The sequence below is a fragment of the Enterobacter sp. AC1 genome (assembly GCF_050434705.1).
Classification (GTDB): Bacteria; Pseudomonadota; Gammaproteobacteria; order Enterobacterales; family Enterobacteriaceae; genus Enterobacter; species Enterobacter cloacae_L.
The window spans coordinates 227,417-283,482 of sequence record NZ_JBNDIZ010000004.1 but is presented as its reverse complement, the minus strand read 5'-3'; the positions used below and the strand labels follow the sequence as shown (position 1 = coordinate 283,482).

At 57.7% G+C, this 56,066-nt stretch carries 59 protein-coding genes and 3 tRNA genes (2 of these 62 running past the window's edge); 43 read left to right on the top strand and 19 right to left on the bottom strand.

Going from position 1 to position 56,066, the window contains the following annotated elements:
* Positions 1–789, top strand: partial view of a YjjI family glycine radical enzyme gene (locus M2433_RS14565; RefSeq protein WP_429055002.1) — the 3' portion only. The gene continues 759 nt to the left of window position 1, outside the view; only the last 789 of its 1,548 coding nucleotides appear in the window; the start codon falls outside the window, past its left edge; the stop codon is at positions 787–789.
* Complete coding sequence (locus M2433_RS14560; RefSeq protein WP_429055000.1) at positions 764–1,624, top strand: YjjW family glycine radical enzyme activase; 861 nt, start codon at positions 764–766, stop codon at positions 1,622–1,624. Before M2433_RS14565 ends, M2433_RS14560 begins: the two co-directional genes overlap by 26 nt.
* Here M2433_RS14560 and M2433_RS14555 read toward each other — a convergent pair.
* The 8 genes from M2433_RS14555 to M2433_RS14520 all read right to left on the bottom strand — a co-directional run bounded on the left by M2433_RS14555 (position 1,619) and on the right by M2433_RS14520 (position 7,980).
* Complete coding sequence (locus M2433_RS14555) at positions 1,619–2,401, bottom strand: TatD family hydrolase (RefSeq protein WP_429054998.1); 783 nt, start codon at positions 2,399–2,401, stop codon at positions 1,619–1,621. The two genes, M2433_RS14560 and M2433_RS14555, sit on opposite strands and share 6 nt — an antisense overlap.
* Positions 2,398–3,450 carry a patatin-like phospholipase family protein gene (locus tag M2433_RS14550; RefSeq protein WP_429054997.1) on the bottom strand — a complete coding sequence of 351 codons (1,053 nt, stop codon included), beginning with the start codon at positions 3,448–3,450 and terminating at the stop codon, positions 2,398–2,400. The genes M2433_RS14555 and M2433_RS14550 overlap by 4 nt, the downstream gene beginning before the upstream one ends.
* A 120-nt stretch (positions 3,451–3,570) precedes the next feature.
* On the bottom strand, positions 3,571–3,732 hold the full coding sequence (locus tag M2433_RS14545) for a DUF1328 domain-containing protein (protein WP_003856556.1): 162 nt from the start codon (positions 3,730–3,732) through the stop codon (positions 3,571–3,573).
* 127 nt (positions 3,733–3,859) lie between these two features.
* On the bottom strand, positions 3,860–4,477 hold the full coding sequence (gene osmY / locus M2433_RS14540) for a molecular chaperone OsmY (protein ID WP_028015434.1): 618 nt from the start codon (positions 4,475–4,477) through the stop codon (positions 3,860–3,862).
* A 299-nt stretch (positions 4,478–4,776) separates the two neighbouring features.
* Positions 4,777–6,366 (bottom strand): peptide chain release factor 3, encoded by a 1,590-nt coding sequence (gene prfC, locus M2433_RS14535; protein WP_429054995.1) that lies wholly within the window; start codon positions 6,364–6,366, stop codon positions 4,777–4,779.
* A 91-nt stretch (positions 6,367–6,457) separates the two neighbouring features.
* On the bottom strand, positions 6,458–7,135 hold the full coding sequence (gene yjjG, locus M2433_RS14530; protein WP_047346285.1) for a pyrimidine 5'-nucleotidase: 678 nt from the start codon (positions 7,133–7,135) through the stop codon (positions 6,458–6,460).
* 19 nt (positions 7,136–7,154) lie between these two features.
* Positions 7,155–7,598, bottom strand: coding sequence for a ribosomal protein S18-alanine N-acetyltransferase (gene rimI, locus M2433_RS14525; RefSeq protein ID WP_429054994.1), 444 nt, complete (start codon positions 7,596–7,598; stop codon positions 7,155–7,157).
* Positions 7,567–7,980, bottom strand: coding sequence for a DNA polymerase III subunit psi (locus tag M2433_RS14520; RefSeq protein ID WP_429054992.1), 414 nt, complete (start codon positions 7,978–7,980; stop codon positions 7,567–7,569). Before M2433_RS14520 ends, rimI begins: the two co-directional genes overlap by 32 nt.
* 102 nt (positions 7,981–8,082) lie before the next feature.
* Here M2433_RS14520 and rsmC point away from each other — a divergent pair, with 102 nt between their 5' ends.
* The 4 genes from rsmC (at position 8,083) to M2433_RS14500 (ending at position 9,603) form a co-directional block, all read left to right on the top strand.
* Positions 8,083–9,111, top strand: coding sequence for a 16S rRNA (guanine(1207)-N(2))-methyltransferase RsmC (rsmC, locus tag M2433_RS14515; RefSeq protein ID WP_047346282.1), 1,029 nt, complete (start codon positions 8,083–8,085; stop codon positions 9,109–9,111).
* 172 nt (positions 9,112–9,283) lie between these two features.
* A tRNA-Leu gene (locus M2433_RS14510) sits at positions 9,284–9,370 on the top strand.
* 28 nt (positions 9,371–9,398) lie between these two features.
* Positions 9,399–9,485: transfer RNA gene (locus tag M2433_RS14505), tRNA-Leu, on the top strand.
* A gap of 32 nt (positions 9,486–9,517) precedes the next feature.
* Positions 9,518–9,603: transfer RNA gene (locus M2433_RS14500), tRNA-Leu, on the top strand.
* A 40-nt stretch (positions 9,604–9,643) separates the two neighbouring features.
* Here the strand turns inward: M2433_RS14500 and M2433_RS14495 are convergent.
* Positions 9,644–9,913, bottom strand: coding sequence for a DUF1435 domain-containing protein (locus M2433_RS14495; RefSeq protein WP_429054990.1), 270 nt, complete (start codon positions 9,911–9,913; stop codon positions 9,644–9,646).
* 215 nt (positions 9,914–10,128) lie between these two features.
* On the opposite strand from M2433_RS14495, the gene M2433_RS14490 reads away from it, so the two are divergent.
* Together M2433_RS14490 and fhuF are read left to right on the top strand one after the other, a co-directional pair.
* The gene (locus M2433_RS14490) at positions 10,129–11,193 is read left to right on the top strand and encodes a GGDEF domain-containing protein (RefSeq protein ID WP_429054988.1); all 1,065 of its coding nucleotides are present in this window, start codon (positions 10,129–10,131) and stop codon (positions 11,191–11,193) included.
* A gap of 95 nt (positions 11,194–11,288) precedes the next feature.
* Complete coding sequence (gene fhuF / locus M2433_RS14485; RefSeq protein WP_429054986.1) at positions 11,289–12,077, top strand: siderophore-iron reductase FhuF; 789 nt, start codon at positions 11,289–11,291, stop codon at positions 12,075–12,077.
* A 95-nt stretch (positions 12,078–12,172) separates the two neighbouring features.
* On the opposite strand, the gene M2433_RS14480 is transcribed toward fhuF, so the two are convergent.
* Positions 12,173–13,519 (bottom strand): PTS sugar transporter subunit IIC, encoded by a 1,347-nt coding sequence (locus M2433_RS14480; protein ID WP_429054984.1) that lies wholly within the window; start codon positions 13,517–13,519, stop codon positions 12,173–12,175.
* A gap of 328 nt (positions 13,520–13,847) precedes the next feature.
* Here M2433_RS14480 and M2433_RS14475 point away from each other — a divergent pair, with 328 nt between their 5' ends.
* Positions 13,848–14,306, top strand: coding sequence for a YbaK/EbsC family protein (locus tag M2433_RS14475; protein ID WP_008502085.1), 459 nt, complete (start codon positions 13,848–13,850; stop codon positions 14,304–14,306).
* A 36-nt stretch (positions 14,307–14,342) separates the two neighbouring features.
* Here M2433_RS14475 and bglJ read toward each other — a convergent pair whose 3' ends face one another.
* Both bglJ and M2433_RS14465 read right to left on the bottom strand, forming a co-directional pair.
* A complete protein-coding gene (gene bglJ, locus M2433_RS14470; RefSeq protein WP_429055082.1) occupies positions 14,343–14,978 on the bottom strand; it encodes a DNA-binding transcriptional activator BglJ in 636 nt (211 codons plus the stop codon).
* Positions 14,975–15,712 carry a helix-turn-helix transcriptional regulator gene (locus tag M2433_RS14465; protein ID WP_429054982.1) on the bottom strand — a complete coding sequence of 246 codons (738 nt, stop codon included), beginning with the start codon at positions 15,710–15,712 and terminating at the stop codon, positions 14,975–14,977. Before M2433_RS14465 ends, bglJ begins: the two co-directional genes overlap by 4 nt.
* A gap of 413 nt (positions 15,713–16,125) precedes the next feature.
* On the opposite strand from M2433_RS14465, the gene M2433_RS14460 reads away from it, so the two are divergent.
* From M2433_RS14460 to M2433_RS14375, 18 genes are all read left to right on the top strand, one after another.
* Entirely contained in the window at positions 16,126–16,902 is a 777-nt protein-coding gene (locus M2433_RS14460; protein ID WP_429054981.1) for a threonine/serine ThrE exporter family protein, read from the top strand.
* A complete protein-coding gene (locus M2433_RS14455; protein ID WP_014168507.1) occupies positions 16,893–17,366 on the top strand; it encodes a threonine/serine exporter in 474 nt (157 codons plus the stop codon). The genes M2433_RS14460 and M2433_RS14455 overlap by 10 nt, the downstream gene beginning before the upstream one ends.
* A 67-nt stretch (positions 17,367–17,433) precedes the next feature.
* A complete protein-coding gene (locus M2433_RS14450) occupies positions 17,434–18,075 on the top strand; it encodes a TetR family transcriptional regulator (protein WP_059312639.1) in 642 nt (213 codons plus the stop codon).
* Positions 18,076–18,117: 42 nt separating this feature from the next.
* A complete protein-coding gene (locus M2433_RS14445; protein WP_429054980.1) occupies positions 18,118–18,570 on the top strand; it encodes a MarR family winged helix-turn-helix transcriptional regulator in 453 nt (150 codons plus the stop codon).
* Between the two features lie 84 nt (positions 18,571–18,654).
* Entirely contained in the window at positions 18,655–19,083 is a 429-nt protein-coding gene (locus tag M2433_RS14440) for an organic hydroperoxide resistance protein (RefSeq protein ID WP_023310299.1), read from the top strand.
* Positions 19,084–19,232: 149 nt separating this feature from the next.
* Positions 19,233–19,772 (top strand): primosomal protein DnaT, encoded by a 540-nt coding sequence (dnaT, locus tag M2433_RS14435; RefSeq protein ID WP_429054978.1) that lies wholly within the window; start codon positions 19,233–19,235, stop codon positions 19,770–19,772.
* Position 19,773: 1 nt separating this feature from the next.
* Positions 19,774–20,502, top strand: coding sequence for a DNA replication protein DnaC (dnaC, locus tag M2433_RS14430; RefSeq protein WP_429054977.1), 729 nt, complete (start codon positions 19,774–19,776; stop codon positions 20,500–20,502).
* A gap of 4 nt (positions 20,503–20,506) precedes the next feature.
* Entirely contained in the window at positions 20,507–20,989 is a 483-nt protein-coding gene (locus M2433_RS14425; protein WP_429054976.1) for a DUF2501 domain-containing protein, read from the top strand.
* A gap of 270 nt (positions 20,990–21,259) precedes the next feature.
* Complete coding sequence (opgB, locus tag M2433_RS14420) at positions 21,260–23,551, top strand: phosphatidylglycerol--membrane-oligosaccharide glycerophosphotransferase (RefSeq protein WP_429054974.1); 2,292 nt, start codon at positions 21,260–21,262, stop codon at positions 23,549–23,551.
* 179 nt (positions 23,552–23,730) lie between these two features.
* Positions 23,731–24,369, top strand: coding sequence for an EAL domain-containing protein (locus M2433_RS14415; RefSeq protein ID WP_429054972.1), 639 nt, complete (start codon positions 23,731–23,733; stop codon positions 24,367–24,369).
* A complete protein-coding gene (locus tag M2433_RS14410) occupies positions 24,366–24,908 on the top strand; it encodes a helix-turn-helix transcriptional regulator (RefSeq protein ID WP_059312644.1) in 543 nt (180 codons plus the stop codon). The genes M2433_RS14415 and M2433_RS14410 overlap by 4 nt, the downstream gene beginning before the upstream one ends.
* A gap of 32 nt (positions 24,909–24,940) precedes the next feature.
* Positions 24,941–25,438 (top strand): Csu type fimbrial protein, encoded by a 498-nt coding sequence (locus M2433_RS14405; protein ID WP_429054970.1) that lies wholly within the window; start codon positions 24,941–24,943, stop codon positions 25,436–25,438.
* Positions 25,439–25,440: 2 nt separating this feature from the next.
* Positions 25,441–26,217 (top strand): fimbrial biogenesis chaperone, encoded by a 777-nt coding sequence (locus tag M2433_RS14400; RefSeq protein WP_429054969.1) that lies wholly within the window; start codon positions 25,441–25,443, stop codon positions 26,215–26,217.
* Complete coding sequence (locus tag M2433_RS14395) at positions 26,138–28,429, top strand: fimbria/pilus outer membrane usher protein (protein WP_429054967.1); 2,292 nt, start codon at positions 26,138–26,140, stop codon at positions 28,427–28,429. The genes M2433_RS14400 and M2433_RS14395 overlap by 80 nt, the downstream gene beginning before the upstream one ends.
* Positions 28,430–28,440: 11 nt before the next feature.
* On the top strand, positions 28,441–29,376 hold the full coding sequence (locus M2433_RS14390; RefSeq protein ID WP_429054965.1) for a Csu type fimbrial protein: 936 nt from the start codon (positions 28,441–28,443) through the stop codon (positions 29,374–29,376).
* Positions 29,377–29,503: 127 nt separating this feature from the next.
* Complete coding sequence (locus M2433_RS14385) at positions 29,504–30,244, top strand: winged helix-turn-helix domain-containing protein (protein WP_429054963.1); 741 nt, start codon at positions 29,504–29,506, stop codon at positions 30,242–30,244.
* A gap of 1 nt (position 30,245) precedes the next feature.
* On the top strand, positions 30,246–30,719 hold the full coding sequence (locus M2433_RS14380) for a hypothetical protein (RefSeq protein ID WP_429054961.1): 474 nt from the start codon (positions 30,246–30,248) through the stop codon (positions 30,717–30,719).
* A 29-nt stretch (positions 30,720–30,748) separates the two neighbouring features.
* On the top strand, positions 30,749–31,258 hold the full coding sequence (locus tag M2433_RS14375) for a GNAT family N-acetyltransferase (RefSeq protein WP_429054960.1): 510 nt from the start codon (positions 30,749–30,751) through the stop codon (positions 31,256–31,258).
* Positions 31,259–31,314: 56 nt separating this feature from the next.
* On the opposite strand, the gene tsr is transcribed toward M2433_RS14375, so the two are convergent.
* The 6 genes from tsr to M2433_RS14345 form a co-directional block, all read right to left on the bottom strand.
* A complete protein-coding gene (gene tsr, locus M2433_RS14370; RefSeq protein ID WP_047346261.1) occupies positions 31,315–32,979 on the bottom strand; it encodes a methyl-accepting chemotaxis protein in 1,665 nt (554 codons plus the stop codon).
* A 117-nt stretch (positions 32,980–33,096) separates the two neighbouring features.
* A complete protein-coding gene (locus tag M2433_RS14365) occupies positions 33,097–34,107 on the bottom strand; it encodes an Ldh family oxidoreductase (protein ID WP_429054955.1) in 1,011 nt (336 codons plus the stop codon).
* 11 nt (positions 34,108–34,118) lie between these two features.
* Positions 34,119–35,720 (bottom strand): APC family permease, encoded by a 1,602-nt coding sequence (locus M2433_RS14360; protein ID WP_429054954.1) that lies wholly within the window; start codon positions 35,718–35,720, stop codon positions 34,119–34,121.
* A gap of 11 nt (positions 35,721–35,731) precedes the next feature.
* A complete protein-coding gene (locus tag M2433_RS14355) occupies positions 35,732–37,339 on the bottom strand; it encodes an aldehyde dehydrogenase (NADP(+)) (protein WP_429054952.1) in 1,608 nt (535 codons plus the stop codon).
* Positions 37,340–37,353: 14 nt separating this feature from the next.
* Entirely contained in the window at positions 37,354–38,274 is a 921-nt protein-coding gene (locus M2433_RS14350; protein ID WP_047346257.1) for a dihydrodipicolinate synthase family protein, read from the bottom strand.
* Between the two features lie 138 nt (positions 38,275–38,412).
* Positions 38,413–39,228: an AraC family transcriptional regulator gene (locus M2433_RS14345; protein WP_047346256.1), complete on the bottom strand. Its 816-nt coding sequence runs from the start codon at positions 39,226–39,228 to the stop codon at positions 38,413–38,415.
* Positions 39,229–39,536: 308 nt separating this feature from the next.
* On the opposite strand from M2433_RS14345, the gene M2433_RS14340 reads away from it, so the two are divergent.
* The 4 genes from M2433_RS14340 to M2433_RS14325 are packed head-to-tail and all read left to right on the top strand — an operon-like array spanning position 39,537 to position 43,072.
* Entirely contained in the window at positions 39,537–40,478 is a 942-nt protein-coding gene (locus M2433_RS14340) for a 4-hydroxyproline epimerase (protein WP_429054951.1), read from the top strand.
* The gene (locus M2433_RS14335) at positions 40,475–41,578 is read left to right on the top strand and encodes an NAD(P)/FAD-dependent oxidoreductase (protein WP_429054950.1); all 1,104 of its coding nucleotides are present in this window, start codon (positions 40,475–40,477) and stop codon (positions 41,576–41,578) included. Before M2433_RS14340 ends, M2433_RS14335 begins: the two co-directional genes overlap by 4 nt.
* Positions 41,575–41,829: a 2Fe-2S iron-sulfur cluster-binding protein gene (locus M2433_RS14330; RefSeq protein ID WP_429054948.1), complete on the top strand. Its 255-nt coding sequence runs from the start codon at positions 41,575–41,577 to the stop codon at positions 41,827–41,829. The genes M2433_RS14335 and M2433_RS14330 overlap by 4 nt, the downstream gene beginning before the upstream one ends.
* Positions 41,816–43,072: an FAD-dependent oxidoreductase gene (locus M2433_RS14325; protein ID WP_429054947.1), complete on the top strand. Its 1,257-nt coding sequence runs from the start codon at positions 41,816–41,818 to the stop codon at positions 43,070–43,072. The genes M2433_RS14330 and M2433_RS14325 overlap by 14 nt, the downstream gene beginning before the upstream one ends.
* Before the next feature lies 1 nt (position 43,073).
* On the opposite strand, the gene hpaR is transcribed toward M2433_RS14325, so the two are convergent.
* Positions 43,074–43,517 carry a homoprotocatechuate degradation operon regulator HpaR gene (gene hpaR / locus M2433_RS14320; protein WP_429054946.1) on the bottom strand — a complete coding sequence of 148 codons (444 nt, stop codon included), beginning with the start codon at positions 43,515–43,517 and terminating at the stop codon, positions 43,074–43,076.
* A 270-nt stretch (positions 43,518–43,787) separates the two neighbouring features.
* On the opposite strand from hpaR, the gene hpaG reads away from it, so the two are divergent.
* The 12 genes from hpaG to M2433_RS14260 all read left to right on the top strand — a co-directional run.
* Complete coding sequence (hpaG, locus tag M2433_RS14315; RefSeq protein WP_429054945.1) at positions 43,788–45,065, top strand: 4-hydroxyphenylacetate degradation bifunctional isomerase/decarboxylase; 1,278 nt, start codon at positions 43,788–43,790, stop codon at positions 45,063–45,065.
* A complete protein-coding gene (hpaE, locus tag M2433_RS14310) occupies positions 45,062–46,528 on the top strand; it encodes a 5-carboxymethyl-2-hydroxymuconate semialdehyde dehydrogenase (protein WP_429054944.1) in 1,467 nt (488 codons plus the stop codon). The genes hpaG and hpaE overlap by 4 nt, the downstream gene beginning before the upstream one ends.
* A 2-nt stretch (positions 46,529–46,530) precedes the next feature.
* Positions 46,531–47,382 (top strand): 3,4-dihydroxyphenylacetate 2,3-dioxygenase, encoded by an 852-nt coding sequence (gene hpaD / locus M2433_RS14305; protein ID WP_032649922.1) that lies wholly within the window; start codon positions 46,531–46,533, stop codon positions 47,380–47,382.
* Between the two features lie 9 nt (positions 47,383–47,391).
* The gene (locus M2433_RS14300; RefSeq protein ID WP_429054942.1) at positions 47,392–47,772 is read left to right on the top strand and encodes a 5-carboxymethyl-2-hydroxymuconate Delta-isomerase; all 381 of its coding nucleotides are present in this window, start codon (positions 47,392–47,394) and stop codon (positions 47,770–47,772) included.
* Between the two features lie 120 nt (positions 47,773–47,892).
* Positions 47,893–48,696 (top strand): 2-oxo-hept-4-ene-1,7-dioate hydratase, encoded by an 804-nt coding sequence (gene hpaH, locus M2433_RS14295; protein ID WP_429054940.1) that lies wholly within the window; start codon positions 47,893–47,895, stop codon positions 48,694–48,696.
* Positions 48,697–48,705: 9 nt separating this feature from the next.
* Positions 48,706–49,503: a 4-hydroxy-2-oxoheptanedioate aldolase gene (hpaI, locus tag M2433_RS14290; RefSeq protein ID WP_410975766.1), complete on the top strand. Its 798-nt coding sequence runs from the start codon at positions 48,706–48,708 to the stop codon at positions 49,501–49,503.
* Between the two features lie 20 nt (positions 49,504–49,523).
* Positions 49,524–50,876 carry a 4-hydroxyphenylacetate permease gene (hpaX, locus tag M2433_RS14285; RefSeq protein ID WP_429054938.1) on the top strand — a complete coding sequence of 451 codons (1,353 nt, stop codon included), beginning with the start codon at positions 49,524–49,526 and terminating at the stop codon, positions 50,874–50,876.
* Positions 50,848–51,774, top strand: a complete 927-nt coding sequence (gene hpaA / locus M2433_RS14280; protein ID WP_429054937.1) for a 4-hydroxyphenylacetate catabolism regulatory protein HpaA — start codon at positions 50,848–50,850, stop codon at positions 51,772–51,774. The genes hpaX and hpaA overlap by 29 nt, the downstream gene beginning before the upstream one ends.
* 184 nt (positions 51,775–51,958) lie before the next feature.
* Entirely contained in the window at positions 51,959–53,521 is a 1,563-nt protein-coding gene (gene hpaB / locus M2433_RS14275) for a 4-hydroxyphenylacetate 3-monooxygenase, oxygenase component (protein WP_429054935.1), read from the top strand.
* Between the two features lie 17 nt (positions 53,522–53,538).
* Positions 53,539–54,048 (top strand): 4-hydroxyphenylacetate 3-monooxygenase reductase subunit, encoded by a 510-nt coding sequence (locus M2433_RS14270; RefSeq protein ID WP_047346440.1) that lies wholly within the window; start codon positions 53,539–53,541, stop codon positions 54,046–54,048.
* A 179-nt stretch (positions 54,049–54,227) separates the two neighbouring features.
* Entirely contained in the window at positions 54,228–55,145 is a 918-nt protein-coding gene (locus M2433_RS14265; protein WP_429054934.1) for a helix-turn-helix transcriptional regulator, read from the top strand.
* A 191-nt stretch (positions 55,146–55,336) separates the two neighbouring features.
* Positions 55,337–56,066, top strand: partial view of a carbon starvation CstA family protein gene (locus M2433_RS14260; protein WP_047346241.1) — the start only. 1,424 nt of this gene lie beyond the right edge of the window; the window shows 730 of its 2,154 coding nt (coding positions 1–730); its start codon is at positions 55,337–55,339; its stop codon lies beyond the right edge, outside the window.

Here is a 56,066-nt window from a genome sequence, read left to right as displayed (position 1 = left end):
CTCAAAGCCATTGCCGAACGCAGCGTCTCCATCGACGACTTCTTCACCCGCACGCTTCCGCACTACTGCCAGCAGCAAATTGCCATCATCGACGCACGCTGCGATTTTCTGTATCAACAGTCCGGCTTCTTTGAGAATAGCTTCCTGGTGAAAGAGGGGCTGATTGATGCCGATCGGTTCGTGCCGATGTTTGGCCTGTACGGCATGGCGGAAGCGGTCAATACGCTCTGTGAAAAAGCAGGCATTGCAGGGCGTTACGGCAAAGATGAGCAGGCCAACGCGCTGGGGTATCGCATCAGCGAGCAGCTTGCGGCATTTGTTGAAAACACGCCGGTGAAGCACGGCTGGAAGCATCGCGCGATGCTGCATGCGCAGTCGGGGATCAGTTCGGACTCGGGTACCACGCCGGGCGCGCGTCTGCCCTACGGCGACGAGCCGGATCCGATAAGCCACCTGCTGGCCGTGGCTCCTCACCACAAACACTACTCTTCCGGGATAAGCGACATATTGACGCTGGATGAGACGGTAAAACGCAACCCGCAGGCGGTGGTCCAGCTGTGCCTCGGCGCCTTCAGGGCGGGTATGCGGGAATTTACCGCCAACGTAGCGGGTAACGATCTGGTCCGCGTGACCGGCTATATGGTGCGATTATCGGATCTGGAGAAATACCGGGAAGCGGGTTCGAGAACCAACACCACGTGGCTGGGTGAAGAAGCCGCACGCAATACCCGTATCCTGGAACGTCAGCCACGCGTGATAAGCCATGAACAGCAGATGCGCTTTAGTTAGTCAGGTCATTCCTTTTTCCTGCGTGGACGGGCCGGGCAGCCGCCTGGCCCTGTTCCTGCAGGGCTGCAACCTGCGCTGCAAAACCTGCCACAACCCGTGGACCATCGGCCGCTGCAACGACTGCGGCGACTGCGTGCCCCGCTGCCCCCACGACGCGCTGACTATTCAGGCCGGACGCGTCTGGTGGCAGGAGAGTCATTGTCAGCAGTGCGATACCTGCCTTCACCTGTGCCAGCAGCAGGCAACGCCCATGGCACACCGCCTGAGCGTGGAGGAGACCCTCACGCAGATCCGCAAGGCCGCGCCATTTATTGAAGGCATCACCGTGAGCGGCGGTGAAGCCACGACCCAACTGCCGTTTTTGATCGCCCTCTTCAGCGCGATCAAAGCGGATCCCGCCCTGCGCCACCTGACCTGCCTGGTCGACAGCAACGGTCTGTTAAGCGAAACCGGCTGGCAAAAGCTGCTGCCGGTACTGGATGGCGCGATGCTGGACCTGAAGGCGTGGGGGAATGAGCATCACCGCTTCCTGACCGGGCGCGAAAACCCGCAGATTAAGCAGAGCATCCGCTGGCTGGCAGATCGTCACCGTTTGACGGAGCTCCGCCTGCTGGTCATCCCGGAGCAGTGTGATTATCTGGAACACCTCAAGCCGCTGACGACGTTTATCCACGGGCTTGGAAATGTGCCGGTGCGCATCAACGCGTTTCATGCTCACGGCGTTTACGGTGAGGCGGCGTCATGGCGCAGCGCCACGCCAGAGGACGTTGAACCGCTGGCGCAGGCGCTGGAAAACCAGAAGATAGCGGTGATTCGTCCGGCGCTTTACCTATAGCGTGATGCCAAATACCGACCGCGTATTTTCCAGCAGCGCATCGGCAATCGCCTCTTCAGGCTCTTTTCGCAGTTCACACAGGGAGGTAAACACGCGCGCCGCCTGTTCCGGGCGATTCGGCTGCCCCTGAAAACCGTTGAGCGGCATATCCGGCGCGTCGGTTTCCAGCAGCAGCGCCGACAGCGGCAGCTGCGCCATCACGTCCCGGGTTTTGCTGGCTCGCGGGTAGGTGATGGTTCCACCGACGCCGATTTTGTAGCCCAGCTCGATAAACCGCTGCGCCTGCTGCAGGCTGCCGGAGAAACCGTGCACGACGCCTTTACGCGGCAGATCGATGCGTTTCAGGTGCATTGCCAGCTTATCGTGCGTGCGTCTTGAATGGAGGATCACCGGCAGATCGTGGCGCTTCGCCAGCCTGAGCTGCGCGTCGAGGATCGCCTGCTGGCGCTCAAACTGTGGATCCTCCCGGTAAAGATCGAGGCCGATCTCACCGATGGCAACAAGCTTGTCCCCGGCGGTCTGCAGTACCTCATCGAGCCTCTCAATGTGCTCGTCCCGATGCCGCTCAATCACGATCGGATGCAGGCCAAGCGCGGCATAGAGCGCGGGATGCCGGGTGGAAAGATTCAGCACGCGGGAAAAATAGGCCGCTTCAACCGAGGGCACAATAATGGCCTGAACGCCTGCCTCGGACGCTTTCGCAATGCTTTGCTCTTCATCTCCCGTAAACGGCGGGAAATCAAAGTGGCAGTGGGTATCGACAAAGCGGTGCGTCACGCCAGATCCTCGTTATCTAATAAAGCGTCGTTCGCCTGCGGGATGTCCACCAGCGGCATCGTCAGGGCGTCGTTAGCGACAATCGCAGGCGGCGTAATAATACGTTTATGCCGATGAAGCGGCGGTTGCTCCGCCAGCATTTTTCCTACCGTCGCCAGGAAATAGCGCCCGCACAGCCGCCCCGTTTTGTAATCCATGCGCAGCGCAGGAACGCGACTGCCCAGCGCCATGCTCAGCAGCGGCTTAGGCGGATAGATCTCAAAAATACGCAGCTTACCCGGCGGTTTTTCAATGAAGCGCTGCATCGCGCCGTAGGTGGTTTCATGCTGCTTCGCGATGTTAACCAGCGGCTGCAGGCTGCTGTCGCCCAGCCAGCGCTCCATCCGCTTAAACCACTGCGGGGTGTAATACATTTGCGACGGTACGGTACGGATCACCACAATGGTTTTCGCCCCGCGCCGGGCGGCTTCCTGCACCGGCACCGCGTCACTGATGCCGCCGTCCAGATAGCTAATGCCGTCCAGCAGCGCGCCGGTACGATAGAAGCCGGGGATGGCGCTGGAGGCGCGGATGATATCCAGCCAGTTCTCCTTCTGAGGAGAAAAGTACCCCGGCGAGTAATCATCGCCCCGGCTGGCGCACATCCAGAATTCTTTGCCGCCATCAAACAGGCGGGCGGCGGTATCCATGGCCAGCGGCATCTGGCTGGAGGTTGCTTCCAGCAGCCAGTCGAGGTCGATCAGGTTGCCGCCGCGCACAAAACGTATCGGGTTGAAAAATTCTTTCGCCGTGGTGTAGCGCATAATGACCTTTCGCGCGTAGCCGGGCTGGTTGCAGACATAGGCAGAGAGGTTCTGCGCCCCGGCAGACGTGCCGAAGTACAGGTTAAACGGGTTGAACTGCGCGCGCATAAATTCATCCAGCACGCCTGCGGTGAAAATGCCGCGCTGTCCACCGCCCTCGCACACCAGCGCGAGTTGACCTGCGCGAAACGGTTTTAACGTCAGCGGCGCAATATTGCCGAGCGTAACGGGAATTCGTTGCCCCACCTCTGCTTTCCTGTTCTGATTATTTTATGACACCACAGTAACGCACCCGGCCTGCAACGCAAATAAGAAAAAGCCAGTCGCAGTGACTGGCTTTTTTTTGTTGATGGAATATTGCGTTTGCTACGGACGTCTACGTCCCGTAAACAGGCTGACCAGGAACAGAATAATACCCACAACGAAGACGATTTTAGCTGCCCATGCCGCTGTACCTGCCAGTCCACCAAAGCCCAATGCGGCGGCAATTAACGCGATAACCAGAAATATAATGCCCCAACGAAACATAAGCTTCTCCTTTACCATAGTTAATGTCGGCCGCTAAACGTGAGCGCTCAGGTCACTCACCGGCGTTTTTCCAGAGTCGTTCTTATTTCGCCCGCAGACCTCAGCCTGACGGGCGAATGGTCAAGATTTACTTCGTTTTCAGATCGTTTTTAACGCTTTTCACACCATCAATGGCTTTCGCAATTGACTCGGCACGTTCACTTTGCGCCTGGGAATCTACCGTACCGGAAAGCTGAACCACACCGTCGGTGGTTTCCACTTTCACCTTACGGGACGGCACGATGTCATCCGCTAAAAGTTTAGCTTTGATTTCGCTGGTCGTAGCGGCATCACCGGCATAACCTTTCACCGACGCGTTTTTACCGTCACGTACGTGCAGCTTATCGCTTACGGATGCGACACCTTCGACACCCTTCGCCACTTTCACCGCCTGTTCAGCCTGAGCCTGGCTTTCTACAAAGCCGCTCAGCGTGACGACCTTCTTGTCGGTCTTAACGGAAATGTCGGTGCTCTTGATGGCTTCATCATCCACCAGTGCGGCTTTCACTTTTGCTGTGATTGAACTGTCATCCATAAAGTTGCCGACTTTATTCATAGAGCTATCGATTTTTTGCCCTGCGGTATCGGCCGTGGACTGTGCTTTATCCATGGTGCTGCTTTCCGCCAGGGCGGAACCGCTAACCAGAACGCTACCCAGAGTTACAGCCAGCAGAGTTTTTGAAATCTTCAGTCTTGTCATATTCATCGATCTATTCCTGTGTTGACCCGTTATTCGGGCTACATACTTCCTTAGTAGTTATATATATCGCGAATAAACACACGGGCAAAATGGATAACCTAAAGTCATGCATTGAACAGTTAATTTATCCACGCCCGGTGCTAAACACTGAGTTAAATATAGATCACTCTCGCAGAGCCGCTTTCGGATTCGGGTAAAAAACGAGCAAAAAGCGCGAAAATGCAGTGAATTAAGAACATTCCGCAAGGGATTAATAAGACAGGAATTAAAGAAGAGCACGGCGGGCGCCGTGCTCTGAGCGGGGATTAGTGTTCGCGCGTTTTGCGGAACTGAACGTCTGGATAACGTTCCTGCGTGAGGTTGAGGTTTACCATGGTTGGCGCGATATAGGTCAGGTTATCGCCGCCATCCAGCGCCAGCTGAATTTCATTCTTACGCTTAAATTCTTCGAATTTCTTCACGTCAGAACACTCCACCCAGCGCGCGGTCGCAACGTTCACCGATTCGTAAATCGCTTCCACGTTGTACTCGCTCTTCAGGCGCGCGACGACCACGTCAAACTGCAGGACGCCGACGGCCCCCACGATAAGATCGTTGTTCGCGATTGGGCGGAACACCTGCACCGCGCCCTCTTCGGAGAGCTGAATCAGGCCTTTCAGCAGCTGTTTCTGCTTAAGCGGATCGCGCAGGCGAATACGGCGGAACAGTTCCGGCGCGAAGTTCGGAATACCGGTGAACTTCATCATTTCGCCTTGGGTGAAGGTATCGCCAATCTGGATGGTGCCGTGGTTGTGCAGACCGATAATGTCGCCCGGGTACGCCTCTTCAACGTGCGAACGGTCGCCCGCCATAAAGGTCAGCGCGTCGGAGATCACCACATCTTTACCGATACGCACCTGGCGCAGCTTCATGCCCTTTTCATACTTACCGGACACCACGCGCATAAAGGCCACGCGGTCGCGGTGTTTCGGGTCCATGTTGGCCTGAATTTTGAAGACGAAGCCGGTGAATTTCTCTTCTTTTGCTTCCACTTCACGGGTGTCAGTTTTACGCGGCATCGGACGCGGCGCCCACTCCACCAGACCGTCGAGCATATGGTCCACGCCAAAGTTACCTAATGCGGTACCGAAGAAGACCGGGGTAATTTCACCGCTCAGGAACAGCTCTTTGTCGAATTCGTGAGACGCGCCCTTCACCAGCTCCAGCTCGTCGCGCAGCTGTGCGGCCAGCTCTTCACCAACCGCTGCGTCCAGATCCGGGTTGTCCAGACCTTTCACGATGCGCACTTCCTGAATGGTGTGGCCTTTACCGGTCTGATACAGGTAAGTTTCGTCTTTATAGAGGTGATAAACCCCTTTGAACAGCTTACCGCAGCCAATTGGCCAGGTGATTGGCGCACAGGCGATCTTCAGCTCGTTTTCCACTTCATCCATCAGCTCCATCGGATCGCGGATGTCACGGTCGAGTTTGTTCATGAAGGTGAGGATCGGCGTATCGCGCAGACGGGTGACTTCCATCAGCTTACGGGTACGGTCTTCTACACCTTTCGCAGCGTCGATCACCATCAGACAGCAGTCCACCGCCGTCAGGGTACGGTAGGTATCTTCGGAGAAGTCTTCGTGGCCCGGGGTGTCCAGCAGGTTCACCAGGCAGTCGTGATAAGGGAACTGCATCACGGAGGTGGTAATCGAAATACCACGCTGCTTTTCCATCTCCATCCAGTCAGATTTTGCGTGCTGGCTGGAACCACGGCCTTTAACGGTACCCGCAGTCTGGATCGCCTGTCCGAACAGTAACACCTTCTCGGTGATGGTCGTTTTACCGGCATCCGGGTGCGAAATAATGGCAAAAGTGCGGCGCTTGGCCACCTCTTGCAGATAAGGAGACAACGTCATAATTAAATCTTCTTTTATAAGCGCGGCAACACGCCACGCATCATGGAATACGAATTTGCGGCTATTTTACCCATCAATGGGGGGCAGGCAATCATTGTTTACACAGGAGCTGCTCCAGTTCGTTCAACGACGTCACGGTCCAGGTCGGCTCGATGCCTTCAGGCTTCACGCGGCCATGCGCATTAAGCCAGACGGTCGACAGACCGGAATTCATGCCACCCAGAATATCTGACTCTGCGGTATCACCCACCATCAGTACGCGATCGCGGTCAGGATTGCCGGCCTGCGCCAGCGCATAATCGAAAATACGCGGATCCGGTTTCGGCACGCCGACCTCTTCCGAGATCACCAGCGCGTCAAAATGATCGCGCAGGCCGGTGCGCTCAAGGCGGATCTGCTGCAGGGCGGTAAAACCGTTGGTGATGATCCCCAGTTTCACCTTGCCTTTCAACGCATTCAGCAGGGAAACCGCGCCCGGCAGTGGCGCACAAATATCGGCCATGGCGTTCAGGAAGGCCTCGTTCAGCGTTCCCGGACTGACCTTCAGGCGTTCCGCCCAGACGTCAAAGCGCTGGTGCTGAAGCTGTAACGCGGTAATGGCACCGTTCTGGTAATCTACCCACAGCGGTTTGTTTACCGCCTGATAGTCCTGAAAATCCTCAGCGGTGAACGTCACGCTATAATCGAGAAACATCCGCTGTAGACCACCGAACGAATCAAACGTAAACAGCGTTTCGTCGGCATCAAAGAAAATCCAGTCCCATTTCATCGTTACAACCTTATTTTCGTTATCCAATCGGCAGAGCCATTATGATGGCGTCTTCACGTCCCTCTGCGGTGGGGTAGTAGTTACGGCGGATTGTCGCCTCGTTAAAGCCTAAGCTTTCATAAAGCGCGATGGCGGCGGCATTCGACGCGCGCACCTCCAGCCACAGGGTGAAAACGTCACGGGTTTCGAGCTCACGGATGAGGTGCTCAAGCAGTTCTCTTCCCAGCCCGCGGCGCTGAAACGCGGGATCAACCGCGATATTAAACAGCGTCGCTTCATCAAGAACAACCTGCGTAATCGCGAAGGCGGCCATAGTGCCGTCAACGTCCAGGCGATAGTTCAGATACCGTTCGCCCTGATTGCTGGCGAAGGTCTTTTCGCTCCACGGAAACGCGTGGGCACGTGTTTCAATCGCGAACGCTTTGGTCAGGTCAGGCGTCGTGAGGGAAGAAATCGTGTTCATATTCGCAGATTTGTTGCCATAGCGCGCTTCGCGCTTTTGGGTTGGCTTTCAGTTCGTCCAGCGCTGGCGTGCAGATCTGGCTACCCTGAAGGGGGATCTCATTCGTCTCTCCGATACGCCAGCTGTTACAGCGACTATCGGGAGGAAGCATAGCGACCCGTTCTGGCGTCAGCTGTAACACCTGGTCGGCCGTCAGCTTCAGGCTGCGAAGGACATCACCGATCAGGGGTTCATTCAGGGCAGGCGGTTCTTCCGCCACCATCACCAGGCGAACGTGCGCAGGGATGGAGATAGCGATTTCGCCCTGCAACGCCGTCGGGCGACGCAAAGCCCACTGGGTAATGCCCAGCTGCTGCAACTGCCAGTCTCGTCGGGATGTCATAGGGAAAACTCCTGTCTCTCAGGCGCGCAAATATAGCAAATGTGTCGAAACTGCGCCATCTACCTACTATAATCCCCGCCTGAGTTTATTGAGGAACAATTCATGTCTGCATTTACCCCGGCAAGTGAAGTCTTGCTGCGTCACAGTGATGATTTCGAAGAAAGCCGTATTCTGTTTGCCGGAGATATGCAGGATGACCTGCCTGCGCGTTTCGACTGTGCTGAAAGCCGTGCCCACACCCAATACTACCACCACTGGCAGGTGCTGAGCCGCCAGATGGGCGAGCGCGCGCGCTTTAGCCTGGTGGCAGAGCAGAGCGATATCGCCGACTGCGATACGCTGATCTACTACTGGCCGAAGAACAAACCGGAAGCGCAGTTCCAGTTGATGAACCTGCTCTCCCTGCTGCCGGTCGGCTGCGATATTTTTGTGGTGGGCGAGAACCGCAGCGGCGTGCGCAGTGCAGAACAGATGCTGGAAGCTTACGCTCCGCTGAACAAAGTCGACAGCGCGCGCCGCTGTGGTCTGTACCATGGCCGTCTGGAAAAACAGACAACCTTTGATGCCAGTACCTTCTGGGATGAATACACGCTTGACGGCCTGACCATTAAAACCCTGCCGGGCGTGTTCAGCCGTGACGCGCTGGATACGGGCAGCAAGCTGCTGCTTTCCACCCTGACGCCGCACACCAAAGGCAAAGTGCTGGACGTAGGCTGCGGCGCGGGCGTGCTGGCAACCGTGCTCGCCAGCCATTCACCTAAAGTCCGTTTAACCCTGTGTGACGTCAGCGCGCCAGCGGTTGAAGCCAGCCGCGCAACGCTTGCAGCAAACGGCATTGAAGGCGAAGTCATTGCCAGCAACGTCTTCTCTGACGTGACGGGTCGCTTCGACATGATCATCTCTAACCCGCCGTTCCACGACGGAATGGAGACCAGCCTGGAAGCCGCGCAAGCGCTGATCCGTGGCGCAGTGCGCCACCTTAACAGCGGCGGTGAGCTGCGTATCGTCGCTAACGCCTTCCTGGCGTACCCGAAGGTGCTGGATGAAACCTTCGGTTTCCACGAAGTGATCGCCCAGACCGGCCGCTTTAAGGTCTACCGCACCGTGATGACGCGCCAGGCCAAAAAGTAACCTCCAATCCTGTTTGCCGGATACGCGCAAGCGCCATCCGGCAAACAGGCGTCTCTGCTCCGACCATTTTTGCAGCAATCAATAAAACGTGCGCACTTTTCTGTTGACGTAAAGCTGAAAACATCTAGAATGCGCCTCCGTGGTTACGATACTTTTACAGTATCGATGGTATGCGAAGGTGGCGGAATTGGTAGACGCGCTAGCTTCAGGTGTTAGTGTCCTTACGGATGTGGGGGTTCGAGTCCCCCCCCTCGCACCATAAATCACGATGATATTGCTCGCACTGGGCGAAGGTGGCGGAATTGGTAGACGCGCTAGCTTCAGGTGTTAGTGTCCTTACGGATGTGGGGGTTCGAGTCCCCCCCCTCGCACCAACGAGGCAATATCAAACCAGTAAGATGACTGTGCGAAGGTGGCGGAATTGGTAGACGCGCTAGCTTCAGGTGTTAGTGTCCTTAGGATGTGGGGGTTCGAGTCCCCCCCCTCGCACCAATTATCTTACATCCCTCCTGATGTATCTTCTTTATCCCAGTTATTTCAAACTCATCAGTATCACCAGAATCCCACTGACCAGTGCGACACATGACGGCAGTAAAACAAAGTGGCGCAATTGCTTATGCCAGATCATGCCTGCAGTGACTAACAGCCCTGAGACAATGATGGCTTTCCAGATTTCAAGGGAGAGATCGGCAAACATCAAACCGCCGAGAATGGCCCCCGGTAGCAATACCCCCCAACCACTTCCCAGCGTCCTGTTCAACATGATCCGACCTCTCATAACGATAATGATAACCAATATCATATGACAGACATTATCATTTGTCAGCTGAATGAATCAAAAACCGTCGACCTTTACCTTTCCCGTAATGACAGGAATTGCCTAAGGTGATAAATTGCTCACCTGTTAACTTCGTCTAAAGATTTTCTGATAATTACTCTTTGAGTTTTTTGCATATTTTATTGCGAAACAACACCTACTTATTTGTTTTAATTAAATTTTAATAAAAACGCACGACTATGACATCACAATCCTGGCGGTCTTTGGTCCACAGCAAATATCAATTATCGTTACGTTTATTTTTATTTCTGAACGCAACCTCGGCAGTGTTCTCGGTAACAAATCCGCTCAATTCTGTACGCCTGTTATCAGCCCCGCTGATTGCTATTTTCGCCATCAGTACCGGCCTGTTCGTCTGGCACTGGAGAAAGAGAACGCGGAAGATAAATATTCCAGTAGTTTCAGGGATCTTCGGTATTTTGTGGGCCTGGCAAATTGCCTCGAAATTCGCCTTAATTACCCACGACCATGGTACGTATTTGTTAATTGCCCTATTAACGGTGCTTTTTATTGGAACGCTGGCATTCGCCAGTAATATCAAAGCATTTATCCTGCACTCATTGCCCGCCTTTATTGTCTGCCTGTGGCTAAGCGAACACGATATATGGCTGAGAATGTCCTATTCTTTCGCACTTCCTGTGGTGGCAATCGCCATTCATAACATTTTGCAAAGGCGTAACGATCGTTTCGCTCAGGAGCTGCTCTCACGCTTGCTGGAAGAACGAGAAACCCTTACCGATCTCAGCATGATGGACCCCCTAACCGGGCTCTATAATCGTCGCGGCCTGCAAAGCCGTCTGGAGAACCTGCCGACGGTAGAAAATGGCGAGCACTTTGTCCTGCTGATGGATATCGACCACTTCAAAGCCTATAACGACCATTACGGCCATATGATGGGCGACCAGGCATTGAAACGCGTCTCTGCGGCAATCCGCGACGCCGTGCGTTCCCGCGATATCGTGGCGCGCTTTGGCGGGGAGGAGTTTATGGTGCTGCTGACAAATATTTCACTTGAGCATGCCCGCCAGACGGCAGAGCGGATCCGTCAGAAAGTCTACGATTTGAAAATCCCGCATCTGTTTAACGAAAGCGTCGCGACAAATGTCACCATCAGCATAGGCATTGCCATTTTCGAGGATGAAGACGCAGAAGGCGCGCTGGAAAAAGCGGACAAAGCCCTCTACGAAGCAAAGCATATGGGGCGTAATAACATTCTGTTGAGCGAAGAGCTGCAGACGGCATAAACCTCACGGCACTGTCACCAGGACAAAAGTCTTGCCATTGGTTTAAGCAATAGTTAGGATTGGCAATCATTATCATTTAGATTTCTATCTATACTATGGCCACGCATACCGCACACATTGTCGAACCCCTCCTCTGGCGAGCGCCCCTCACCAGCGGGAATGTTTCGTTTGCGGATGCCATACGGGAAAAGATTGCGGAAACGCGCGCCCACCTGCTGGACTTTATCCGGCTTGATGAAGCGCACCCGCACCACGCCATGACGCTCTCAGAGTGGCGTCAACCGTCAAAACTGCAATCGCTGCTGGCCACCTATTCCGACCATATCTATCGCAATCAGCCCGACCTTACGCGGGAAAATAAACCCCTGCTCTCCCTCTGGGCGCAGTGGTATATCGGGCTGATGGTGCCTCCCCTGATGCTGGCGCTGTTAACGCAAAAAAGCATGCTGGAACTTTCGCCGGATAATTTCCACGTCGAGTTTCACGAAACCGGGCGTGCAGCCTGTTTCTGGATCGATCTCCACGAAGACCAGAACGCAGAGCAACTTACCGCTCAGGAACGAATGGAGCAGCTTATCACTCAGGCCCTGATCCCTGTCGTGGACGCGCTTGAAGCGACGGGAGAGATTAACGGGAAGCTTATCTGGAGCAATACTGGCTATTTAATCCACTGGTATTTAACGGAAATGAAGCCACTTCTCGGTGATGAGAACGTTGACGCCCTGCGTCAGTCCTGTTTCTTTGCAAAACAGCTTTCCGATGGCCGTGACAACCCGCTATTTCGTACCGTCGTACTCCGTGATGGGCTTCTGGTCCGTCGCACCTGCTGCCAGCGCTATCGCCTGCCGGACGTTAAGCAGTGCGGGGATTGCACGCTGAAGTAATCGTACCCGGCCTGATGCCCTCACCCAGCCCCTTTCCCACAGGGAGAGGGAAAAAACACTAAAAACGGCAACCTGAGTTGCCGTTTTGCTTCTACCTAGGCCACCTGTTGATTTTCCTCTTCCGCGTTACGCTGCGCTTCCTCCGCTTCCTGCTCAAGCAGCTGTTTCTCGTACACTTTGAAGAACGGGTAGTAGATGATTGCCGATACGCAGGCCAGCACCACAACCAGGATGGCCGCGCGAAAATCCCAGCCCAGGGCCCACGCGGCACCTATCGGAGCCGGTGCCGTCCAGGGAACCACGGAGATGACGCGGCCAATCAGATCAAACGTCATTGCCGCCCAGGCCAGCACGGCATTAACCATCGGAGCCAGCAGGAAGGGAATAAAGAACACCGGGTTCATGACAATCGGCGTACCGAAAATGACAGGTTCGTTGATGTTAAAGAAGCTGGGCACCACGCTCAAACGCCCAATCGAACGTAAATGCGCAGAACGGCTACGCAGGTAGCAAATTACCAGCCCCATCGTGGCGCCCGACCCGCCAATCACAATAAAGAATGTCCAGAACGCTTCCATAAAGATATGCGGCAGAGGCTGGCTGGCGGCCAGCGCGGTCTGGTTAGCGCCCAGGTTCGTCAGCCAGAACATCTGCAGCATGCCGGAGACAATGGCCGCCCCGTGGATCCCGGCGAACCACAGCAGATGACCGATCAATACCGCCAGCAGAATCGCAGGCAGCGAATCCGCCGCGGAAACCAGGGGTTTAAAGACCGACATTATTGCCTGCGGGATTAGCATGCCAAACTGAGACTGAATCACCAGGCTCAGCGGATAGAGCGTCAATACCACCACCAGCACCGGGATCAGCAGATCAAAGGAGTTTTTGATCATCGGTGGGACCTGGTCCGGCAGCCGAATACCGATGTTATGCGCTTTGAGGAAACGCATCATCTCAACGCAGTAGATTGCCACCAGAATCGCAGTAAAAATCCCCGTCCCACCCAGGCTGTCGACGGGAAGCGTGCCTTTGGTTTTCGGGGCCGCGACAAGCAGAAACGCCATCAGCGACAGCATGGCGCACATAAATGGGTCCAGCTGATGCGATTTGACGTAGTGCTTACCCAGGTTATACGCAATGGCCGCGCAAATATAAATGGACATAATGCCCATCGTCATATCAAACGGCGTCAGGATCTGGCCTTCAAACTGTTTCGCCATATCCAGCCAGGCGCGCGCGAAACCCCAGGTGGTATCAGGCGAAAAAGGAGGGTAAGCGAACACTAACAAAAATGAGCCCACAATCATAAACGGCATCGCAGAGATGAATCCATCACGGATGGCCATGACGTGACGCTGGGCAGAAATCCGCCCGGCAATCGGGCTGACGTAATTTTCAACAAAACGGAATATCAGGTTAAACGCAGCATGGTTGGCAGACATGGCAGATCTCCTGTCAGACGTTTGTTACAGGCACATTTGCGCCGCACGTTGTTCCATAAATCAGCTTCACAACCTTGCTGGCTTGTGTACCCGCGGTACTGCTCAGACGAAATGGTTTCATAATTGGCTCTTATTATTGGATACAGGGGACGTTACGTACTCAGTATTAATCTACGCATCACGCTCTGCAACCGGTTACTGTAACCGGTTTCCGTGATTGTGAAGAGGATCCAGAAATTAGCCGTTCGGGATATTTGTTACTGAAGAGATATTTACAGAGCATAAATTCTTATGACAGATTACGCAGGATATTTGTCAGGAGGAAACAATGAGTTTGCAGTCTGTACAGCAGTTTTTTGCCGACAACGCGCCGGATATAGACGTTATCGAGCTTAGCCAGAGTACCGCTACCGTTGCGTTGGCTGCTGCCGCCCATCGCGTTGAGCCGGGACAGATCGCCAAAACCTTGTCGCTGAAGGTTAAAAATGAGGTGATTCTGGTGGTGGCGAAAGGCGATGCGCGTCTGGATAACAAAAAGCTGAAAGACACCTTTGGTGCGAAAGCGCGCATGCTCAGCAGCGATGAAGTGGTGACCATCACCGGCCATCCCGTTGGCGGTGTGTGCCCGTTCGGACTGGAAAACCCGCTTGCGGTTTACTGCGATATCTCCTTAAAGCAGTACGCTGAAGTGCTGCCTGCCGCAGGCGCAATTCACAGTGCCGTGCGTATTTCACCTGACAGAATGGCAGAGCTGACTTCCGCAAAATGGGTGGATGTTTGTATCTGATTGAAGCGCCAGAGTGCATCTGGCGCGAAAGGCAGGTTATAAAAATGTGGGCTTGCTGAGAGCCAGACTTTGCGGATCTCTTGCCGGAAGATGCGTAAGAATATCCGCCGCATCCAGCAACCCTACGTCAGAATTTACCCCCAGCTTCACCATCGCATTAAACTTATGTGCCCGGATGGTCTTAATATTGCGTTCAAGCTGTGCCGCGATTTCAGGAATAGAATATCCGCAGGACATATAACGCAGAATCGCGCGTTCCGTTGGGCTTAACATTCTGTTTTGACTGCAGTACCAGTGGTTCAGCATATTGTCATTGATGCGCAGCGTTTCACTCAGTAACTCAATGAGCTCCTTCTGAAGATGTTCAAGCGTCACCGATTTGCTGACCACACCGTGCAGGCGTGACGGCGAAAGATGGCTGATGAGGCGCGCTTCCGTCTCGTCAGAGACCAGTATGATGCGCTGGATATGACCGTGCGTGAACGCAAGATCGCGCAGGTGCGCCAGGCAGTTACGTCGCTCCTCTCGGGCATCGGCAAGTGAATAGATAAGCGAGAAAAAATTAACGTGATGCAGTGCACGCCTAAAGCTGTCAAATTCACTAAACAGGTGTAGTTGATACTGGCTCAGGGCGGACATCGCAAAAAGATGCTGTAACCCAACAGCACTCATCGTGCAATTTTCGACGATGGCGATATGCCTTGTTGAATCGGTTTTTTCCATTCCTCGAACTCTCCATAGGCTGACATAAGACTCAGCTCTCTCATTCCCTGTGTACTGTTGATCCAGGCGTACATATCGGCGTTACTCCGTAACGACAGACGTCGCATCGCACTGTTTTTCTGCGCACTTATCGTTTTATTGCTCTTCTTGAGCAATGCGGCGATTTGGTTAATCCCCCATCCCTTGCCTAACAGGCGTAATACCTTGCGTTCGGAGTGTGTGAGTGCGATAAAAGGTTCATCTTCATCTTCCACGCTCTGAGGTTCCGGGGTTAACAGCGTCTGGCTTATCCGCTCTGCCCGCTCGCGCCCGGCCTGAATAGCCTTGACCACGCCTTCAATCGGCTCCATATCAGAAAGCAACGTGCTTTCCGGCCGCATAAGCAGCTCAACGGCAATAGGGTAAAGCGGCCGTGAGACTAAGAAGATCCAGTGAATTTCCCGGTATTGATTCAGTAAAGCGTAATACTCTTCAAGCGTGCCCCGAGGATTTCGGTATTCGCCTGAAATATCAGCAATAATGACGTCTGCCCGGCGTAACTGAAGCAGGGTTAACTCCTGCAATGAGCCGCAATAGGTCAACTCAACATCGGGGAAATGACGTGCTATAACGCCCCCCAACCCGTTTTGCATTACGGGTATCCGGCTAATGACAACGCCATGCTTACCATGCAATGACAACATAGACCCTCCGTGTCCATTTTTTATATGATGAGTAACGTTAAAACGCATCAATGTATATGTGTTTTCGTCCCTGAGTGTAAAACTGATTAATACAAGCAGAAGATGAGAAATGTTTTTAATTTAAGAAATGCCTAAAACATCGGTAATATCTCATAAAGCGCAAATAAATTTAATTCCAATGCCGTTAAAATAATAACAATATAAAATTAGAATAACTAAATACAAATTTTCTATATTCCCCAATTAACAATTCACCGTATTAATAAATCAACCCAATCCCCTTACGTGACACGGGGCTGAAACTGTTTGCATAAACCTTGATCTGACCCACAGCAAGAGACACTGCACTTTGTGCTAAAAGTAATCATTATGGGCCAGGCGGCAACTATCCATCTAATTCTTCAGGACAAGACATGCAGGCAGATCGGTCAACGCAGCGTGCTATCACGCGGCTATGTATAAAGTGCGGGCTTTTTCTGCTCCAGCACGGCGCAGAGAGCGCGCTGGTCGAGGAGCTTTCAACCCGGCTGGGGATGGCGCTGGGTATGGACAGCGTTGAGAGCGCCATCTCATCCAACGCCATTGTGCTGACCACGATCAAAGACGGTCAATGCCTGACCTCCACCCGCAAAAACCATGACCGCGGCATTAACATGCACGTCGTGACTGAAGTGCAGCATATCGTCATCCTTGCTGAACATAAGCTTCTCGATCTCAATGAGATTGAAAAACGGTTCAACCAAATTAAGCCATTACGTTATCCGCGCTGGCTTGTCGTGCTGATGGTGGGGCTGTCGTGCGCCTGCTTTTGTAAGCTCAATAAAGGCGGCTGGGACGGGGCGATCGTCACCTTTTTCGCCAGCAGCATCGCCATGTATGTTCGCCAGCTTCTGACACACCGGCAGCTGCACCCGCAAATTAACTTCTGCATCACTGCGTTTGTCGCCACCACGGTTTCCGGCCTGCTGCTGCGCCTGCCGCAGTTTGCCAACACCCCGACGATTGCCATGGCCGCCAGCGTGCTGCTGCTGGTCCCGGGCTTCCCGTTGATCAACGCCGTCGCCGACATGTTTAAAGGTCACATCAATACCGGTCTGGCACGCTGGGCCATCGCCAGCCTGCTGACGCTGGCGACCTGCATCGGCGTGGTCATGGCCATGACGCTTTGGGGGTTACGCGGATGGGCATGATAGATTTTCTGCTGGCGCTGGCGCAGGACATGCTTCTGGCCGCCATTCCTGCCGTCGGCTTTGCGATGGTGTTTAACGTTCCGCAACGCGCGCTGCCGTGGTGTGCGCTACTGGGCGCGATAGGCCATGGCTCGCGAATGGTCATGATGACAGCGGGTTTTAACATCGAATGGTCGACATTTATGGCTTCTATGCTGGTCGGCAGTATCGGCATCCAGTGGTCGCGCTGGTATCTGGCGCACCCCAAAGTGTTTACCGTCGCCGCCGTGATCCCGATGTTCCCCGGCATATCGGCCTATACGGCGATGATATCCGCGGTGAAAATCAGCCATTTTGGCTACACCGAGCCTCAGATGATCCTCCTTCTGAGCAACTTTCTTAAGGCCTCGTCCATTGTCGGCGCGCTCTCCATCGGACTGTCGATCCCCGGGCTGTGGCTGTACCGTAAGCGCCCACGCGTTTGATATTTGTGTTATTTCGCTGCCATGGAGATAATCTTTCTGGACCGTTTGGTGAAAATAAGGAAAGGATGTGGCTAACCCCGGCAGCGAACACCCCGAGCACAGTGAAGAATCCAGCCTGAAAGAGAAAATTTTTCAGAGCGCTATCGCGCTTTTTGCCGAATATGGATTAAACGGTGCCCGCATGGAGCAGATCGCGGAGAAAGCAGGCACCACCAAACGCATGGTGGTTTACCATTTTAAGAACAAAGAGAATCTCTATCTCCTCGTTCTGGAACATGTTTACACCCAGATTCGCGCCAGTGAAAAAGCGCTCAGCCTGTCGGGAATGCCGCCCGTCGAAGCGCTGGTCAGTCTGGTTGAAGCCACCTTTGACTACCATGCCGACCATCCGGATTACATCCGCATTATCTGCATGGAAAACATGCAGCGCGGCCGCTTTATGCAACAGTCGAGCTATCTCCGCCAGGTCAACCGTAGCGCGCTAGACCTGCTGGAAGAGATCCTGCGTCGGGGTAAAGAAAAACAGCTGTTCAGCCAGACGGTTGACGCCCGCGATCTTCATCGCCTGATAAGCAGCTTCAGCTTTCACTACGTTGCTAACAGCTATACCTTTACGCTGCTGTTTGAAGACGGTGCGGACGAGCAGGCCCAGCGCCAGCACTATCGTAAAATGGCCGTTCAGGTGGCCCTGCGTTATACCTGCCCATAAAATTTGCTTGCAATTAAATCGCACACTATCTATATTCATCTCATGAACGCGAAAACACACGACGTAAACGCTGCGCTTAAGCTGGATAACCAGCTCTGCTTTGCCCTCTATTCGGCAAATCTGGCGCTTAATAAGCTGTACCGGCAGCTGCTGGCACCTCTGAACCTGACCTACCCGCAATATCTGGTGATGCTGGTGCTGTGGGAGCAGGATGACGTCACGGTGTCGGACATCGGTGAGCGGCTGTTTCTGGATTCGGCAACCCTGACGCCGCTGCTGAAGCGTCTGGAAAGCGCCGGGCTGATAAATCGTCAGCGCTCGCGCAAGGATGAACGTCAGGTCGCCGTCACCCTGAGTGAAGCGGGACGTGAACTTCAGCAGCAGGCAGCGGGTATCCCCCATGCGGTAGGATGCGCAGCGCAGTGTGATACCGACACGCTGCTCGCGCTTAAGCAGCAGCTGGAGCTTTTGCGACAACATATTCAGCGCGCGTAAGGCTATACTTTACGCGTCTTTATTTAACCATATATATCGCACGCTATTTAATAGCGCACATTAAAGCAAGATGAGGAACCTGCCATGTCTTTAGAAAAAGTTGTTTATACCGCCAAAGCAAAAGCAACCGGTGGCCGTGACGGCCGCGCGACCTCTTCCGATGGCGTACTGGATGTAAAACTGGGCGTGCCAAAAGAGATGGGCGGCATGGGCGGAGAAGTGACTAACCCTGAGCAGCTGTTTGCGGCGGGCTACTCTGCCTGCTTCCTGGGCGCGATGAAGTTCGTGGCCGCACGCGACAAATTTACCCTGCCAAAAGATGCCTTTATTGAAGGCGAAGTGGGTATTGGCCCGCTGCCAACCGGCTTTGGTATTGAAGCAAAACTGAACATCCACGTTGAAGGTATGGATCCCGCGGAAGCCAAAAAGCTGGTGGATGCCGCACACATCGTTTGCCCTTATTCTAACGCGACCCGCGGCAACATCGACGTGACCCTGAATATCATCGCGTGATAAATGCCTGATGGCGCTGCGCTTATCAGACCAACGACTGTCCCCCCCGGTATGCGCAGCGCCACCGGGGAAATCCCCTCCATTCCCTCATCCTCTCTGTGCTACCATAAGCCCATATCACGCCCGTCGTTATCAGTAGAGTAAGCGTTATGTCCTCCAGAATTCTGACCACCAGCATTGCTGGTATTGATGCCTTTATGCGCGACCCGCGCGGTGTGTTGACCCACGCCGACGGTGGCACGGTTGCGGTTTTTGCCGACAACGCTCCGGCGTTTTACGCAATCACACCGGAACGTCTGGCACAGCTTCTGGAGATAGAAGCGCAGCTGTCGCGCCCGGCGAGCGATATCACGCTGGACAATCAGTTCTTTGATGAACCGGTTAACGTCCCCGTGACCGTGCCAATGGGAAAATTTGCCCTGTACGCGGGCTGGCAGCCGGATGCGGATTTCCAGCGCCAAGCCGCGCTGTGGGGCATTGCGCTCACCCAGCCGGCCACCGCCGAAGAGCTCGCCGCGTTCACCGCCTGGTGGCAGGCGGAAGGTAAAGTCTTCACCCACATTCAGTGGCAGCAAAAGCTCGCGCGTCATCTTCAAATCACCCGTACTGGTAATGGTGGAAAGGCAAAATCTGACATTAACGAAATAGCCAAACCTAACTATACCGTTCCAAAAGGTTTTAGAGGTTGAAATGAAAAACGTTAGCAGTCTGATGAACAGGTTGAAAAAAATCATACCTGAAGGCATTGAGCCTCGCTTTAAAAACAGTGAGGAGTTGATGGCCTGGCAGCAAGAAGAAGGGCGAAAGCGTTCTGAATTTATTGCTCGCGAAAATATTGCCAAAAGCATGGAACGATCTTTTGGTCGTTCAGGAATAAGAACCTTACACCAGGGGTGTTCGTTCGAAAATTACAAGGCCACTACGACAAATCAAAAGATTGTCAGAGAAAAAGCGCGCTTGTATGCCGTTGATTTTGATAAATCGATGGGCGGGTTCATTTTTTGTGGTAATCCTGGTACTGGTAAAAACCATTTGGCCGCCGCCATATGTAACGATCTCCTGCGGCGAGGTAAAACGGTTCTTATAATTACCGTGGCAGATATCATGTCTTCCATGCGCGAAACCTTCAATGGCACATCAGCAGATTCAGAAGAAAAGCTGATTGATAAATTAAGCTCTGTTGACTTGCTTGTGATTGATGAAATTGGTGTTCAGAATGAATCGCGTTATGAGAAGGTTATCATCAACCAAATTATCGACAGAAGAACATCCTCTCGCCGGCCTACTGGGCTCCTGAGCAATCTTGATGAAGCAGGTTTGAACAAACAACTCGGAGAGAGGGTAATGGACAGAATGAAATTAGGCGGTACGCTTTGGTTGAATTTTGATTGGGAAAGTTACCGAGAGAATGTGAGATAACGTAATGAAAAAAAGTCTTTTTGTAGTTTTAGTCGTCGCCCCACTCATACTGACATGTATGGCGCAAGCGGCATCCTGGCAGGAGTCCCTCTCAAGCGCGGCAAACGAGCTGAGCAAAGAGAGCAGCAGCTCTCAGGGCGGGCTTTCAGCCTCTTCCCTCACCAGCCTGCTGGGCAACAGCAGCCAGAGCCTTAGCGCGGGCACGATGAACAACGCGGCGGGAATTCTGGAGTATTGCGCGAAGCAAAAACTGGCTTCCGTAACCGACGCGCAAAACGTGAAAAACCAGGTGCTGGGTAAACTGGGTCTGGATACCCAGGAGCAGAAAGCGGATACCAACTATATGGACGGGATCCAGGGTCTGCTTAACGCGCAGAACGGTCAACAGCTTAACCTGAGCACCCTCGGCAACTCTTCTCTGGCAAAACAGGTGAAAACCAAAGCCTGCGATCTGGTGCTGAAACAAGGCGTTAATTTCCTCTCCTGATCCGCCCCATTTTCTGCCACAACACGCCGCGTTTAATGCGATAGTCTTGCAGCGCGGCGTTAAATGCGCGTTTTCCCCAAGTGCCACCGTCTCAGCGTCCGTTTGTCAGGATGCGACCTTCTTCATAAAAACGATTTTCTAAACCAAATCCTAACAACAGCACACTTTCGTGACACTAAAATTGCAGCTTAACGACATCGCAATTACAGTGTATGACCCAAAAAATAAACAGTTAGCCAGCGAAGCACCTGGCGTCATGAGGATATGCTGTTGTCAGAACTAATGTCCCTTATCCTTTTTCTGGCTTCTGTCGGCGTCTATGCCTGCAAAGCCGGCCGCAACACCTGGTGGTTTATCGCGACGCTGGTGGTGCTCGGCATTTTTATTATTTTAAACATTACCCTGTACGCCAGCGATTACTTTACCGGCGACGGTATTAACGATGCCGTGCTCTACACCCTGACGAATAGCCTGACGGGTGCAGGGGTAGGTAAGTACATACTTCCGGGGCTGGGGCTCGTCATCGCGCTGGTGACGATTTTTGGCGCGCTGGCCTGGGTCCTGCGTCGACGCCGCCATCATCCGCACCATCATGGCTACAGCCTGCTGGCGCTATTCCTGGCGCTGGCCTCCGTGGACGCCAGCCCGGCGTTCCATCAGATCACCGAACTGGTGAAATCTCAGTCCCGAGACGGCGATCCGGATTTCGCAGCCTATTACAAAGAGCCGTCGAAAACGATCGCCAACCCGAAGCTCAATCTGGTTTATATCTACGGTGAAAGCCTGGAGCGCACGTACTTTGATAACGACGCTTTCCCGAACCTGACGCCAGACCTGGGCGCGCTGAAAAATGAAGGCCTCGATTTCAGCCACACCATGCAATTGCCGGGTACGGATTACACCATCGCCGGGATGGTTGCCTCCCAGTGCGGCATCCCGCTGTTCGCACCTTTTGAAGGTAACGCCTCAGCCTCGATGTCGACGTTCTTCCCGCAGAATATTTGCCTCGGCGATATTCTGAAAAACTCCGGCTACGAAAACTATTTTATGCAGGGGGCAAACCTGCGCTTCGCCGGAAAAGACGTGTTCCTGAAATCCCACGGCTTCGATCACCTGTATGGCTCAGAAGAGTTAAAAACGACGGTTGCCGATCCGAGCTACCGCAACGACTGGGGCTTCTATGACGATACGGTGCTGGACGAAACCTGGAAGAAATTCGAGGAACTCTCCCGCGCCGGCAAACGCTTCTCGCTCTTTACGCTGACGGTGGACACCCACCATCCGGACGGGTTCGTCTCGCGCACCTGTAAGCGCAAACGCTATGACGTCGATGGCAAAAACAACAAATCCTTCAGCGCCGTGACCTGTAGCCAGGAGCACATCGCCGCGCTGGTCGAAAAAATCAAAGCCTCGCCCTGGTTTAAAAACACCGTCATCGTCGTTTCGTCTGACCATCTGGCGATGAAAAACAGCGCGTGGGACCAGCTCAGCAAGCAGGATCGCAGCAACCTGTTCTTCGTGCTGCGCGGCGACCAGCCGCAGCAGGAGGTCATCGCCACCAAACGCAACTCCATGGATAACGGCGCAACCGTGCTGGACATTCTGGGCGGCGACAACTTTATTGGCCTTGGCCGGAGCACGCTGTCGGGGCAATCCCTGTCGGAAGTGTTCCTCAACATGAAGGAAAAAATCCTCGCCTGGAAACCCGATATCATTCGCCTGTGGAATTTCCCGAAAGAGATGAAAGACTTCACCATCGATCGGGATAAAAACACCATTGCCTTCTCGGGCAGCAACTTCCGTCTGCCGCTGCTGTTGCGCGTGTCGGAGGGCCGCGTCGAGCCGCTGCCGGAAAGCGAGTATTCCGCGCCGCTGCGCTATCAGCTGGCCGATTTTGCCCCCCGCGATAACTTCGTCTGGGTGGACAGGTGCTACAAAATGGGCCAGCTCTGGTCGCAGCCGCTGGCGCTCTCAACCGACTGGTGCGTCTCTCAGGGCCAGCTTGGCGGGGAGCAAACCGTGCAGCACGTGGACAAAGCCCAGTGGAAAGGCAAAACAGCCTTCAAAGATACGGTAATTGATACGGCGCGCTATCAGCACAACGTCGACGTGCTGAAAATCGTCGACAACGATATTCGCTACAAGGCGGACAGCTTTATCTTTAACGTGGCCGGCGCGCCGGAAGAGGTGAAGCAGTTTAGCGGTATCTCGCGTCCGGAGTCCTGGGGACGCTGGTCCAACGCGCAGCTGGGCAACGAGGTGAAAATTGAGTACGCCCATCCCCTGCCTGAACAATTTGACCTGGTGATCACGGCCAGAGCGTACGGGCCCAACGCCAACAAGCCCGTGCCGGTCCGCGTGGGCGATCGGGAGCAGACCCTGACGCTTGGAAACGATGTGTCCACGCACACGCTGCATTTTGACAACCCATCGCGCAGCAATACGCTGGTGATTGTGCCGCCAGACCCGCAGTCGACAAATGAGGGGAATATCCTTGGACACTCACCGCGCGAGATCGGGATTGGCATGGTAGAAATCAAAATCGTCGGTACACAAGGCTAACGGGCGCGTGCCCGGCTTTCTGCCGGGCACTTATGAAAATAAATAATTCTATACAACCATTATAAATTAGATAAAAACGCTTTATATCAGCCATTTTAATTTATAAATATCCCGCAAAAAGACAAATCCATAACATGTGCAGCTCCATAAATCACCACGGAGCATTACGCACTTTTATCATGCTAACCGGCTATAAGTTCGAATCCATCCGGGCACTGCGCAGCGAAAATGTGATTGCCTGGGAGGTACTGTCCACGGCAAAGCCCCACGTCGATCTCGAAGACTACTTTGGCTCGATGTCCCCGACGCTGCGTAAGGCGCACTTCTTTGCGCAGCTTCGTCATGCCATGTTTTGCGAGGAGAGAGAGAAGTATTATCTCAACGCAACATCGGATTTGCTGCTGGAAACGGACTTCCTCGACAGGCTAAAAGAAGAGACTCCCTGCCCGGAGAGGCTTGCTATCGAGGTCACCGACCTCCATACGCTGGTACAGCTCGACGACGCGCACAGCCGCGCTCTGCGGATATGCATCGCAACGCTCCATCACTGGGGGATCGAAGTGTGGGCTGACGATGTCTGCGAAGATATTCTTCCCGATCTTCTGGCCTGCCAAATCCGCTTCTGCGGCGTCAAAATTGACAAACATACCTTCTGGAACGGGCGCACCGAGCAGGCGAAGTTCCTGCATCTCACCCGCCAGTGCAAGCGCCTCGCCAGCAAGGTGCTGATAGAAGGCATCGAAACTGCGGGGGATTTCGCGCTGGCCCGTGCCAGCGTGGCCGACTACGGCCAGGGCTATCTGTGGGGCAAAAAATGACGCCATTCATTCCCAATGCGGGCTATCAGGTCATCGTTCTGAGCGGCAATGCTTTTTTATGGCTTGGCCTCCATTCGATGATTTCGGCGGCCGTGACGCCCCGTCCTGAGATGTATTGGATCAACAGCGTTGATCCGCACGGGCTTACCCGCCTGCAGGAACGGCTGCTCGACACGCCCGCCGCACAGAACTGGCTGATTTTTACGGATGCGGCCTGGGTCAGCGACATTAACGCCTGGCTGCGCAGCGAGCGGGTCAGAGTGGTCGCGGACAACCTGTCTCTTGCGCAGCTGAGCCGCTGCTTTAGCGACACGACATTTTCCTTCGAAAACGCCGCCACGCTCTCGTATCAGGAGATGCGGGTTTGCATGCTGTTACATAAAGGATTTAGCCCGGTTCGTATCGCAAAAATTCTCAACAAGTCACCTAAAACGATCTACACCCACAAGCGTAACGCGATGAACAAATTTTGCTGTCACAGCCTGGCGGAATTCCATCGAAAACTCTGCCTGTTGGACGCTCAGTCATTCTCTTTGTAATTGCACTGTTACTCACGTCAGGAAATAAGATCATGAAAATTATCACTGCTGCTGTATGTTGTTCCGCTCTCCTGCTTCCTGCCGCCGCGATCGCCGCAGAAAGTACCGCAAGCGCGACGATGCACGTCTCACTTGAGGTCGTTAAGTCGTGCACTCTCAAAGCCAATGACCTCAATTTCGCGCGCCACGGCTCGGATGAATCGAGCGAAATCCAGGCCAGCACGCAGGTTGATATCGTCTGTACCAACGGTACTCCGTTCACCCTCTCCGCCACCAGCAACGACAGTAGCGAGAACGGCACCTTCTGGCTGAAGCCGGAAAACGGCGAAACGGGCGCACAGAAGATTGCCTGGAAACTCTTTGCTGACGAGGGCAAACAGACGCAAATCACCAGCACCGACGGGCTAACCGACACCGGCAACGGTCAGGAGCAGAAAGAGACGCTCTATGGCGTGATTGACGCCGGCGCCCTGACGACCGCACAGGCAGGAGCCTACAGCGACGACATCACCTTAAACCTGGTGTACTGATCGTGCGTCGTTATCTTCCCTGCCTCATTCTGTGGCTCACGATGCTGGCGCTGCTGTCACGCTACGCGCTGGCCGCCACGCTGCAGGTGGCGCCCGTCACGCTCGATCTGCAAAGCGGTCAAAGAGCGACAGCGGTCACCCTCACCAACAGTGGAAAAGCGGCCATTCATGCGCAGATACGGGTGTACGAATGGACCCAGAAAAACGGCCAGGACGTCTTAGCCGCCACCGATGAGGTCGTCAGCAGCCCGGCGATGACCGCGCTGGCGCCGGGCCAGCAGCAGCTGGTGCGCATCATCGTCATGCAGCCGGGCATCGATGACCGGGAGCAAAGCTACCGGCTGGTCATCGATGAACTGCCGGATACCCTTTCCCACGCGGCCAACCCCAACGGCGTGCACTTCCTGCTGCGCTATTCGATTCCGGTATTCATTGCCGGAACTCAGAATGCTCCCGCCGGCCAGGATGACCTGAGCTGTGAACAGGCCGACAGCCCGGCGACAATCCGCTGCTATAACGCCGGAAACAGCCATATTCGCCTGAGCCATCTTGAGGCCCTGACGGCCAGTGGGCAGGTTGCGGGATCGGTTAAAGGACTGGCGGGCTATGTACTGCCGGGACAGACCGCCCTTGTGAAACTTAAGCAAGCGTCACGCCATACGCTCAGCGCGTTACGCGTCTACCTCAACGATGACCACCATGCCAGCCAGATACCCCTGCGCCCGCTCGCTTCTCGCGCTCCTGCTTTGGCTACCGTTGATGCTGTCAGCCCGCACTGAAGGTCCCGCCGACACCGTACAATGGCTGGGCATCACCGTGAATCACGCCCCGCGTGGGGATCTGTGGGCCTGCCGGGTGGTGGAAGATGCGCTGTGGATTAGCGACAGCGACATCAAAAAACTGGGGCTTCGCGCCCCGGACGATCGCGGCGGCTGGGTAGAACTGACCGCCCTGCCGGGCCTGAAGGTAGATATCGACCTGCTTGCCCAGCAGGTGTCGATTACGGCCGAGGCAAAGGCGCTCGAGGGACAGCAGCATCTGACGCTCGAAAAATCGCCCCCGCAGTACGCCTATCCTGAGGCCCAGCCCATCAGCGCGTTTACGCTCGGCTACGCCCTCTACGCCAGCGATGCGCAAGGTAAACGCCAGCTGAATGCCCAGACCGAGCTGACCGCGTCCGGGGTGTTGCCCGGGACGCTCAGCAGCAGCTTTTCAAGCCATGCCGGGGAGGAAAACAGTGCCGCCCGGCCCACCCATACGCGTCTTGAAACCCGCTGGCAGTGGGACAACACCGATTCGCTGACCACCCTGGCGCTGGGAGACAGCATCACCACGGGCACGCGCTGGAGCCGCCAGGTTCGCTTTGGCGGCCTGCACTGGGCGCGTAATTTTGAACTCGATCCGCAGCTCAACACCGAACCGCGTAGCCGCTACAGCGACACGGCGGTCCTGCCTTCAACGGTCGATCTTTACATTGACGGGCTCAGGCAGAGCAGCCAGCGCGTCACGCCGGGGACATTTACGCTCGATACTCTGCCGGCCTTCACCGGAAGCGGGCAGGCGCAGGTGGTCATTACCGACATCAACGGCCAGCGTCGTACCGTTCAGCTCGACGTGTACGGCGCACCGGGAATGCTGGCCGAAGGGCTCAGCAGCGGCTCGCTGGATATCGGCTGGATGCGGCAAAACTACGCCCAGCGTTCCGACGACTATGCCGCGTCGCCGATGCTCGACGCCGGCTGGCGCTATGGGGTCAATAACCACCTGACGATGGCGGTGCATACGGAGCAGCAGCGCAAGCTGCGCAATCTCGGAACGGGCGTTGACTGGTTGATATCCCCCGGTGCAGGCATTGTCAGCCAGCACGTCGCGGCGAGCGACAGCCCCTACGGTCAGGGGATGCAGTGGGGCCTTGGCTGGCAGTGGAACGGCGGCGGGACGGGCATTTCCGCCAGCACCGTGCGTACCGATGCCGCCTTCGCCGATAATGCCCGCATGAGCGGTGCCGTGCCCGTCAGGCGCAGCGATAGCGTGTGGCTAAGCCATTCTTTCTCCCATGTCGGTACGCCAGGCGTGGGCTGGGTACAACAAGACATTCAGGGTAACAAACAACGCTACCTCAATGCCTCCTGGTCCGTTTTGTTACCGGCGCATCTCGCCGCCACGCTGAGCTATACCCGCTCGTTTACCGACGCGTCGAGCAACGTTCAGCTTATGCTCTCTCTCCCGCTGGGCCGCCAGGACACCCTCTCGCTTCAGGCCAGCCATGACTCGCCGCGCATGGACTATCGCCATCAGCCAGACGACCAGACCGGCGGCTGGTCATGGCAGCTGGGGCAAAGCGTTGGTGAACGCCGGGAAAAGTATGCTGACGTGGGCTATCTGGGCCACGCCGGAGAGTGGCATGTGGGGCTGGAGCAAGGCGCGAACGTGGGCAATCGGTATGCCTCAGCCGAAGGCAGCCTGACGCTGCTGGATAATAGCCTGCACGCCCTGCGCTACAGCGAGCAGGGCCTGGCACTGGTCTCAACGCGCGGTATCGGGCACGTGCCGGTGATGCTTGAAAACCGCCCGGCAGGCGAAACCGACGAGGAGGGGTATCTTCTGCTGACCGACCTGCCGCGCTACCACAACAGCAAAGTCACCATCAACCCGCTGGATCTGCCTTCCGATGTGATTGCCCCGGTCACCGACATGTATGCCAGACCGGGTAACGGCAGCGCGGTAAAAGTCGATTTTGACGTCCATCACGCCGTGACGGTTCAGGCCAGGCTGGTCGACGACCGCGGCACGCCGCTCCCGCTGGGCAGCATCGTGTCAACGCCTCACGGCGCCACCATCGTGGGCCGCGACGGGTTTATCTGGCTTGAGGACCCGCCCCTGCCGGGTGAAGTGGTGGTGAAAACGGGTCAGGGAGAATGTCGGGTTACGCTTCCGGCGCCCCGGAAGGCGTCATCCGTACAAAATATTGGAGAACAACTGTGCCATTAAGAGCCTCGATAATGTTGCTGCTATTGCTGTCCCTGAAGACGATGGCGGCCGCCTGCTGGATAACCTCGCCCGCCGTCATCAACTTTGGCGCTATCTCGGCGGGCAATGCGGCCTCGACCCACGCCGAGGTCAAATTCAGCTGCCAGGCGGACAACCTCGGTACGACAGAGTATATCAATGTCTGCCTGAGCAGCATCGACGCCCCGCCCTTTCAGATGGTCTCGCCGGGGGACCAGGAGGGTAAACAATACACCCTGATTTTTCGTCTTCTTAACGGCGTCGCGCGCTCCCAGGAACTGGGCCCCGCCAGCCGCGGGGATCTTATCCAGCAGACCCTGACCGCCGACAGCAATGCCAATATCAGCGGCAGCTTTCCGCTTATCGCCACCCTCCCGGCAGGGCAAAGCCAGCTTCCGGCGTACCACTATTACAACTACAACATGAATCTGCGCATAGCGTGGCACAGCGCCTCCCGTCAGGATGCCCTGCAGAACTGTTCAGACGGCTCCGCCGAAGGCGAAAAGGTGCAGGGCGGAAGCAACGCGCAGGCCGAAATTCGCGAGGGATGTTACATAGAGCACGTCACCCCGCTTAACTTCGGCACCCTGACCAGCACCGCCACGCTGCGCCCGGAGCGCTCCACGGCCACCCTCACCACGCGCTGCCCGGCCGGCACCGCGTTCACGCTCGCGATGGGAAAAGGCAATCATGCCAGCGGCAACCAGCGGCAGCTGTGTAACGATGAAGGCCAGTGCCTGCGCTACGGCCTCTGGCAGGATGCGGGGAACACGCAACGCTGGGGCGACCAAAGCAGCGGCGATGCGATGCAGGTCACCAACCCCGCGGGCGGGACGCAGAATTTCACCGTCTACGGAGACGTTCCGGCGCAGCCCCTGAGCGGCACGGGGGAATTCAGCGATGACGTGATAATTACGCTGACTTATTAAACAGCGCAAAATCCTGCCTGGATCAATGTTATCGGTAACAATGGCGCTAAAATAGCCAACAGTTCTTCTAAATCAGGCGAAAGGCCTGTTCTTTTATTCGTTATCTCTGTCTGTATTACAACAACTTATGAAATACCTGCTTGCTGACGCCCTCGTCTACAACGACGAGGACGGTTCTGTTTCTCTTATCAATGCGCCGGATGAGGATGCGCAGATCCTTACCTGCACGGCCAATACCATCATGAAGCTGCTGGTGCAGCATCATGGGAACGTGGTCGAACGAGAGACGCTTCTTCAGGAGGTCTGGGACAGGCGCGGGCTGCAGGGGTCGAACAATTCGTTAAACCAGTACATCAGCATCTTACGCAAATTGCTGGCAAGCCTGCTTCCCGAGGTGCTGTTTATTGTCACCGTACCTAAAACGGGCTTCATGCTCAGCGCAGACGTCACGGTCACCGCGCTGGAGGAGCCGTGTCCGGCAGCCGAAACGGCGACATCCGTACGGCGCGTTCGACCGGACGTGCTGTTCTGCGGTGCGCTCACGCTGGCGATCGTTGCGCTGTGCATCTGGATAACGGCAATCAAGCCGGCAACCCGGCAGCGGGAGATCCACCTGCTAACCCATATTGGCACGTGTCCGGTCTACACCTTTACGCCGCTGGCGGACGTGTTCCATGAGAAGGCGATTGGGCTGGCGCAGAGCCTTCAGCAGGACGGCCATCTTCCGTGCCTGAAAAATTCCATCTTCTACATGCACATTCAGGGAACGCTTTTCTACGGCCACGAAGGGCGGCTGGTGCTCTCCCAATGCTCCCTCACGCGGGGTAAAGCCAGCGTCTGTCGTACGCTTTACTATTACGAGTGGTGATATGAGACACAAAAAAGTTTGGCTGATTCTGATCCTCAACCTGCTGCTGCTGGGCGCCGCGCTGGCGTGGTACTTTTACACGCCACCGCTGTCGGTGGCCTGCGACGGAAATCTGACCTTTTCCGACCGGCGCGACAGCCACGACTTCACCTTTGACGGCGAGATCATTATGCGTTTTCATCCCGACAAAACGGGGTACATCACGCTAAACGGCAGCGTGGTGAACGCGCCGCGCAGCTGGGAGGTTTCCCGCCAGGAGATGTTTAAATGGCGTCACGTTGAGGGCGAACTGTATGAGATTGTCATTCAAAAAGTGGAGCGTTTTAGCCACGATGCCATGCCGTCAGGGGTCTTTGAAAAGTACGTCGCGGGCCTGACGCTGGGCAATAAAAGGCTTCTGACGATAGAGCGCACGCCGGAAGACGCGCTGGTGATCAGCAATTTTTATTCGCCGGTGCTGATCTGCTCGGAATAATGTCGACGGGTCAGGCTATACTTGCCGCCATGCACATTCATATTCGCCCCACTGCCCCTAACGACGTTACCGCTCTGCCCGCCATTGAACGCGCGGCGGCCGGGCGTTTTCGTGACGACCCGGCACTCGCCTGGCTTGCCGGGGGTGAGGTCATTTCCGTAGAACAGCACCTCGGGTATGTCGAACGCGGGCTAAGCTGGCTGGCGCTGGCGAACGATCGCCCCGTGGGGTTTATCCTCACAGAAGCGCACGCGTCGTCGCTGTTTATTGTGGAACTCTCGGTCGAACTGGACTGGCAGGGAAAAGGAATTGGCCGGCAGCTCATCGCCCGTGCGGCTGACCATGCCCGTAAGGCAGGGCTGGCGTCGCTGACGCTGACGACGTTTCGGGACGTGGCGTGGAATGCGCCGTTCTATGCACGGCTGGGGTTTGAATACGTCACCGATCTGACGCCTGAACTGCGTCAGAAAAGAGAAGAAGAGGCAGCGCACGGCCTGGCGTATGAAACGCGCTGCGCCATGCGCCTGCCTCTTGGTTGATGCTCCGAACCGTAGGCCGGGTAAGGCGCAGCCGCCACCCGGCACAACGCACAGAGTTAGAACGTTTCCCAGTTATCGCCTGAATCGACGGTCGCCGTTTTACGCGCCATCACCGGCGTGGAAACCGCTTTAGCCGCGGCGAACTCGCGCGCTTTCATCTGCTCCTGCTGAATGCGGAACACCGCCACGGCCTGAGTCAGGCGGCTCGCCTGCTCTTCCAGCGCGGCCGCTGCCGCAGCAGACTCTTCAACCAGCGAGGCGTTCTGCTGGGTCACGCGATCCATCTCGGCCACCGCCAGGCCCACCTGGTCGATACCGCGGCTCTGCTCGTCAGACGCAGAGGCGATTTCACCCATGATGTCCGTTACGCGGGTGACCGCATTCACGATCTCACCCATGGTTTCACCGGCACTTTCTACCAGCGTTGAGCCCACTTCCACGCGGCCCACAGAGTCTTCGATCAGGCTCTTGATCTCACGTGCTGCCTGGGCGCTGCGCTGCGCCAGGTTACGGACTTCACCAGCCACCACCGCAAAACCGCGGCCCTGCTCGCCTGCACGCGCCGCTTCTACCGCCGCGTTCAGTGCCAGGATATTGGTCTGGAAGGCAATACCGTCGATCACGCTGATAATGTCGGCAATTTTCTGCGAACTGCCCGCGATATCGCGCATGGTCTGCACCACGTTATCCACCACTTTGCCGCCTTTCTGCGCGGTTTCAGAGGCGCTCAGCGCAAGATGGCTCGCCTGGCGGGCGTTCTCAGCGTTCTGCTTAACGGTTGCCGTCAGCTGCTCCATGCTGGCAGCGGTCTCTTCCAGGGAAGCGGCCTGCTGCTCGGTACGGGAAGAGAGGTCGTTATTGCCCATCGCGATTTCGCTCGCCCCGCTGTAGATAGCATTCGCGCCGTTACGCACGTCGCCAACGGTACGCACCAGCTCGCCCTGCATATGACGCAGCGAGTCAGCCAGTTCACCCATCTCGTTCGCGCCTTCAACTTCAATGCGCTTCACCAGGTCGCCGCTGGCGATATGGCGAATGTTGTCGATCAGACGCGTCAGCGGGGAGATCAGCGCCTGCTTGATGCCCAGCCAGACGGCCACGATCACCACCAGCACCGCAATCAGCACGCTAATCAGCACCCAGATGGCCTGGCTGAAGGAGCTGTTGCTGTCCTCAACCGCAATCTGGTACAGCTTATCGTTCTGCTGCAGGTAGCTCACATACTGCTTCTCAAAACCGTCCTGGTAACTCTGGGTCGGCTGGTCGAAGAAGGCGTTGATTTTGCCTGCACCCAGCAGCTGAATCAGCTCCGCCAGCGCGCCGTGGTAAATATCGTAGTTACGCTTGATCTCCATGGCATCCGCGTCGCTTTGACGCGGATCGCGCGGCAGGGCCTCGTAGGCAGCCCAGTTTTTTTCCGCCTGCTTCAGAGACGCAGACGCGATTTGCATCAAATCGTTAACGGTTGCGCCGCTGCCGATATTGCTCTGATCCATCATGTAGCGGATACCCGCACGGTTCAGGGTATTACGGGTTTGCAGCAACGCTACCCAGCTGCCGTTCAGCGTGGACTGTTGCTGGCGAATGGTTTGAAGAACGGTGAAATTCTCTTTGTCATGCTTAAGGGCATTGAAGAAAAGACCACCGGAGGTGAGTTGTAAAAGGCCAAATATCGCTAAAACCAGCATTAAGCTGGTGACAATCTTGATACGGTTTAACATGTTTTCTCTTTCCATCAGACAGATAACAGAATTTTCGGCCTGGAAATGGAAAACTTTACGAAAAACGTACTGGCAGGAGGGACATAATCCCTCCTGATATGTTGACGAAGCCGGTTATTATTTCGTCAGAGAGGATATATCCCTGAAAAGTGAACGGGTTATCTCCACGCCTTCCCGCGATGCGCGCTCGCGAGAAACATAGCGACGCTCGCCCGGCAAACGCGCGCCCTGCTGCTGCATCCCGGTAAAAAGCGTTTCGGCACGCGCCAGGTGCTCAGAGGCGTCATGGCCGAGGAACCGGGCCGGATCCAGCGCCAGAATCAGCTCGCCGCCGTAGGGTAAACCGCCGGCGCCCTCATCCCACGACAGCGACTCCGCGCTCGTCATATCGCCAATCAGCGGCCCGGCGAGCAGTTCCACCATGGCCGCCAGCGCCGAGCCCTTATGTCCGCCAAACGTCAGCATCGCGCCGTCAAGGATCGCCTGGGCATCTGTCGTCGGTTCGCCCTGAGAATCGATGCCCCAGCCTTCCGGCACCGCTTTTCCCGCCCGCTGATGCAGCTGAATCTCACCGCGCGCGGCCGCGCTGGTGGCCATATCGAAAATAAACGGCGGCTTGTCGCCCCGCGGCCAGCCGAAGGCAATCGGGTTCGTGCCAAACAGCGGCCGGGTGCCTCCCGCCGGGGCAACCCACGCATGGCTTGGGGTGGTCGCCAGCGCCACCAGACCGGCCTGCGTCAGCGGCTCGACGTCGGCAAACAGCGCCGAAAAATGCACGCAGCGGTTGATGGCCAGCGCGGCGATACCGCAGTGCCGCGCCTTTTCCATCAACAGCGGCAGCGCGCGTTCAAATGCCAGCAGGGAAAACGCCCCGCCGGCATCCGCCTTCACAATCGCAGGGGCGGTATGGGTGATAACCGGCTCCGCGTCGGGGGAGACCTTGCCTTTGCGCAGCGTCTCAACGATCCCGAGCAGCCGCCACAAACCGTGCGAGGCACAGCCGTCGCGCTCGCCGTGCGTCACGTTTTTCGCCACCGCGGCGGCATGCGCCTCGCTGAATCCGTTCTCGCGCAGCACCTGATGCGCCAGCGCATAAGCCTCTGCTAACGAGAGGTTTACCATCTCCATTCGCGACTCCTCTACTCTTCTTCGTCTCCGGTAAAGTTAGCCTGCGGCAGGCAGGTTCGCTCGCCCCAGTAATAAATGCCCAGCGACATTACCGCTACCACAACCGTATCCCACGGGTGGCCGATCGTCCCCTTTCCCCCAAAGCTGCCAAGCCAGGAGAAAAGCATAATCAGCGCGTAGAAGGCGATGAGCCACAGGGAGGATTTCACCTGCTGCGCCAGACTCACGGCGTGCACCGGCACTTTTGATCTGCACAGCACGTAGACCACAAACATCACAATTTGCAGCCCCAGCAGCCATGACAGCGTCCCCCAGCCGGACCAGAACACAATCAGCGCGGAAATCACAAACGACACCGGGCCAATGATTCCGAAGGCACGCACGCGGAACGGGCGCGGCAGATCCGGCGCATTACGGCGCAGCCCTGCCGCCGTGACCGGGGCGATGGCATAGCTCAGAACCAGCGCCGCGGACACCACGCTAATCAGCTGCTCCCAGGAGGGGAACGGCAGCGTCCAGAAGATAGATAAGGCGAAGGTCAGCCACAGCGCAGGGCGCGGAATGCCGGACGCTTTATCAATGTGTGTAAAGGCCTTAAAGAAGGTCCCCGCCTTCGCCCAGCCGTAAATCACGCGCGGCGTCGCGTTCATATAAATATTGCCGGTGCCGCTGGGGGAGACGATCGCGTCGCACACTACCATAAACGCCAGCCAGCCCATGCCGAGCGTAATGGCGATATCGCGATACGGCAGCGAGAATTGCTTGCTGATTTCCGCCCAGCCGCCCCCCAACATCCCGGTCGGAATACTGCCGAGAAACGCCAGCTGCAGCAGCACATAGATAATGGTCGACAGCACCACCGATAAAATCAGCGCCACCGGAATCGTCCGCTGCGGATTCTGTACTTCACTCGCCACCGAGATAATCGGCGTCAGCCCCAGGTAGGCAAAGATGATCCCGCCCGCGCTGATCGCGGCCTCAACGCCCGACATGCCAAACGGCGCGAATCCCTGAACGTGCAGGTTTTCCGGTTTAAAAAAGGTAAACAGGGTCACGACGACCGCCAGCGGCACCAAAAACTTCAGAATACTGATGATGTTGTTGGAGCGGGCGAAGGTCTTCACGCTGTAGTAATTCAGACCAAAGAAGAAACAGAGCAGCAAAAACTGCACCACCCACCCCAGCAGCGTCGGGGCGCTTGAGCCGGGCTGAGTCAGCATCGGGAACCATGCTGCCGCATACTGGCGCGCGGCAACTATTTCGATGGAGATCAGGCTGGAAAACGCAATCAGCGTAATAAACCCCAGCAAATACCCCATCAGCTCGCCGTGGGAGAAGACCGGATAGCGGATAATCCCCCCGGCGCGGGGCAGCGCCGCCCCCAGTTCGCAATAGACAATCCCCAGAAGCAGAACGGCAATGCCGCCGATGACCCAGGAGGCAATGCCTGCCGGCCCGGCAATGGACGCCACATGGCTGGCGGCAAACAGCCAGCCGGAACCAAAGATGGCCCCGAGACCAATAAACGTCAGGTCGGTTAGCGTCAGCTGCTTTTTAAATTTCCCCGACTCAACAACGCGGGACGATGTGTGATGCGTAGAGTGAATCGTCATGGTCATGCCCTTCAGTCAACAGAGGGGGAAACGGCTTCCCGGGTCCACTGCCCGTTAATCAGGCGAAGCAGGTTCAGAGGGTTAGCGTCCTGGACAGCAGGCGGCAGCAGTGCGGCAGGCACGTTTTGCAGGCACACCGGGCGTAAGAAACGTTCGATGGATTGGGTTCCGACCGAGGTGCCGCGTGCATCGGTGGTGGCAGGCCACGGACCACCGTGCACCATGGCGTCGCACACTTCTACGCCGGTCGGATAACCGTTGAACAACACGCGTCCCGCCTTTTCACTGAGCGCAGGCAGCAGGCGCTGCGCCAGCGGCCCGTCATCCGACTCAGCGTGAACCGTGGCCGTTAGCTGGCCCTGAAGGGCGCGCAGGATGGACTGCAGCTCGGCCTCGTCAGCCACCTCCACCAGCACCGCCAGGGGGCCAAACACCTCGTGCTGCAACAGCGGATCCTGCGCCAGCAGCAGCGAAGCCGGGGCCTGATAGAGGCGAGCCTGCGCGCGTCCGCTGATAAACTCATCAGCCCCTGCCAGCCGCTGAATATCCGGATGCGCCTCAAGCGCGCGCACGCCCTCTTCGTAGTGAGCAAGGGTCGGGGCATTGAGCATTGTCTGCGCCGGCGCCGGGTTCACCGCATCCTTCAGCGCCTGAGTGAAGCGGGAAAAGCCTTCCCCTCGCAGCGCCAGAATCAGCCCCGGCTTGGTGCAAAACTGCCCGCAGCCGAGGGTGAAGGAGGCCACCAGCTCCTTCGCCAGCGTCTCCGCCCGGGAGGCTAACGCCTGGGGCAGAATAATCAGCGGATTAATGGCCGACATTTCCGCAAAGACCGGGATCGGCCGTGGACGCTGCTGCGCAATTTGCCAGAGCGCCTTACCGCCGCGCAGCGAGCCGGTAAACCCGACCGCCTGAATCGCCGGGTGGCGCACCAGCTCGGCGCCAATATCGGTACCGAAAATCATGTTAAACACGCCCGCAGGCAGCGCAGATTTCTCCACCGCACGCGCTATCGCCCGGGCGGTTAACTCTGCCGTCGCCATGTGGCCCGGATGCGCTTTCACCACCACCGGGCAGCCCGCCGCCAGCGCGGAGGCCGTGTCCCCGCCTGCCGTAGAAAAGGCCAGGGGGAAATTGCTGGCGCCGAATATCGCCACCGGCCCCAGGGCGGTCAAATACTGACGCAGATCCGGGCGCGGCAGCGGCTGACGCGCGGGGATCGCGGTATCAATACGCACGCCGAAAGCATCGCCCCGGCGCAGCAGGCCGGCAAACATGCGCAGCTGATGGCTCGTTCGGGCGCGCTCTCCCTGCAGCCGCGGAAGCGGCAGGGCCGTCTCCTGGTGGGCTATCGCGAAAAAGTCCTCGCCGAGTAAATCCAGCTCGTCGGCAAGGGTATCGAGAAAGCGGGCGCGAACCTCGGGCGACGTCTGTGAATAGAGCGGAAATGCCTGCTCGGCCGCCACCGCCGCCGCCGCGGCCTCTTCGCGGGAGGCCGGGTAAAAACGGTATCCGGTCGGCTGGTTGTCAGCGGCACGCAGGCTCGGTAGCGTCGCCTCACCGCTTGCGACGCGGCGTCCGGCGATGAACTGCTGGCCTGAAACAGTGAGAGATAAAGTCATCGTCACTCCTGCGCTTAAAGGCCAACGTCGGGCAGTTGCGGACGGGTCGCCAGCGCCTTCTCAACAATCGCCACCACTTCCGCACGGGTTTCCCCTTCCAGCGCCAGGCGCGGCGGTCGGGTGACGGCGCTGCCGCGTCCCAGCAGCTCTTCGCAGAGTTTGATGCACTGCACCAGATCCGGGCGCGCATCCAGATGCAGCAGCGGCATAAACCAGCGGTAAAGCGCCATCGCCTCTTCATAGCGCTGCTGTTTCGCCAGGCGGAACAGCGTCTCCCCTTCACGCGGGAAGGCGTTCGACATCCCGGAGATCCAGCCTTCCGCCCCAACGGCGATGCTCTCGACCACCACGTCATCCAGCCCGGCAAACAGCACAAAGCGGTCGCCAACGGCGTTACGCAGGTCGATAAAACGGCGGGTGTCGCCGGAAGAGTCCTTGAAGCAGACGATGTTGTCGCAGTCCGTAAGCGTCGCCAGGATGTCCGGCGTCACGTCGTTTTTGTAGATGGGTGGGTTGTTGTACACCATGATCGGCAGGTCGGTGGCGGTGGCCACGCTGCGGAAGTGCGCCGCCGTCTCGTGCGGCTTTGAAGAGTAAACCAGCGCCGGCATCACCATAATGCCGTCGACCCCCACGCGCTCGGCCTCTTTCGCCATCTTCTGCGCAAACGCGGTGGTAAATTCAGCAACGCCGGCGATAACCGGGATCTGACCGCCCGCCGCGTCTTTCGCCACTTCGATAATCTGCAGCTTTTCCTGAGTGGTCAGAGAGGTGTTTTCCCCCACGCTGCCGCACACCACCAGGCCGGAAACACCATCCTTAACCAGGTTTTTCATCACCGCATGGGTGGCATCCAGATCGACGGAGTAATCGCTGCGAAACTGGGTGCTGACTGCCGGGAATACACCGCTCCAGTGAATGGCTTTCTTGCTCATGTTCGGTTCCTTGTCGTCAATTTGTTAAGTCAAAGTGAATGAATGGTGAATATTCACTGACAGATTGACGTTTCAGGCGGCCGACGGCTTGGTGGTTTTCCTCCCCTTTGATGACGAAATTAGCACAATGCGCTGGGCTTACCCGGCCAGCGTGAGGCGAAAATCACGCGGCGTAGAGCCGGTCAGGGCCTTGAACTGGCGGCTAAAGGCGCTGTGATCGGTATAGCCGCACTGCAGGGCAATATCGGTAATCGGCGTATCACCCGCCAGCAGCTCGGTGGCTTTTTCCAGCCGGACTTTGTGTATCATCTGACGCGGGGTGAGATGAAAAATACGCTTACAGTAGCGTTCGATTTGCGCCACCGACATCCCGCTCAGGGCGGTAAGTTCCTCCATCGCGATCGGCCGGTGATAATGTTTGCGGATATGCTCGTCGACGATCGCCAGCCGCTGCCAGGCCGGGTGACGCGCCTGCGCTTCCTGCAGGTCGTGTGAAATTCCCGCCATGCCGATCACCTGACCCTGCGCATCCCGCAGCGCCAGCTTCTGGGTCAAACACCAGCCGCGCTCGCGACCGTTGTAAAGATGCATCTCCAGCTGGTCGCGCAGCGTCACGCCCTCACGCAACACCCGCATATCCTGCTCGGTATAGCCTTTCCCCAGCGCGGACGGGAACACGTCGGCAGAGGTTTTCCCCAGCAGAGAAACAACGGTCTTAAACCCGCAGCGACGCGCCAGCGTCATGTTAACCATCAGATACCGGGCCTGCACGTCTTTGACAAAAAAGACCACGTCAGGAATGGCGTTGAGCAGCGGCGCAATCAGGCCCATCGCGTGCAGCAACGTCTGAATATTGTCCGGACGCTGGCGCGCCAGCCCTTCACAGATCTGGCTGAGCTCAGCCACTTCCAGCGCCGGCGATGGAGCCAGCCCGTCATCAATCACACAGGACATCATGCTTCCTCCCGATAGGTGAGCTGGATCTTTATTAACTTTTTATTAACTCATCAAGTGCCCTTACCGCGTTTTGCGATCCTGCCACAGGTTTATGATTTCCCCCGTTTCATCCACTGGCGCAGTTGCCTGATGTGGTTTACCACAGCAACAAGAGAATGATTAATAAGAAATAAATATGAATTTTGCTTAAGAATAAAACCAACCACTGTGCCGATTTCGTCATTTCTGGTGATGAAAGCGATCAAGCGGGAACGCCGGGTATGCGCCAGCATCTGGCAACAAGATGTTAACTTTCCGGAGATCCTATGACAGCGCAGCACAGTGAACTGAGAGTAATTGACTCCCACACCGGCGGCGAACCCACCCGCCTGGTTATCGACGGCTTTCCGGATCTGGGAACAGGCAGCATGGCCGAGCGCCGGACGCGCTTCGCCCGCAACTACGACGACTGGCGCAAAGCCATTATTCTTGAGCCGCGCGGTAACGACGTGCTGGTCGGGGCCCTGCTCTGCGAGCCGGTTTCACCGCAGGCCACCGCGGGGGTTATCTTCTTCAATAACAGCGGTTTTCTGAACATGTGCGGACATGGCACCATCGGGCTCATCGCCTCGCTGGCCTGGCTGGGACGCATTCAGCCCGGCAAACACATGATTGAAACGCCGGTGGGCGACGTGACCGCTACGCTGCACGACGACGGCAGCGTTTCGGTAGAAAACGTTCCGGCTTACCGCTGGCGCAAGCAGGTGCGGGTTGAAACCACTCACGGCCCGGTAACCGGCGACATCGCCTGGGGCGGCAACTGGTTTTTCCTCGTCAACGATCATCCCTTTGCCGTCACGCCTGCAGCTATCCCCGACCTGACGGCGTATGCCTGGGCTATCCGGGAAGGGTTAGAACGTGCCGGCATTCGCGGTGAACATGACGGCATTATCGATCATATCGAACTGTTCGCTGACGATGACCGTGCGGACAGCCGCAGCTTTGTCCTTTGCCCGGGAAAAGCCTGGGATCGCTCGCCCTGCGGCACCGGCACCAGCGCCAAGCTGGCCTGCCTGGCCGGGGACGGCAAGCTCGTGGCGGGGGAAACCTGGCGCCAGGCGAGCATTATCGGCAGCGAATTTACGGCCAGTTTCGTGGCGCACGGCGACCGGATAGTCCCGACGATCCGCGGTGAAGCCTGGATCTGCGGCGATAACCGGCTGATCCTTAATCCCGACGATCCGTTCCGCTGGGGGATTGCGCTGTGACCGAAAGCGACGTCATTGTCATCGGTGCCGGGATCGTCGGTGCGGCCTGCGCCTGGCAGCTCGCAAAGCGCGGGCAGCGGGTCACGCTGATTGACGACGGCAGTGCAGGAGCCACGGCTGCGGGGATGGGCCATCTGGTGTGTATGGATGACGATCCCGCGGAGCTCGCCCTTTCCGCCTGGTCGCTGTCGCGCTGGCGGACGCTGACGCCCCGGATGCCGGAAAGCTGCGCCTGGCGCGGTTGCGGCACGCTGTGGCTGGCAGAAACGCCGCAGGAGCTGGCGCTGGCAGAGGAAAAAAAGCAGCGGATGGCGCAATACCAGGTCACCAGCGAAATGCAGACCCGCAGCCAGCTTGCCGCCCGGGAGCCCCTGCTGACCTCCCGGCTCGCCGGCGGGCTGTGGGTACCCGGAGACGGCATTGTCTACGCCCCGAACGTCGCCCGCTGGCTTATTGACGATGCCGACATAACGCCTCTGCGGGATAGCGCCGTCTCCGTCGAGGCCCCTTTTGTCACGCTGCGAAGCGGAAAACGCCTGCGCGCGAGCGCAATCGTCATTGCCTGCGGCCTGGGCGCCAACGCGCTTCTTGGCGAGAAATGGCTACGGGCAAAAAAAGGCCAGCTGGCGATCGCCGATCGCTACGGCCCGCTGCTCAGCCATCAGCTCGTGGAGCTGGGATACGGCGCCAGCGCGCATGCGGGCGGTACCTCGGTTGCGTTTAATATCCAGCCGCGCCCCACCGGACAGCTGCTGATTGGCTCTTCCCGCCAGTTCGACAACACCGACCGCGAGATTGATTTCCCCCTTCTGGCCAGCATGCTGGCGCGGGCGCGTCATTTTTTACCCTCGCTGGAGAGCCTGAATATCATCCGCTGCTGGAGCGGTTTTCGCGCCGCGTCGGCAGACGGTAACCCGCTCATCGGCCCACACCCCACGCGCCAGGGTATCTGGCTGGCGATCGGGCATGAAGGGCTGGGCGTCACCACCGCCCCCGCCACCGCCGAACTGCTCTGCGCCCAGATCCTGGGCGAAAACCCGCCCGTTGCGCCGGATGCCTGGCTTCCCGCCCGGCTGTACAGGCAGGAGGCCATTGCATGACGACGCTTAACATCGTTATCGACGGTGAACCCTGCGACGTGCCTGCAGGCATCAGCGTTGCGGCGGCGCTGGCGCTGGCGGGCAATGGCGTGACCCGCAGCTCGGTCAGCGGCGAGCGGCGCGCCCCCTTCTGCGGAATGGGCGTCTGCCAGGAGTGTCGCGTCACGGTAAACGGACGCCGGATGCTGGCCTGCCAGACGGAATGTCAGCCCGATATGGTGATTGAAAGGAGCCAGCATGCGAACGTTTGACTGTGAAATTGCGATCCTCGGCGCAGGGCCCGCGGGGCTATCGGCGGCGCTGGCCGCCGCTCGCTGCGGAAAATCAGTGATAGTCCTCGACGACAATCCGCACCCCGGCGGGCAAATCTGGCGCGACGGCCCGCAGGTTTCGCTGCCTCAGCGCGCCTTACGCCTGCGTCAGGCGGTCGCGGAACAGCCGCGCATTACGCTGCTTAGCGGTGCCCGACTGATTGCCCGCCATGAACGCCATGCGATTATTTTTGAAACCGCCGACGGCTGCGGCCAGATCCGCTGGCAGCGGCTCATTTTATGCTGCGGCGCGCGGGAGCTCTCTCTGCCGTTTCCCGGCTGGACGCTCCCCGGCGTGACGGGGGCCGGAGGCCTGCAGGCCCAGATTAAGCACGGCCTGCAGCTCAGGGGAGAACGCGTGGTCATTGCGGGCAGCGGGCCGCTGCTGCTGGCGGTCGCCGGTACGGTGAAACGCGCAGGCGGAAATATCGTGGCCATCGTTGAACAGGCGCCGCTGGGCGCGCTGGTTCAGTTCGCAGCCGGGCTCTGGCGCTGGCCAGAAAAACTGCTCCAGCTCGGCGGGCTGTTCCCGGCCCGTTACCACCCGGCAAGCCAGGTTATTCGCGCCGGGGGGGAATCACAGCTCCAGTCCGTCACCGTTCGCCGCAGGGGAAACACCCGGGAGATTGGCTGCGACAGGCTGGCGATCGGCTACGGGCTGGTGCCGAACCTGGAGCCTGGCGCGCTCTTTGGCTGCAAAACGGAAAATCAGGCCATTTGGGTCGACGCAGAGCAACGCACCAGCGTGAAGGATATCTACGCCGCCGGAGAATGCACCGGCTTTGGCGGCAGCGAACTGGCGCTGGCAGAGGGGGAAATCGCCGGTTATATCGCGGCGGATAACCCCGAAAAGGCAGAAAAAGCCCTCTCAGACCGCACGCGCTGGCAGCGTTTTGCCCGGGCGCTGCACGACACGTTCGCGCTGCCTGAGACGCTTAAAGAGGCGGTTACGCCAGACACGCTGCTGTGCCGCTGCGAGGACGTGCGCTGCGGCGATGTGCAACACGCCGAAGGCTGGCAAGCGGCGAAGCTGGCCTCACGCTGCGGAATGGGCGCCTGTCAGGGAAAAATCTGCGCCACCAGCGCGCGCTGGCTGTACGGCTGGCCGCTGCCGCAGCCGCGCGAGCCGCTCTCCCCCGCGCGTCTCGACACGCTGGTCCATCTGGCAAAACCGGAGGAGTGAGTCACTCCTCTTCCCCGCGCCCGGCGACATGGCGGTTGCCGAGGGTAATAAACTCTTCCAGCAGCGCGGTCAGCTGCTTCATCTTCTCCGGCGTAAATTCCGCCTCAATCTGCTGATACGCCTCTTCCACCTGCGCCTGGGCGTGCTCGTACAGCGCGTTGCCCTCTTTGGTCAGCGAGACGTACAGCTTGCGCTGGTCGTTCATGGGCTTCAGGCGCAGCACCAGGCCATCGCGCTCCATCCGCGTCAGAATGCCCGTCAGGCTCGGGCGCAAAATACAGGTGCGAAACGCCAGATCGTGAAAATCCATCGACGGATGCTCAGCCAGCACGCGCACAATCCGCCACTGCTGCTCGGTCAGGTTATGTCGCTTCACAATCGGTCGGAAGTACGACATCGCCGCTTCCCGCGCCTGCAACAGCGCGATGGTTAATGAGTCATGCATAGCCTCTCCCAGCCAGTCATTAACAGGTAAACAATCACTAAAAGATGTTTTTATAAACAACAGCTTTTCTGCCATAAAGTCTAACAGAAACCCGTCATTTTTATTAACACCATGATTTATCAATCAATAAAAACCATTATGTAAATTTATTGTTATTCATATCACAAATTCTTCACTTCTGATTGCGAAATAAACAGCAAAAGCATAAAACCAGATCATTAACATATTAATGAAATCGCAACCCGGACCGCCGGGATGAGGAGTATGTGAATGAAAGGTACTGTTTTTGCCGTGGCGCTGAATCATCAAAGCCAGCGTGAAGCCTGGCGTGAGGCGTTCGAAAAAGCCCCCTACAACACCCCGCCGAAAACGGCGGTATGGTTCATCAAGCCGCATAACACGGTGATCCGCGCGGGCGAGCCGATTCCGTTCCCGCAGGGGGAAACGGTGCTAAGCGGCGCGACGGTGGCGCTGGTCGTGGGCAAAACCGCCAGCCGGGTGCGCGTGGAGGATGCCGCGGCGTACATCGCGGGATACGCGCTGGCCAACGAGGTGAGCCTGCCGGAAGAGAGCTTCTACCGCCCGGCCATCAAGGCCAAGTGCCGGGACGGGTTTTGCCCGCTCGGCGAACTTGTCGCCGTTGATAACGTGGATAACCTGACCATCATCACCGAGATCAATGGTCGCGAAGCGGACCACTGGAAAACCGCCGAACTGCAGCGCAGCGCCGCCGAGCTGCTGAGCGCCCTGAGCGAGTTTGCCACCCTGAATCCTGGCGATGCGATCCTGCTTGGCACCCCGCACGCTCGCGTGCCGCTGCAGCCGGGCGACCGCGTGCGCGTTCTGGCGGAAGGTTTTCCGCCGCTGGAAAACCCGGTGGTGGACGAACGCGACGTGGCCACCGCTCACGGCGCGCATCCGCACCCCACGCTGTTTGCCCTCGGCCTGAACTACGCCGATCACGCCAGCGAGCTGGACTTCAAGCCGCCAACCGAGCCGCTGGTGTTTATCAAAGCGCCAAACACCTTCAACGGCGACAAGCAGACCTCGGTGCGCCCGAACAACGTTGAGTACATGCACTACGAGGCGGAGCTGGTGGTGGTCATCGGGAAGACCGCGCGCAAGGTCAGTGAAGCCGACGCGATGGACTATGTTGCGGGCTACACGGTCTGCAACGACTACGCCATCCGCGACTACCTGGAAAACTACTACCGCCCGAACCTGCGGGTGAAAAGCCGCGACGGGCTGACGCCCATTTCCCCCAATATCGTGCCGAAAGCGGCCATTCCCGACCCGCATAACTTAGCTCTGCGCACCTTCGTGAACGGCGAGCTGCGCCAGGAAGGGACTACGGCGGATCTCATCTTCAGCATCCCGTTCCTGATTGCGTACCTGAGCGATTTTATGACCCTGCAGCCGGGCGACATGATTGCCACCGGCACGCCGAAGGGGCTGTCCGACGTGGTGCCGGGCGACGAAGTGGTCGTAGAAGTGGAAGGCGTGGGCCGCCTGGTGAACCGAATTGTCAGCGAGGAGACTGCAAAATGAAAAAAATTAACCACTGGATCAACGGTAAGAACGTCGCGGGAAGCGACTACTTCCACACCACCAACCCGGCCTCCGGCGAGGTATTAGCAGAAGTCGCCTCTGGCGGTGAAGCCGAGGTTCATCAGGCCGTGGCGGCCGCCAAAGAGGCCTTCCCGAAATGGGCTAACCTGCCGATGAAGGAGCGCGCGCGCCTGATGCGTCGCCTGGGGGATCTGATCGACCAGAACGTCCCGGAGATCGCCGCCATGGAAACTGCCGACACCGGCCTGCCGATCCACCAGACCAAAAACGTGCTCATTCCGCGCGCCTCGCACAACTTCGAGTTCTTCGCCGAGGTGTGCCAGCAGATGAACGGCAAAACCTACCCGGTTGACGACAAGATGCTGAACTACACCCTGGTGCAGCCGGTGGGCGTCTGCGCGCTGGTGTCGCCGTGGAACGTGCCGTTTATGACCGCCACCTGGAAGGTCGCGCCCTGCCTGGCCTTAGGCAATACCGCGGTGCTGAAGATGTCTGAACTCTCCCCGCTGACCGCCGACCGCCTGGGCGAGCTGGCGCTGGAGGCGGGCATTCCGGCGGGCGTGCTGAACGTGGTGCAGGGCTACGGCGCGACGGCGGGCGATGCGCTGGTGCGCCATCACGACGTGCGCGCCGTCTCCTTCACCGGCGGCACCGCCACCGGGCGCAACATCATGAAAAATGCCGGGCTGAAGAAATACTCCATGGAGCTGGGCGGCAAATCTCCGGTGCTGATTTTTGAAGATGCCGACATCGAGCGCGCGCTGGACGCCGCCCTGTTCACCATCTTCTCGATCAACGGTGAGCGCTGCACCGCGGGCTCGCGCATCTTTATCCAGCAGAGCATCTACCCGGAATTCGTGAAGCGCTTTGCCGAGCGCGCCAACCGCCTGCGCGTTGGGGATCCAAACGATCCGAATACCCAGATTGGCGCGCTCATCAGCAAGCAGCACTGGGAGAAGGTCTCCGGCTACATCCGCCTCGGCATCGAGGAAGGCGCAACCCTGCTGGCGGGCGGCCCGGACAAACCGACCGACCTGCCTGCGCACCTGAAGGGCGGCAATTTCCTGCGACCCACCGTGCTGGCGGACGTCGATAACCGCATGCGCGTGGCGCAGGAGGAGATCTTCGGGCCGGTGGCCTGCCTGCTGCCGTTTAAGGACGAAGCGGAAGGCCTGCGCCTGGCCAACGACGTGGAGTACGGCCTGGCGTCATACATCTGGACCCAGGACGTCAGCAAGGTGCTGCGCCTGGCGCGCAGCATCGAAGCCGGCATGGTGTTCGTCAACACCCAGAACGTGCGCGACCTGCGCCAGCCGTTTGGCGGTGTGAAGGCCTCCGGCACCGGGCGCGAGGGCGGCGAGTACAGCTTCGAGGTGTTCGCGGAGATGAAGAACGTCTGCATCTCCATGGGCGACCATCCGATTCCAAAATGGGGGATCTGACCATGGGTAAATTAGCATTAGCGGCAAAAATCACCCACGTACCATCGATGTACCTCTCCGAACTGCCGGGGAAAAACCACGGCTGCCGCCAGTCGGCCATCGACGGGCATAAAGAAATCAGCAAGCGCTGCCGCGAGCTGGGCGTGGACACCATCATCGTGTTCGATACCCACTGGCTGGTGAATAGCGCCTACCACATCAACTGTGCGGACCATTTTTCAGGCGTCTACACCAGTAACGAGCTGCCGCATTTTATCCGCGACATGACCTACGACTACGACGGCAACCCGGCACTCGGCCAGCTTATCGCCGACGAAGCGGTGAAGCTCGGCGTGCGTGCCAAAGCGCACAACATCCCGAGCCTCAAGCTGGAGTACGGCACGCTGGTGCCGATGCGCTACATGAACGCGGATAAGCACTTCAAAGTGATATCCATCTCGGCGTTCTGCACGGTTCACGACTTCGCCGACAGCCGCAGGCTGGGCGAAGCCATCGTCAGCGCCATCGAAAAATACGACGGCACCGTGGCGGTGCTCGCCAGCGGCTCGCTGTCGCACCGCTTTATCGACGACCAGCGCGCGGAAGAAGGGATGAACAGCTATACCCGCGAGTTCGACCGCCAGATGGACGAGCGCGTGGTGAAGCTGTGGCGCGAGGGTCAGTTTAAGGAGTTTTGCAGCATGCTGCCGGAGTACGCCGACTACTGCTACGGCGAGGGCAACATGCACGACACGGTGATGTTGCTGGGCATGCTCGGCTGGGACAAATACGATGGCAAGGTGGAGTTTCTCACCGAGCTGTTCGCCAGCTCCGGCACCGGCCAGGTCAACGCCGTTTTCCCCCTGCCCGCATAAGGAGCCACCATGCCGCATTTTATTGCTGAATGTACCGACAACATCCGCCAGCAGGCCGACCTGCCGGGGCTGTTCGCCAAAGTGAACGAGGCGCTCGCCGCCACGGGCATCTTCCCCCTCGGCGGTATCCGCAGCCGCGCCCACTGGCTGGACACCTGGCAGATGGCCGACGGCAGGCACGATTACGCCTTTGTGCATATGACGCTGAAGATTGGTGCCGGGCGCAGCCTGGAGAGCCGGGAAGCCGTGGGGGAGATGCTGTTTGGGCTGATCAAAACGCACTTCGCGGAGCTGATGGCCGCCCGCTATCTGGCGCTGTCGTTCGAGCTCGACGAGCTGCACCCGACGCTCAATTACAAACAAAACAACGTGCACGCGTTGTTTAAGTAATACCGTCCCCTCTCCCTTTGGGAGAGGGCTAGGGTGAGGGGATACCTCTGCGGCCTGATGCCCTCACCCCGTCCCTCTCCCCGTGGGAGAGGGAGAAAAAACATAAAACAGGATATCGCCATGCTCGACAAACATACCCATACCCTGATCGCCCACCGCCTGCATCAGGCGGAACAATCCCGGGAGCAGATTCGCGCGATCTCGCTGGAATACCCGGAGATCACGATTGAAGACGCCTACGCCGTCCAGCGCGAATGGGTCAGCCTGAAGATCGCCGAAGGCCGCGTGCTGAAGGGCCACAAGATCGGCCTCACTTCTAAGGCGATGCAGGCCAGCTCGCAGATCAGCGAGCCGGACTACGGCGCGCTGCTGGACGACATGTTCTTCCACGACGGCAGCGACATCCCCGTGGATCGCTTTATCGTCCCGCGCATCGAAGTGGAGCTGGCCTTCGTGCTGGCGAAGCCGCTGCGCGGCCCGAACTGCACGATCTTCGACGTCTACAACGCTACGGACTACGTCATCCCCGCGCTGGAGCTGATCGACGCCCGCTGCCACAACGTTGACCCGGAGACCCAGCGCCCGCGCAAGGTCTTCGACACCATCTCCGATAACGCCGCTAACGCGGGGGTGATCCTCGGCGGCCGTCCGATTAAGCCCGACGCGCTGGATCTGCGCTGGATCTCCGCCCTGCTCTACCGCAACGGCGTGATCGAAGAGACCGGCGTAGCCGCAGGGGTGCTCAACCACCCGGCCAACGGCGTGGCGTGGCTGGCCAACAAGCTGGCCTCTTACGACGTGCAGCTTGAGCCCGGCCAGATCATCCTCGGCGGCTCCTTTACCCGCCCGGTGCCCGCCAGCAGAGGCGACACCTTCCACGTGGACTACGGCAATATGGGCTCCATCAGCTGCCGCTTTGTTTAGGAGAGAACGATGCAAAACGCATTTAAAGCAGCGCTGCAGGCAGGCCGTCCGCAAATCGGTTTATGGCTGGGGCTGACCAGCAGCTACAGCGCCGAGCTGCTGGCAGGGGCAGGTTTCGACTGGCTGCTGATCGACGGCGAGCACGCGCCGAACAGCGTGCAGACCGTGTTAACTCAATTACAGGCCATCGCGCCCTATCCCAGCCAGCCGGTGGTCCGCCCGTCGTGGAACGACCCGGTACAAATCAAACAGCTGCTGGACGTGGGGGCACAAACCCTGCTGGTGCCGATGGTGCAAAACGCCGAAGAAGCCCGTCTGGCGGTACGTTCCACCCGCTACCCGCCCGCGGGCATCCGCGGCGTCGGCAGCGCCCTGGCGCGCGCCTCGCGTTGGAACCGCATTCCGGATTACCTCCAGCAGGCTAACGACGCCATGTGCGTGCTGGTGCAGATCGAAACCCGCGAGGCGCTGAAAAATCTGCCGCAGATCCTGGACGTGGACGGCGTCGACGGCGTGTTTATCGGCCCGGCGGATCTGAGCGCCGACATGGGCTTTGCCGGCAATCCGCAGCACCCGGAGGTGCAGGCCGCCATTGAGCAGGCGATCGCGCAGATACGCGCCGCCGGTAAAGCGCCCGGCATCCTGATGGCGAACGAGCAGCTGGCAAAACGCTACCTTGAACTCGGCGCGCTGTTTGTCGCCGTCGGCGTCGACACTACCCTGCTCGCCCGCGGCGCGGAAGCGCTGGCGGCACGCTTTATCGAACAACCGGTTACGTCAGTTAATAACAATAAATCCGTCTACTAACGTAAGATCTGGAGCGCACCATGACGACCTCTACCCTGCAAACCCATGATAATAAAGCTGTTGAACATCGCGCCATTAGCAAGCTGTTCCGTCGCCTGATCGTCTTTCTCTTTATCCTGTTTGTCTTTTCGTTTCTCGATCGCATCAATATCGGCTTTGCCGGGCTGACGATGGGTAAAGATCTGGGCCTTACGTCGACCATGTTTGGCCTGGCCGCGACGCTGTTTTACGTCACCTACGTGCTGTGCGGCATCCCGAGCAACATCATGCTGGCGAAAATCGGCGCGCGGCGCTGGATCGCCGGGATCATGGTGGTGTGGGGCATCGCCTCCACCTGCACCATGTTCGCCACCAGCCCTGAAACGCTCTACGTCCTGCGCATGCTGGTAGGCATTGCCGAAGCGGGCTTCCTGCCGGGGATCCTGGTCTATCTCACCTGGTGGTTCCCGGCCTATCACCGCGCCCGCGCCAATGCGCTGTTTATGATCGCCATGCCGGTGACCATGATGCTCGGCTCGATCCTCTCCGGCTATATTCTGGCGATGGACGGGCTGTGGAACCTGAAGGGCTGGCAGTGGCTGTTCCTGCTGGAGGGGCTACCGTCGGTGGTGCTCGGCGTGGTGACCTGGTTTTACCTCAACGACACGCCGGATCAGGCCACCTGGCTGGACGATGACGAAAAGCAGGCGCTGAAAACCATGATCGCCCGCGAGCAGGAGGTCGCCATTGCCCAATCCGTCACGCCGCGCTCGACGCTGCGCGAAGTGCTGACCCCAGCGGTGCTGCTCTACACGCTGGCCTACTTCTGCCTGACTAACACGCTCAGCGCAATCAACATCTGGACGCCGCAGATCCTGCAAAGCTTCAACACGGGGAGCAGCAATATCGTTATCGGCCTGCTGGCGGCGATCCCGCAGTTTTGTACCATCCTCGGGATGATCTGGTGGAGCCGCCGCTCCGACAGGCTGAAAGAGCGAAAAAAGCACACCATCCTGCCGTACCTGTTCGCCGCGGCGGGATGGATGCTGGCCTCGGCCACCGATCACAGCCTGATCCAGCTGCTTGGCATCATTATGGCCTCAACCGGATCCTTTACCGCCATGGCGATATTCTGGACCACGCCGGATCGGGTGATTAGCCTGCAGTCCCGCGCCGTGGCGCTGGCGGTGATCAACGCCATTGGCAACGTGGGTTCTGCCGTCAGCCCATTGCTGATTGGGATCCTGCGCGACGCCACCGGCAGCTTCAGCTCCGGGCTGTGGTTCGTGGCCGGGCTGCTGGTGGTCGGCGCGCTGGTGCTGACGCGCATTCCGATGACGCAGCGGGATCAACAGAGGAACGATCGTGTGCCAGAGCCCCATCGCCAACATTGATATCAGCAAGGAGTACGACGAAAGCCTGGGCACCGACGATGTGCACTACCAGTCGTTCGCCCGCATGGCGGCCTTTTTTGGCCGCGACATGCAGGCGCATCGTCACGACCAGTACTTTCAGATGCACTTTCTCGATACCGGGCAGATTGAGCTCCAGCTCGACGATCACCGCTACTCGGTGCAGGCCCCGCTGTTCGTCCTGACGCCGCCGTCGGTGCCGCACGCGTTTATCACCGAATCCGACAGCGACGGGCACGTGCTGACGGTGCGCGAGGATCTGATCTGGCCTCTGCTGGAGGTGCTTTACCCCGGCACGCGGGAAGCGTTTGGCCTGCCGGGGATCTGTCTCTCGCTGGCCGACAGGCCGGACGAGCTGGCGGCCCTGAAGCACTACTGGCAGCTCATTGCCCGGGAATCCACGGAACAACTGCCGGGGCGCGAGCATACCCTGGTCCTGCTGGCGCAGGCGGTCTTTACCCTGCTACTGCGCAACGCAAAGCTCGACGACCACGCTTCAGGCGGAATGCGCGGCGAGCTGAAGCTGTTCCAGCGCTTTACCCAGCTGATTGACGCGCACTACCACCAGCACTGGACGGTGCCGGAATACGCCAGCGAGCTGCACCTGACCGAATCCCGCCTGACCGATATCTGCCGCCGCTTCGCCAACCGACCGCCAAAGCGGCTGATCTTCGACCGGCAGCTACGTGAAGCGAGGCGGCTGCTGCTCTTTTCCGACAGCGCGGTCAGCGAGATTGCCTGGCAGCTGGGGTTTAAGGATCCGGCTTACTTTGCCCGGTTTTTTAACCGCTTAGTGGGGTGCTCGCCGAGCGCGTACCGGGCGCAGAAAGTACCGGTCTCCCCTCACCCCGGCCCTCTCCCCATAGGGGAGAGGGTGTAATTGTTCCCTCTCCCCTTTGGGGAGAGGGTTAGGGTGAGGGGACAACGATCACAAATCCCCTCACCACCCGAAAAGTACCCGCCGTTGTCCCAAACGTCCCTTCACGTCCCACCCTTCTCAGGCTTCAATTAAACAACAAAAACAAAACATAAATTTAACAATACAATTCCGATACGAGGTCCCTATGAAGCCAGAAGATTTCCGCGCAGATGCCAAACGTCCGTTAACCGGCGAAGAGTATTTAAAAAGCCTGCAGGACGGTCGTGAGATTTACATCTACGGCGAACGCGTCAAAGATGTCACCACCCATCCGGCGTTTCGCAACGCGGCGGCCTCCATCGCGCAGATGTACGACGCGCTGCACAAGCCGGACATGCAGGACACGCTGTGCTGGGGCACCGACACCGGCAGCGGCGGTTATACGCATAAGTTCTTCCGCGTGGCGAAAAGCGCCGACGACCTGCGCCAGCAGCGCGACGCCATCGCCGAGTGGTCACGCCTGAGCTACGGCTGGATGGGCCGCACGCCGGACTACAAAGCCGCGTTCGGCTGCGCGCTCGGCGCTAACCCGGCCTTCTACGGCCAGTTCGAGCAGAACGCCCGTAACTGGTACACCCGCATTCAGGAAACCGGCCTGTACTTCAACCACGCCATCGTGAACCCGCCGATCGACCGCCACAAGCCGGCGGACGAGGTGAAGGACGTCTACATCAAGCTGGAGAAAGAGACCGACGCCGGGATCATCGTCAGCGGGGCGAAAGTGGTGGCCACCAACTCGGCGCTGACCCACTACAACATGATCGGCTTCGGCTCCGCGCAGGTGATGGGCGAAAACCCGGACTTCGCGCTAATGTTCGTCGCGCCGATGGACGCCGAAGGCGTGAAGCTGATCTCCCGCGCCTCTTACGAAATGGTGGCAGGCGCAACCGGCTCCCCGTACGACTACCCGCTCTCCAGCCGATTTGACGAGAACGATGCGATCCTGGTGATGGATCACGTGCTGATCCCGTGGGAAAACGTGCTGATTTACCGCGATTTCGACCGCTGCCGTCGCTGGACGATGGAGGGCGGCTTTGCGCGAATGTACCCGCTGCAGGCCTGCGTGCGCCTGGCGGTGAAGCTCGACTTCATCACCGCCCTGCTGAAGAAATCGCTCGAGTGCACCGGTACCCTGGAGTTCCGCGGCGTGCAGGCGGATCTCGGCGAAGTGGTGGCCTGGCGCAACATGTTCTGGGCACTGAGCGACTCCATGTATTCTGAAGCCACCCCGTGGGTGAACGGCGCTTACCTTCCGGATCACGCCGCGCTGCAAACCTACCGCGTGATGGCGCCGATGGCCTACGCGAAGATCAAGAACATCATCGAGCGTAACGTGACGTCCGGTCTGATCTACCTCCCGTCCAGCGCCCGGGATTTGAACAACCCGCAGATCGACCAGTATCTGGCGAAATACGTGCGCGGCTCCAACGGCATGGATCACGTCGAACGCATCAAGATTTTGAAGCTGATGTGGGATGCCATCGGCAGCGAGTTTGGCGGCCGTCACGAGCTGTATGAGATCAACTACTCCGGCAGCCAGGATGAAATTCGCCTGCAGTGTCTGCGCCAGGCGCAGAGCTCCGGCAACATGGACAAGATGATGGCGATGGTCGACCGCTGCATGTCCGAATACGACCAACACGGCTGGACGGTGCCGCACCTGCACAACAACAGCGATATCAACATGCTGGATAAGCTGCTGAAATAATGCAGCGGGAGGTTTTCATGCAATCAGAACAACGCCTGCGTTTTCGCGACGCCATGGCCAGCCTGTCGGCCGCGGTCAATGTAGTCACTACCGAGGGCGAGGCGGGCCGCTGCGGCATTACCGCCACCGCCGTCTGTTCGGTCACGGACACCCCGCCGTCGGTCATGGTGTGCATCAATGCCAACAGCGCCATGAACCCGGTATTCCAGGGCAACGGCAGGCTGTGCGTTAACGTGCTGAACCACGAGCAGGAGATCATGGCTCGCCACTTCGCCGGGATGACCGGCATGGCGATGGAGGATCGCTTTGCCCTCTCCTGCTGGCAGAAAGGCCCGCTGGCGCAGCCGGTGCTCAAAGGGGCGCTGGCCAGCCTTGAAGGCGAGATTAGCCAGGTGCAAACCATCGGCACGCATCTTGTTTATCTCGTTGAAGTTAAGAACATCATCCTGAGTGATGCGGGACACGGCCTGATCTACTTCAAACGCCGTTTCCACCCGGTCATGCTGGAGACGGAAGTCGCCGTATAATTCCCCCCTCGCGCTGGCCTTTTTCCCGGCCAGCGCCGCTTTCTGCAAAAACTCCTAAGGTTTCCGCTAAATCACGCCGTTATATACCCATAAGAGAAATTTTCTGTGCCTGAATACTGACACCGCACGTCAGTGCACCCGCATCATTCAGCGCATACCTAAATATACAGGATGACCTTATGGCTAAAACGACGCGGAGCCGCTCGGCTGAACGTATGGTCGATATTCTCCTTGAGCTACATTTAAACGGTGTGGTCAACCGCAGTGCGCTAATGGAAAAATTTAAAATTACCGAGCGTACCGTTTATCGGGATTTAAATGCCCTCTCTCCCATTGTTGAACATACCGGTAACGGGCTATATCGGCTGATCCATTCTGCACAATCGCCCGGCGGGCAAGGCTTACATCACACCCTTGCTAACTTCCTGAATGCCGACAGTTTTTTTCCTGACAGAAATACGGAATTCTGGCAAAAGCTGGAAGCGCGCGTTGACGAAAACCATATTCTTATTCTTGCGAATGAAGCCGAACACACGGTACAGCGCGATATTCGCCGTCATTTAACGAAAATCGAGAAATCGATTAAAAACCATAATGTTTGCCAGATAGTTTATAAGGGTAAAACCCGGCTGATTAATCCCTATAAACTCATTAACAAAAAAAATATATGGTATTTACAAGCCACCGAAAATAGCCGCCTGAAATCCTTCTCGCTGAGCCAGATTAGCTGGTTTGATATTCAGAAAACGACATTCATCCCGGAAGAAAATGTCCTTGAGCTGCTGGAAAAAAGCCTCGACCCCTGGGTATCAGAAAATACTTTCGCGGTGAAAATATTCATCAAGGATAATATTTCACATTACTTTCTGCGCCGCGATCTTCTGCCGGAACAGGAACTGCTGGAGGAGCAGCAGGACGGCGTCACGCTGCGCTGCCAGGCGGCACACGAGAACCAGATCCTGCCGCTGCTGTTCTACTGGCTGCCCAATATCCAGATTCTGGAGCCGAGCTGGCTAAAGGAGAAGCTCATCAGAACGCTGGAGGGCTATCTGGCCGTGGAACGTAATCCGAATAATCAAGTGATCTCAATCACATAATTTCGCCCACCGGCGGCGAGCCGAAACCGCTCGTCGCCCCCTTTGACCGCTCACCCGGTACTTTCAACCACTCATTCATTTACCGTCCTTTACACGCGCGTGGATCTGGCACGATCGCTCCAGCATTAATCAATACCTCCTCACAACGAACCCTGACCCTTTTTTCTTTACATAAAAAACCAGGTCTTACTATGGATACTAAAAAACTACTGAAGCACGTGCCCTGGGCCTTACTCGGGATCCTCGGCGCTTTTTGTCTGGCGGTTGTCGCATTACGCCGGGGCGAACACGTAAGCGCCCTGTGGATCGTGGTCGCGTCCGTTTCCGTCTATCTTGTGGCTTATCGCTACTACAGCCTGTACATCGCGCAGAAGGTCATGAAGCTCGACCCGACGCGCGCCACGCCGGCGGTCATTAACAATGACGGCCTGAACTACGTGCCCACCAACCGCTACGTGCTGTTTGGTCACCACTTTGCCGCTATCGCCGGCGCAGGCCCGCTGGTCGGCCCGGTGCTGGCCGCGCAGATGGGCTACCTTCCGGGTACCCTGTGGCTGCTCGCTGGCGTAGTGCTGGCGGGTGCGGTGCAGGACTTTATGGTGCTGTTTATCTCTTCTCGCCGTAACGGCGCGTCTCTGGGTGAGATGGTCAAAGAAGAGATGGGCCGCGTGCCGGGGACTATCGCCCTGTTCGGCTGCTTCCTGATTATGATCATCATCCTCGCGGTGCTGGCGCTGATCGTGGTGAAAGCGCTGGCCGAAAGCCCGTGGGGCGTCTTCACCGTCTGCTCTACCGTACCAATCGCGCTGTTCATGGGGATCTACATGCGATTCCTGCGTCCGGGACGCGTGGGTGAAGTGTCGGTGATTGGTATCGTGCTGCTGGTCGCCTCCATCTACTTCGGTGGCGTGATTGCGCACG

Excerpts from the sequence above, each read along its gene's own strand:
- M2433_RS14560 (WP_429055000.1), top strand. The coding sequence starts at position 764 with ATGAACAGCAGATGCGCTTTAGTTAGTCAGGTCATTCCTTTTTCCTGC.
- M2433_RS14545 (WP_003856556.1), bottom strand. The coding sequence starts at position 3,732 with ATGTTTCGTTGGGGCATTATATTTCTGGTTATCGCGTTAATTGCCGCC.
- osmY (WP_028015434.1), bottom strand. The coding sequence starts at position 4,477 with ATGAATATGACAAGACTGAAGATTTCAAAAACTCTGCTGGCTGTAACT.
- prfC (WP_429054995.1), bottom strand. The coding sequence starts at position 6,366 with ATGACGTTGTCTCCTTATCTGCAAGAGGTGGCCAAGCGCCGCACTTTT.
- yjjG (WP_047346285.1), bottom strand. The coding sequence starts at position 7,135 with ATGAAATGGGACTGGATTTTCTTTGATGCCGACGAAACGCTGTTTACG.
- rimI (WP_429054994.1), bottom strand. The coding sequence starts at position 7,598 with ATGAACACGATTTCTTCCCTCACGACGCCTGACCTGACCAAAGCGTTC.
- M2433_RS14520 (WP_429054992.1), bottom strand. The coding sequence starts at position 7,980 with ATGACATCCCGACGAGACTGGCAGTTGCAGCAGCTGGGCATTACCCAG.
- rsmC (WP_047346282.1), top strand. The coding sequence starts at position 8,083 with ATGTCTGCATTTACCCCGGCAAGTGAAGTCTTGCTGCGTCACAGTGAT.
- M2433_RS14495 (WP_429054990.1), bottom strand. The coding sequence starts at position 9,913 with ATGATATTGGTTATCATTATCGTTATGAGAGGTCGGATCATGTTGAAC.
- M2433_RS14490 (WP_429054988.1), top strand. The coding sequence starts at position 10,129 with ATGACATCACAATCCTGGCGGTCTTTGGTCCACAGCAAATATCAATTA.
- fhuF (WP_429054986.1), top strand. The coding sequence starts at position 11,289 with ATGGCCACGCATACCGCACACATTGTCGAACCCCTCCTCTGGCGAGCG.
- M2433_RS14480 (WP_429054984.1), bottom strand. The coding sequence starts at position 13,519 with ATGTCTGCCAACCATGCTGCGTTTAACCTGATATTCCGTTTTGTTGAA.
- M2433_RS14475 (WP_008502085.1), top strand. The coding sequence starts at position 13,848 with ATGAGTTTGCAGTCTGTACAGCAGTTTTTTGCCGACAACGCGCCGGAT.
- bglJ (WP_429055082.1), bottom strand. The coding sequence starts at position 14,978 with ATGAGTGCTGTTGGGTTACAGCATCTTTTTGCGATGTCCGCCCTGAGC.
- M2433_RS14465 (WP_429054982.1), bottom strand. The coding sequence starts at position 15,712 with ATGTTGTCATTGCATGGTAAGCATGGCGTTGTCATTAGCCGGATACCC.
- M2433_RS14460 (WP_429054981.1), top strand. The coding sequence starts at position 16,126 with ATGCAGGCAGATCGGTCAACGCAGCGTGCTATCACGCGGCTATGTATA.
- M2433_RS14455 (WP_014168507.1), top strand. The coding sequence starts at position 16,893 with ATGGGCATGATAGATTTTCTGCTGGCGCTGGCGCAGGACATGCTTCTG.
- M2433_RS14445 (WP_429054980.1), top strand. The coding sequence starts at position 18,118 with ATGAACGCGAAAACACACGACGTAAACGCTGCGCTTAAGCTGGATAAC.
- M2433_RS14440 (WP_023310299.1), top strand. The coding sequence starts at position 18,655 with ATGTCTTTAGAAAAAGTTGTTTATACCGCCAAAGCAAAAGCAACCGGT.
- dnaT (WP_429054978.1), top strand. The coding sequence starts at position 19,233 with ATGTCCTCCAGAATTCTGACCACCAGCATTGCTGGTATTGATGCCTTT.
- dnaC (WP_429054977.1), top strand. The coding sequence starts at position 19,774 with ATGAAAAACGTTAGCAGTCTGATGAACAGGTTGAAAAAAATCATACCT.
- M2433_RS14425 (WP_429054976.1), top strand. The coding sequence starts at position 20,507 with ATGAAAAAAAGTCTTTTTGTAGTTTTAGTCGTCGCCCCACTCATACTG.
- M2433_RS14415 (WP_429054972.1), top strand. The coding sequence starts at position 23,731 with ATGCTAACCGGCTATAAGTTCGAATCCATCCGGGCACTGCGCAGCGAA.
- M2433_RS14410 (WP_059312644.1), top strand. The coding sequence starts at position 24,366 with ATGACGCCATTCATTCCCAATGCGGGCTATCAGGTCATCGTTCTGAGC.
- M2433_RS14405 (WP_429054970.1), top strand. The coding sequence starts at position 24,941 with ATGAAAATTATCACTGCTGCTGTATGTTGTTCCGCTCTCCTGCTTCCT.
- M2433_RS14395 (WP_429054967.1), top strand. The coding sequence starts at position 26,138 with ATGCCAGCCAGATACCCCTGCGCCCGCTCGCTTCTCGCGCTCCTGCTT.
- M2433_RS14390 (WP_429054965.1), top strand. The coding sequence starts at position 28,441 with ATGTTGCTGCTATTGCTGTCCCTGAAGACGATGGCGGCCGCCTGCTGG.
- M2433_RS14385 (WP_429054963.1), top strand. The coding sequence starts at position 29,504 with ATGAAATACCTGCTTGCTGACGCCCTCGTCTACAACGACGAGGACGGT.
- M2433_RS14380 (WP_429054961.1), top strand. The coding sequence starts at position 30,246 with ATGAGACACAAAAAAGTTTGGCTGATTCTGATCCTCAACCTGCTGCTG.
- M2433_RS14375 (WP_429054960.1), top strand. The coding sequence starts at position 30,749 with ATGCACATTCATATTCGCCCCACTGCCCCTAACGACGTTACCGCTCTG.
- tsr (WP_047346261.1), bottom strand. The coding sequence starts at position 32,979 with ATGTTAAACCGTATCAAGATTGTCACCAGCTTAATGCTGGTTTTAGCG.
- M2433_RS14365 (WP_429054955.1), bottom strand. The coding sequence starts at position 34,107 with ATGGAGATGGTAAACCTCTCGTTAGCAGAGGCTTATGCGCTGGCGCAT.
- M2433_RS14360 (WP_429054954.1), bottom strand. The coding sequence starts at position 35,720 with ATGACGATTCACTCTACGCATCACACATCGTCCCGCGTTGTTGAGTCG.
- M2433_RS14355 (WP_429054952.1), bottom strand. The coding sequence starts at position 37,339 with ATGACTTTATCTCTCACTGTTTCAGGCCAGCAGTTCATCGCCGGACGC.
- M2433_RS14350 (WP_047346257.1), bottom strand. The coding sequence starts at position 38,274 with ATGAGCAAGAAAGCCATTCACTGGAGCGGTGTATTCCCGGCAGTCAGC.
- M2433_RS14345 (WP_047346256.1), bottom strand. The coding sequence starts at position 39,228 with ATGTCCTGTGTGATTGATGACGGGCTGGCTCCATCGCCGGCGCTGGAA.
- M2433_RS14340 (WP_429054951.1), top strand. The coding sequence starts at position 39,537 with ATGACAGCGCAGCACAGTGAACTGAGAGTAATTGACTCCCACACCGGC.
- M2433_RS14330 (WP_429054948.1), top strand. The coding sequence starts at position 41,575 with ATGACGACGCTTAACATCGTTATCGACGGTGAACCCTGCGACGTGCCT.
- M2433_RS14325 (WP_429054947.1), top strand. The coding sequence starts at position 41,816 with ATGCGAACGTTTGACTGTGAAATTGCGATCCTCGGCGCAGGGCCCGCG.
- hpaR (WP_429054946.1), bottom strand. The coding sequence starts at position 43,517 with ATGCATGACTCATTAACCATCGCGCTGTTGCAGGCGCGGGAAGCGGCG.
- hpaG (WP_429054945.1), top strand. The coding sequence starts at position 43,788 with ATGAAAGGTACTGTTTTTGCCGTGGCGCTGAATCATCAAAGCCAGCGT.
- hpaE (WP_429054944.1), top strand. The coding sequence starts at position 45,062 with ATGAAAAAAATTAACCACTGGATCAACGGTAAGAACGTCGCGGGAAGC.
- hpaD (WP_032649922.1), top strand. The coding sequence starts at position 46,531 with ATGGGTAAATTAGCATTAGCGGCAAAAATCACCCACGTACCATCGATG.
- M2433_RS14300 (WP_429054942.1), top strand. The coding sequence starts at position 47,392 with ATGCCGCATTTTATTGCTGAATGTACCGACAACATCCGCCAGCAGGCC.
- hpaH (WP_429054940.1), top strand. The coding sequence starts at position 47,893 with ATGCTCGACAAACATACCCATACCCTGATCGCCCACCGCCTGCATCAG.
- hpaI (WP_410975766.1), top strand. The coding sequence starts at position 48,706 with ATGCAAAACGCATTTAAAGCAGCGCTGCAGGCAGGCCGTCCGCAAATC.
- hpaX (WP_429054938.1), top strand. The coding sequence starts at position 49,524 with ATGACGACCTCTACCCTGCAAACCCATGATAATAAAGCTGTTGAACAT.
- hpaB (WP_429054935.1), top strand. The coding sequence starts at position 51,959 with ATGAAGCCAGAAGATTTCCGCGCAGATGCCAAACGTCCGTTAACCGGC.
- M2433_RS14270 (WP_047346440.1), top strand. The coding sequence starts at position 53,539 with ATGCAATCAGAACAACGCCTGCGTTTTCGCGACGCCATGGCCAGCCTG.
- M2433_RS14265 (WP_429054934.1), top strand. The coding sequence starts at position 54,228 with ATGGCTAAAACGACGCGGAGCCGCTCGGCTGAACGTATGGTCGATATT.